Annotated in this window: 46 protein-coding genes and 2 tRNA genes (1 of these 48 only partly in view); 26 read left to right on the top strand and 22 right to left on the bottom strand. The window is 35.3% G+C overall.

All coding sequences use genetic code 11. The features are described 5' to 3' along the window. From LNP22_RS06625 to trxA, 6 genes are all read right to left on the bottom strand, one after another. A protein-coding gene (locus tag LNP22_RS06625; protein ID WP_229975859.1) for a phage integrase SAM-like domain-containing protein crosses the window boundary here: on the bottom strand, positions 1-587 show its 5' end (the start). 712 nt of this gene lie to the left of the window's left edge; only the first 587 of its 1,299 coding nucleotides appear in the window; the start codon lies at positions 585-587; its stop codon lies off the left edge, out of view. Positions 588-892: 305 nt separating this feature from the next. Continuing rightward, a tRNA-Asp gene (locus LNP22_RS06620) sits at positions 893-966 on the bottom strand. A 290-nt stretch (positions 967-1,256) separates the two neighbouring features. After that, positions 1,257-1,330 (bottom strand) — tRNA-Asp (locus tag LNP22_RS06615). A gap of 86 nt (positions 1,331-1,416) precedes the next feature. Continuing rightward, positions 1,417-2,343: a DUF58 domain-containing protein gene (locus LNP22_RS06610; RefSeq protein WP_229975858.1), complete on the bottom strand. Its 927-nt coding sequence runs from the start codon at positions 2,341-2,343 to the stop codon at positions 1,417-1,419. Beyond that, positions 2,340-4,913 carry a M1 family metallopeptidase gene (locus LNP22_RS06605; protein ID WP_229975857.1) on the bottom strand — a complete coding sequence of 858 codons (2,574 nt, stop codon included), beginning with the start codon at positions 4,911-4,913 and terminating at the stop codon, positions 2,340-2,342. The genes LNP22_RS06610 and LNP22_RS06605 overlap by 4 nt, the downstream gene beginning before the upstream one ends. Positions 4,914-5,037: 124 nt before the next feature. After that, complete coding sequence (gene trxA / locus LNP22_RS06600) at positions 5,038-5,355, bottom strand: thioredoxin (protein ID WP_024980008.1); 318 nt, start codon at positions 5,353-5,355, stop codon at positions 5,038-5,040. Between the two features lie 263 nt (positions 5,356-5,618). Here trxA and LNP22_RS06595 point away from each other — a divergent pair, with 263 nt between their 5' ends. From LNP22_RS06595 to dcm, 3 genes are all read left to right on the top strand, one after another. Then, entirely contained in the window at positions 5,619-8,081 is a 2,463-nt protein-coding gene (locus LNP22_RS06595) for an AsmA family protein (RefSeq protein ID WP_229975856.1), read from the top strand. Positions 8,082-8,087: 6 nt separating this feature from the next. Continuing rightward, on the top strand, positions 8,088-8,477 hold the full coding sequence (locus LNP22_RS06590; protein ID WP_319616404.1) for a very short patch repair endonuclease: 390 nt from the start codon (positions 8,088-8,090) through the stop codon (positions 8,475-8,477). 106 nt (positions 8,478-8,583) lie between these two features. Next, on the top strand, positions 8,584-9,834 hold the full coding sequence (gene dcm / locus LNP22_RS06585; protein ID WP_229976363.1) for a DNA (cytosine-5-)-methyltransferase: 1,251 nt from the start codon (positions 8,584-8,586) through the stop codon (positions 9,832-9,834). Here dcm and LNP22_RS06580 read toward each other — a convergent pair. After that, entirely contained in the window at positions 9,814-10,536 is a 723-nt protein-coding gene (locus LNP22_RS06580) for a PmeII family type II restriction endonuclease (protein ID WP_229975854.1), read from the bottom strand. The two genes, dcm and LNP22_RS06580, sit on opposite strands and share 21 nt — an antisense overlap. Positions 10,537-10,772: 236 nt before the next feature. Here LNP22_RS06580 and LNP22_RS06575 point away from each other — a divergent pair, with 236 nt between their 5' ends. Next, positions 10,773-11,087 carry an HPF/RaiA family ribosome-associated protein gene (locus LNP22_RS06575; RefSeq protein WP_210666753.1) on the top strand — a complete coding sequence of 105 codons (315 nt, stop codon included), beginning with the start codon at positions 10,773-10,775 and terminating at the stop codon, positions 11,085-11,087. Positions 11,088-11,185: 98 nt separating this feature from the next. Here the strand turns inward: LNP22_RS06575 and LNP22_RS06570 are convergent, their stop codons facing one another. Next, positions 11,186-11,866 (bottom strand): hypothetical protein, encoded by a 681-nt coding sequence (locus LNP22_RS06570; RefSeq protein WP_229975853.1) that lies wholly within the window; start codon positions 11,864-11,866, stop codon positions 11,186-11,188. A gap of 264 nt (positions 11,867-12,130) precedes the next feature. On the opposite strand from LNP22_RS06570, the gene LNP22_RS06565 reads away from it, so the two are divergent. From LNP22_RS06565 to LNP22_RS06545, 5 genes are all read left to right on the top strand, one after another. Further along, the gene (locus LNP22_RS06565) at positions 12,131-12,622 is read left to right on the top strand and encodes a nuclear transport factor 2 family protein (RefSeq protein ID WP_229975852.1); all 492 of its coding nucleotides are present in this window, start codon (positions 12,131-12,133) and stop codon (positions 12,620-12,622) included. A 262-nt stretch (positions 12,623-12,884) separates the two neighbouring features. Further along, positions 12,885-14,267 (top strand): ammonium transporter, encoded by a 1,383-nt coding sequence (locus LNP22_RS06560; RefSeq protein WP_229975851.1) that lies wholly within the window; start codon positions 12,885-12,887, stop codon positions 14,265-14,267. Between the two features lie 140 nt (positions 14,268-14,407). Then, on the top strand, positions 14,408-15,085 hold the full coding sequence (gene trmB, locus LNP22_RS06555) for a tRNA (guanosine(46)-N7)-methyltransferase TrmB (RefSeq protein ID WP_210666766.1): 678 nt from the start codon (positions 14,408-14,410) through the stop codon (positions 15,083-15,085). A gap of 43 nt (positions 15,086-15,128) precedes the next feature. Beyond that, complete coding sequence (locus tag LNP22_RS06550) at positions 15,129-15,764, top strand: LysE family transporter (RefSeq protein ID WP_229975850.1); 636 nt, start codon at positions 15,129-15,131, stop codon at positions 15,762-15,764. 74 nt (positions 15,765-15,838) lie between these two features. Next, positions 15,839-16,165, top strand: coding sequence for an MGMT family protein (locus LNP22_RS06545; RefSeq protein ID WP_229975849.1), 327 nt, complete (start codon positions 15,839-15,841; stop codon positions 16,163-16,165). Positions 16,166-16,316: 151 nt separating this feature from the next. Here the strand turns inward: LNP22_RS06545 and LNP22_RS18435 are convergent, their stop codons facing one another. Next, positions 16,317-16,451, bottom strand: coding sequence for a hypothetical protein (locus LNP22_RS18435; RefSeq protein WP_255670758.1), 135 nt, complete (start codon positions 16,449-16,451; stop codon positions 16,317-16,319). Positions 16,452-16,772: 321 nt separating this feature from the next. Here LNP22_RS18435 and LNP22_RS06540 point away from each other — a divergent pair, with 321 nt between their 5' ends. The 3 genes from LNP22_RS06540 to LNP22_RS06530 all read left to right on the top strand — a co-directional run bounded on the left by LNP22_RS06540 (position 16,773) and on the right by LNP22_RS06530 (position 18,741). Next, on the top strand, positions 16,773-17,906 hold the full coding sequence (locus LNP22_RS06540) for an Mrp/NBP35 family ATP-binding protein (protein WP_229975848.1): 1,134 nt from the start codon (positions 16,773-16,775) through the stop codon (positions 17,904-17,906). Between the two features lie 111 nt (positions 17,907-18,017). Continuing rightward, positions 18,018-18,257, top strand: a complete 240-nt coding sequence (locus LNP22_RS06535) for a NifU family protein (protein WP_210666765.1) — start codon at positions 18,018-18,020, stop codon at positions 18,255-18,257. 166 nt (positions 18,258-18,423) lie between these two features. Further along, positions 18,424-18,741, top strand: coding sequence for a 2Fe-2S iron-sulfur cluster-binding family protein (locus LNP22_RS06530; RefSeq protein ID WP_229975847.1), 318 nt, complete (start codon positions 18,424-18,426; stop codon positions 18,739-18,741). 66 nt (positions 18,742-18,807) lie between these two features. Here the strand turns inward: LNP22_RS06530 and LNP22_RS06525 are convergent, their stop codons facing one another. From LNP22_RS06525 to LNP22_RS06515, 3 genes are all read right to left on the bottom strand, one after another. Further along, on the bottom strand, positions 18,808-19,797 hold the full coding sequence (locus LNP22_RS06525; RefSeq protein ID WP_210666740.1) for an aspartate-semialdehyde dehydrogenase: 990 nt from the start codon (positions 19,795-19,797) through the stop codon (positions 18,808-18,810). 164 nt (positions 19,798-19,961) lie between these two features. Further along, positions 19,962-20,336 (bottom strand): large conductance mechanosensitive channel protein MscL, encoded by a 375-nt coding sequence (gene mscL, locus LNP22_RS06520; protein WP_229975846.1) that lies wholly within the window; start codon positions 20,334-20,336, stop codon positions 19,962-19,964. Between the two features lie 67 nt (positions 20,337-20,403). Continuing rightward, entirely contained in the window at positions 20,404-22,872 is a 2,469-nt protein-coding gene (locus tag LNP22_RS06515) for a bifunctional UDP-N-acetylmuramoyl-tripeptide:D-alanyl-D-alanine ligase/alanine racemase (RefSeq protein WP_229975845.1), read from the bottom strand. Positions 22,873-23,006: 134 nt separating this feature from the next. On the opposite strand from LNP22_RS06515, the gene LNP22_RS06510 reads away from it, so the two are divergent. Next, entirely contained in the window at positions 23,007-23,612 is a 606-nt protein-coding gene (locus LNP22_RS06510; RefSeq protein WP_229975844.1) for a hypothetical protein, read from the top strand. On the opposite strand, the gene LNP22_RS06505 is transcribed toward LNP22_RS06510, so the two are convergent. Beyond that, positions 23,607-24,344 (bottom strand): porin family protein, encoded by a 738-nt coding sequence (locus LNP22_RS06505; protein ID WP_315220074.1) that lies wholly within the window; start codon positions 24,342-24,344, stop codon positions 23,607-23,609. The genes LNP22_RS06510 and LNP22_RS06505 overlap by 6 nt on opposite strands. Positions 24,345-24,535: 191 nt before the next feature. Between LNP22_RS06505 and LNP22_RS06500 the strand changes: the two genes are divergently transcribed. The 4 genes from LNP22_RS06500 to LNP22_RS06485 all read left to right on the top strand — a co-directional run bounded on the left by LNP22_RS06500 (position 24,536) and on the right by LNP22_RS06485 (position 30,897). Then, positions 24,536-24,889, top strand: coding sequence for a hypothetical protein (locus LNP22_RS06500; RefSeq protein ID WP_210666737.1), 354 nt, complete (start codon positions 24,536-24,538; stop codon positions 24,887-24,889). Between the two features lie 154 nt (positions 24,890-25,043). Then, entirely contained in the window at positions 25,044-27,251 is a 2,208-nt protein-coding gene (locus LNP22_RS06495; RefSeq protein ID WP_229975843.1) for a TonB-dependent receptor, read from the top strand. Between the two features lie 160 nt (positions 27,252-27,411). Then, positions 27,412-29,520, top strand: a complete 2,109-nt coding sequence (locus tag LNP22_RS06490; RefSeq protein WP_229975842.1) for a prolyl oligopeptidase family serine peptidase — start codon at positions 27,412-27,414, stop codon at positions 29,518-29,520. A gap of 378 nt (positions 29,521-29,898) precedes the next feature. Beyond that, positions 29,899-30,897, top strand: a complete 999-nt coding sequence (locus LNP22_RS06485) for a Gfo/Idh/MocA family protein (protein ID WP_229975841.1) — start codon at positions 29,899-29,901, stop codon at positions 30,895-30,897. Between the two features lie 189 nt (positions 30,898-31,086). Here LNP22_RS06485 and LNP22_RS06480 read toward each other — a convergent pair whose 3' ends face one another. The 5 genes from LNP22_RS06480 to LNP22_RS06460 all read right to left on the bottom strand — a co-directional run bounded on the left by LNP22_RS06480 (position 31,087) and on the right by LNP22_RS06460 (position 43,794). Further along, positions 31,087-32,028: an outer membrane beta-barrel protein gene (locus tag LNP22_RS06480; protein WP_210666733.1), complete on the bottom strand. Its 942-nt coding sequence runs from the start codon at positions 32,026-32,028 to the stop codon at positions 31,087-31,089. A gap of 177 nt (positions 32,029-32,205) precedes the next feature. Beyond that, positions 32,206-36,744 (bottom strand): DNA polymerase III subunit alpha, encoded by a 4,539-nt coding sequence (gene dnaE, locus LNP22_RS06475; RefSeq protein ID WP_229975840.1) that lies wholly within the window; start codon positions 36,742-36,744, stop codon positions 32,206-32,208. Between the two features lie 533 nt (positions 36,745-37,277). Then, complete coding sequence (locus LNP22_RS06470; protein ID WP_229975839.1) at positions 37,278-38,111, bottom strand: hypothetical protein; 834 nt, start codon at positions 38,109-38,111, stop codon at positions 37,278-37,280. 73 nt (positions 38,112-38,184) lie between these two features. Continuing rightward, positions 38,185-42,444 carry a leucine-rich repeat protein gene (locus LNP22_RS06465; RefSeq protein ID WP_229975838.1) on the bottom strand — a complete coding sequence of 1,420 codons (4,260 nt, stop codon included), beginning with the start codon at positions 42,442-42,444 and terminating at the stop codon, positions 38,185-38,187. A gap of 273 nt (positions 42,445-42,717) precedes the next feature. Continuing rightward, the gene (locus tag LNP22_RS06460; RefSeq protein WP_229975837.1) at positions 42,718-43,794 is read right to left on the bottom strand and encodes a helix-turn-helix domain-containing protein; all 1,077 of its coding nucleotides are present in this window, start codon (positions 43,792-43,794) and stop codon (positions 42,718-42,720) included. A gap of 964 nt (positions 43,795-44,758) precedes the next feature. On the opposite strand from LNP22_RS06460, the gene leuC reads away from it, so the two are divergent. From leuC to LNP22_RS06425, 6 genes are all read left to right on the top strand, one after another. Next, positions 44,759-46,153, top strand: coding sequence for a 3-isopropylmalate dehydratase large subunit (gene leuC / locus LNP22_RS06450; RefSeq protein WP_229975836.1), 1,395 nt, complete (start codon positions 44,759-44,761; stop codon positions 46,151-46,153). Between the two features lie 164 nt (positions 46,154-46,317). Further along, positions 46,318-46,914: a 3-isopropylmalate dehydratase small subunit gene (gene leuD, locus LNP22_RS06445; protein ID WP_210666726.1), complete on the top strand. Its 597-nt coding sequence runs from the start codon at positions 46,318-46,320 to the stop codon at positions 46,912-46,914. Between the two features lie 92 nt (positions 46,915-47,006). Then, positions 47,007-47,522, top strand: coding sequence for a GNAT family N-acetyltransferase (locus tag LNP22_RS06440; protein WP_229975835.1), 516 nt, complete (start codon positions 47,007-47,009; stop codon positions 47,520-47,522). Between the two features lie 33 nt (positions 47,523-47,555). Next, positions 47,556-49,076 carry an alpha-isopropylmalate synthase regulatory domain-containing protein gene (locus LNP22_RS06435; protein ID WP_229975834.1) on the top strand — a complete coding sequence of 507 codons (1,521 nt, stop codon included), beginning with the start codon at positions 47,556-47,558 and terminating at the stop codon, positions 49,074-49,076. A gap of 168 nt (positions 49,077-49,244) precedes the next feature. Continuing rightward, positions 49,245-50,306, top strand: a complete 1,062-nt coding sequence (gene leuB, locus LNP22_RS06430; protein ID WP_229975833.1) for a 3-isopropylmalate dehydrogenase — start codon at positions 49,245-49,247, stop codon at positions 50,304-50,306. Positions 50,307-50,364: 58 nt separating this feature from the next. Continuing rightward, positions 50,365-50,568 (top strand): hypothetical protein, encoded by a 204-nt coding sequence (locus tag LNP22_RS06425; RefSeq protein ID WP_229975832.1) that lies wholly within the window; start codon positions 50,365-50,367, stop codon positions 50,566-50,568. A 59-nt stretch (positions 50,569-50,627) separates the two neighbouring features. On the opposite strand, the gene rbp is transcribed toward LNP22_RS06425, so the two are convergent. Further along, complete coding sequence (rbp, locus tag LNP22_RS06420) at positions 50,628-50,987, bottom strand: RNA-binding regulator (protein ID WP_210666721.1); 360 nt, start codon at positions 50,985-50,987, stop codon at positions 50,628-50,630. Positions 50,988-51,121: 134 nt separating this feature from the next. Further along, positions 51,122-51,607 carry a DUF6252 domain-containing protein gene (locus tag LNP22_RS06415; RefSeq protein WP_229975831.1) on the bottom strand — a complete coding sequence of 162 codons (486 nt, stop codon included), beginning with the start codon at positions 51,605-51,607 and terminating at the stop codon, positions 51,122-51,124. 207 nt (positions 51,608-51,814) lie between these two features. On the opposite strand from LNP22_RS06415, the gene LNP22_RS06410 reads away from it, so the two are divergent. The 3 genes from LNP22_RS06410 to LNP22_RS06400 all read left to right on the top strand — a co-directional run bounded on the left by LNP22_RS06410 (position 51,815) and on the right by LNP22_RS06400 (position 53,716). Further along, complete coding sequence (locus LNP22_RS06410; RefSeq protein WP_229975830.1) at positions 51,815-52,387, top strand: 30S ribosomal protein S16; 573 nt, start codon at positions 51,815-51,817, stop codon at positions 52,385-52,387. Positions 52,388-52,402: 15 nt separating this feature from the next. Then, positions 52,403-52,927: a ribosome maturation factor RimM gene (rimM, locus tag LNP22_RS06405; protein ID WP_210666718.1), complete on the top strand. Its 525-nt coding sequence runs from the start codon at positions 52,403-52,405 to the stop codon at positions 52,925-52,927. Between the two features lie 126 nt (positions 52,928-53,053). Then, complete coding sequence (locus tag LNP22_RS06400) at positions 53,054-53,716, top strand: tRNA1(Val) (adenine(37)-N6)-methyltransferase (RefSeq protein WP_229975829.1); 663 nt, start codon at positions 53,054-53,056, stop codon at positions 53,714-53,716. A gap of 2 nt (positions 53,717-53,718) precedes the next feature. On the opposite strand, the gene LNP22_RS06395 is transcribed toward LNP22_RS06400, so the two are convergent. Beyond that, the gene (locus LNP22_RS06395; RefSeq protein WP_229975828.1) at positions 53,719-55,011 is read right to left on the bottom strand and encodes an HlyD family secretion protein; all 1,293 of its coding nucleotides are present in this window, start codon (positions 55,009-55,011) and stop codon (positions 53,719-53,721) included. A gap of 2 nt (positions 55,012-55,013) precedes the next feature. Continuing rightward, complete coding sequence (locus LNP22_RS06390) at positions 55,014-57,206, bottom strand: peptidase domain-containing ABC transporter (protein WP_229975827.1); 2,193 nt, start codon at positions 57,204-57,206, stop codon at positions 55,014-55,016. Positions 57,207-57,671 lie beyond the last annotated feature (465 nt).

Here is a 57,671-nt window from a genome sequence, read left to right as displayed (position 1 = left end):
GCTATCACTTTACCGATAGTATTCTCTCCTAATTTGTCCACATCTCTTAGATAATCAAGAAAATGAGTATGAAACACCAAACTTACACCATCAAGTCTAATCTTCGAGCCAGTATATTTTTCATAATCCTTTAATTTATTGACCGAATTGTTGTAATCTTGAAAAGTCCTTATATTTAATTTTTTTCCTGTTCTTGGATTTGTTCTTTTTTTGGATTTTTCGGTATAAAAATCTCCAAAATCGACTAAGAATATTTCTTTATCTGTCGAGTCTGATGTTGGTTTGTTATGGAACTCAAGAATCACATCTTTCAACCATTTAGTGTCGATAGTTTTTCCTGAATGATTATCCAGACCATATTTCTTGACAATTAGAGACTTTAAGTCACTTAGTTGTTTGTTTACTATGTCACGATAGTCATCTGAGTCATGATGAGATTTAACACTTTGTTTCGTTTTGCTCCAATGCCTTTTAAAGACCACAATTGATGTAGGTGCTTCTGAGTCTTTATCAGCTTTAAACCTTACATAAATCATTGTAGGGTCTTTCGAAGCTTTTTCGTTTATTCTATAATTGATGGTCGCCATATATCGCAAATATAAATATTTCCCCCGTATTTCCCCCGTAATATTTGTATTTGTGTGAGCTTGTGTATGAGTTAAAAACATTAAAAATCTATAAATGCCTGTAAAAAAAGGGATTTATAGGTGCTATTTTCACATGGAAGCATACACAATTATAAGGGTGTGCATCCTATTATCCGCACTGAAAAAAGCTTCTGAGAAATCAGAAGCTTTTTTGTTTTTACTATATGTCTTTCCAGAAATAGCGATACATAAAACATATTAAAAACAAAAAAGCCTTTCTATTAAGAAAGGCTTCTTTTTAAAAGCGGTCTGGACGGGACTCGAACCCGCGACCCCATGCGTGACAGGCATGTATTCTAACCAACTGAACTACCAAACCCACTGCTTTATTGTGACTGCAAAAATACAATAGAACTTGGATTCTACAAGGTTTTTTGCGTTTTTTAAACAAATAAATTCAAGATTTTCTTAATCGCTTGATTTCTATCAAAATACAAAAACAAAAGTTATTTAAATCAAAAAAGCCATCCACAAAAGTGGAAAGCTTTTCATTGGTCTAACTACTAAACCGGCTACGAGTTACAAATTCGTAGCAAACAACACAACTAATCTTAGATACCGTATTTGGGCAAAAAAGCCTTTCTGTTAAGAAAGGCTTCCCCAATATTGCGGTCTGGACGGGACTCGAACCCGCGACCCCATGCGTGACAGGCATGTATTCTAACCAACTGAACTACCAAACCTCTGCGTTATTGCGGTTGCAAAGATAGTACAGAATTTCGTTTCTGCAAGTGTTTTGGTAAAAAAAATCGAATAAAATTTAAAATCTTTAGCCAAAGTTTTGTTTTTCAACTAAATATGTGGTTAGTATTTTTTCAAAATTATCTCCAACATTGACCGAAACATACTTAATTTGGTTCTTTGCACACGTTAAAGCCAACTTTTTAAAATACTCTTCTGACCTTTTTTCGTATTCTAACTTCACATTATCGGCAAAAATAGACACTTCTTCACCACTTTCTAAGTCGATAAATTTGCGCGGTGTATTATCAAAATCAAATTTAAGTTCTGTTTTGTCATCAACGACATGAAACAAAACTACTTTGTGTTTGTTGTGCTTTAAATGTTGCAACGCATTAAAAAGCTTTTCATCGTCTGCCGACTGAAACATATCTGTAAACAAAATAATCATCGAACGACGGTGCATTTTCTCCGCAATTTGATGCAAATAGGTAATTGTATCGGTGCTTTTCTTGACTTTTGGCTGCACCAATAATTGTTCTAATTTATTGATCAACATCCTATGATGGCGATCACTTCCTTTCTCCGGCGCATAATATTCGTAACTGTCTGAAAAAACGCTCAAACCAACGGCATCGCGCTGTTTCTTTAAAATATTCATCAAAACGGCTGATGCTAAAACCGAGAAACCTATCTTTTTTTCGTAAAAAGGCTGACCCGATTTTAGCTCCGGATAATGCATTGACGACGAATTATCCACAATAATATGACATCGCAAATTGGTTTCTTCCTCAAAACGTTTGGTGTACAAACGGTCGGTTTTGGCAAATAGTTTCCAATCGATATGTTTGGTACTTTCTCCAACATTGTAGACTTTATGCTCTGCAAATTCTGCTGAAAATCCGTGAAATGGACTTTTATGCATTCCCGAAATAAAACCTTCGACCACTTGATTCGCCAACATTTCGAGATGCTGAAAACTTGATATTTTTTCTATTTCCGATTCAATTCTCATTCGGTTTCTTTTTTAATATTTTGAGCACGATATAATGCATCTGTGGCCTGCCATAATTTCCTTTTTAATATCGGACTAAAATTAGGGTTTTCTTTTAAAAATGTCTGCACAACCTCAAAAGCTTCTTTCGAAGCATATTTCCCAATGGTATTGTTCAACCAGTCTTTCGGAAAGAAAATATCTCCCGTTCGTTGAATTTCTTCAACCAAATCTAAAGAAAACTTCAAATATTTTTTGGCACTTTCTTGACGCAACGGATGATGAAAATTAGCCAAACCAACACCCACCCACGACTCTTTTTCGCGATTCTTATCCTCTTTCAAAGATTCCATAAATGCATCCCGCACCGATTCTTCCTGTGACAAAGACGGTAACAAAAAATTAAATCGTCTTTGCTTATCCAAGTTCGTGATCACAGTTTTGGCCGCATTCAATATTTCGGCTGCTTTCTCATGTTTAAAGATAGCCAAATTCATTGCTATATTGGTATAATCGTCTTCGTTTAGTTTCAAATTCTGAATCACAACTTCCTTTCTCCAAATTTGGTATAATTTAGCTTTCGCCGAATCAGAATAGGCGATGGAACTGAATAAATTAAACAACGTTTTTTTTATATTGCTCGGCAAAGTAGTTTGCAAACGTTCATAAAGAATATCTTCAAGCTGTTTTTGAGCCATTATTTGCTGTCTTTCTGTCAAAAGTTTCCAAAAAACAACATTTGCCTGATTGGTCAACAATTTCAAAACCAATTCGTTTTGCTCTGCCTCAATTCCCATCATAAAACAATCAAAAGCGGCAGTTGGCGCCACAGTACCTATGAGCATGTTTTCGTAAAGATTCAAATACGCCGAACCTCTTGCCACTTCGTCCTTAACAGTCAAAATATACTCTAAATGATTTCCGTCAAGCGGAAAAACTCCGTACCCAAAACCGTTTGAGTTATAAATAATGGCAAGCGGTTTCATCAGGCCCACAGCCGCTGCTAAATTGACTTTTTGCTCTTTCAAATTAACTTTTATCGTCTTGATTTCGTTAGGATAAAGCAACGTAATATCAAAAATCTGAGGCCAAACATTTCCAGATTTATCTTCTGCTTTTTGCAGAATTTCAAACTTTTTGATTCGGTTTTGAGCGTCATATTCAATTTTATCTGTAAAAATCGCCCTGCCCGATTTGTTTACCCAAACCTCACTCCATTTTTGCATATCAAGAGGCGTTTCGGCATCCAGAATGCTAACCAGATTATTCCAGTCGGCATTGTCGTTGGCGAATTTTTGAATGTATTTTTGAATTCCCTTCTGAAAAGCCGCTTCACCCATCGAGGCTTCCAACTGGCGCATCATAATGGGCGCTTTATTGTAAATAATGCTTCCGTAAAGCGATCCCGCATTTTTCAAATTGGCTAAATTTTGTTTGATCGGATGTGTACCCAACGATCGGTCTTCCGCGTAAGCGTTAGGATAATGAGCCGTAAGAAACTGTAAATTATGATTGATTTTCGGGAAAATTGGATTCATGATTTTATCGGCCATGAAATTGGCAAAAACCTCTTTCATCCACACATCATCAAACCATTTCATCGTGACCAAATCGCCAAACCACATGTGCGAAGTTTCGTGAGCAATGAGTTTTGCACGATCTAATTTCTCGCTATCTGTGGCGCTATTATCCAAAAACAAAGTCGATTCGCGGTACTGAATGGCGCCCACATGCTCCATACCGCCATATTGAAAACCCGGAATTGCCGCAAAATCGAGTTTTTGAAACGGAAATTTATAATGGGTGTATTTTTCTAAAAAATCTAAAGATTGCTGATGGAGTTTGAAGATTGTATCTGTACTGACCTGAATTTTTTCAGGATTGTTTTCACGGTACAACATCGTCATTTCCATACCCGGATTCTGGGTAATACTTTTAAATTTCCCAGCAACAAAAGAAAACAAATACGAACTCATTTTGTCTGATTCTCCAAAAGTATAAGTGACCGTATTCTCGGTCTCCATTCTCTCTTTTACATCTGCACCAGCCAAAACCGACCAGTCTTTTGGAACCGTAAATCTCAGTTTATAAGTCGCTTTAATATCCGGCTGATCCAAACAAGGGAAAACCGTACTGGCCCTGTCGGGAACCAACAAAGTATACAAATAATCGTCATTGCGATTTAAGGATAAATTACCCGCGATAAAGGCTATTTCGACTTTGTTTGGTCCTAAAATCAAATTTTCTGTTGGAATAATGATATGTTCTTTTTCGTGTACAATCGCACTATTTTTTCCGTTTATCTTTACGGATTTTATATTTTGAGATTTTTCATTAAAATCCAAATACAAAGGATTACTTAAATCTGAAACAGAAAGATTTAGAACCAAATTTGAAGCAATTTCCTCGTCTTTTTTATTCGGAATCACAAACGACAATGCATACACAACGTTTCTGAGTTGTTTTTTTCTAAAAATAGCCAATTCCTGAGAAACTCCTTTCTCCAGCAAGATGCTTTGTTTTTGCTTTGATTGAGAAAAACCAAACACAATTGCGGTAAAAAAACTAAGAAAGCAGGAGATCATTTTCATTTGAAAGCGAATTTAAGATTCGATAAAAATAAAAAAAAGGATTGACTCTCTACCACATACTTTCAGGAAATAAAAAAGGCTTGACTTTCGCCAAACCTCTTTTATGTCAACTATAATCTCTCGATTACAACAAAGCGTCTAAACTATCTGCGTAGGTTTGTTTCGGAGCAACTCCTACTTGTTTTCCTACTACTTCTCCGTTATGAAAAACCAAAACGGTTGGTATGTTGCGCACACCATATTTTGCAGCAAATTCTTGGTTGGCATCTACATCAACTTTTCCAACAACTACTTTACCTTCGTATTCGTTGCTTAATTCGTCAATGATTGGACCTACCATTCTACAAGGTCCGCACCATGCTGCCCAAAAGTCTACCATTACTGGTTTATCTGATTTTAAAACTACTTCTTCAAAAGTAGCATCTGTTATTGCTAATGCCATAATAATTTTTATTTAAAGTTACTCCTTTTGAATTTCCGCGGGGAGACAATTTCTAATATGTTTCTTTTAGGGTACAAATTTAGAAATTTAAAACAAAAGAAACAGCATTAACAAATTAGTTTTGATTATAAATGTATTGTCATTCGTTATATCGAGAATAATCCTCTTATCTATTAGTATTCCCGAAATAATAATTGAAAATTCTATTTTGAAAACCCCGTTAGTATTTAACCTACCTTTAGTCTTCTCAAAAACACATCTCAATGAATCTGACTTTACAGAAAATAAAAAGCGTTTTGCGATCGGTACGTTTTCAAAAATATGCCAGACGTATTGCTTTTTTTGTTGTTGGATGTATCAGTTTACTTTTGATCGCCTGCTGTGGTTTGTCGATTTATTTTAATCAGAATAAAACCGAAATCGTTGCAAAGATCAATTCTAAAATCAACGAAAACATTAATGGGAAGTTTCATGTAGGCGACTTTCAATATAAGTTTCTAATTGGTTTTCCAAATTTTACTTTAGCATTAAAAGAGGTAGAACTCAAAGACAATAACTGGGGCAGCCACCAACACACGCTCTTGAAAGCACGAGAAATAGAAGCTCGCCTGAATATCTGGAGTCTGTTGCAAAACGAAATCAACATCAAAAAAATATACCTTAACGACGCACAAATTTATATTTACAAAGCCGAAAACGGGTATTCGAACGCCGATATTTTTAAACCCAAAAATAAAAAATCACCCGAAAACAGCGAAAAAGAGACTACAATCCTCAACGAAATCACACTCAACCATGTACATTTTACTTTAGACAATCGCCTCAGACATAAACTATTCGATTTTGATATCTCCCGTTTAGAGTCTAAAATTGCTTTTAAAAATGATAACTGGCAAACCGATTTGCATCTTAAAACCAGTATTACAAGTCTGGCTTTTAACACAAAACTGGGCTCTTTTGCACAACAAAAAAAGCTCGAAGGCACTTTTAAAGTTGCTTTCTTATCAAAGAAACAACTCATAAATGTCACTACCCAAAACCTTAAGATTGGAACTGACCGTTTTGATATTATCGCTTTTTTTAATGTGGGAAAAAACAATTCTTTGTTCGGAATCAATATCAACACGCATATTTTATGGCGAAATGCTGCTAATTTACTGTCACAAAATATCAATTCTCAGCTCAATCACTTTGATTTAAAAAAAGAAATTGCCGTCAATTGCGACATCAAAGGCGATCTAAATAGCGAAGGCGACCCCAAAATTGTCGTGCATGCCGAAATCAGAAACAACACACTCAGCATTCCCGACGGACATATTACCGATTGCAGTTTCTCAGGATTTTTTACCAATAATTTCAAGCCTAAAAAAGGTTTTAACGATGCTAATTCGGCGATTATCATAAGTCGTTTTTCGGGTAAATTCAAAAATATTCCGGTATCGGTGCCTCAAGTTGTCATTAGCAATCTCAACAAACCTATCGCCACAGGAACTGCAAAATCTAACTTTGCTATTCAGAATCTTAACGAGATGAGCAACGACAAATGGATTCATTTTTCTAACGGTCACGCAACCGCTAACCTAAAATTCCATTTTGATATCGTCGACTTATACATTACAAAACCTCGATTTATTGGTAATATCGATGTCAAAAATGTGTCCTTTCTTTATATTCCCAAAAATGTACACGCCGAAAACATCAACGTGCAACTCAACTTTACAGAAAAAGCATTATTTATTGATAAAATCACCTACAAACACAATAAAAACATCATTTTTATCGACGGAAAAATTGATGATTTCCTCAATTTATATTACGATGCTCCAGAAAAAATGGTCGTCAACTGGAACATATACGCTCCTTATATCGACCTCAAACAATTTTTGGGCATTTTGGCTTCTACGCAGAAAAGCAAAGTGGCAAAAAAAAGAACCAACAATACCACGCTTTCTGAACAGTTAAGAACTACAATCGAAAAATGCACGGTCGCTATTAATATCAAAGCCGACAAAATAACGTACAACAAACTAACGGCCACCAACACAAAAGCCAACATCCGGATGATCGACTCGCAACTGTTTATAAAAAACGGTTCGCTACAAACTTCTGGCGGAAGCATTACCTTTAATAGCGTTGTAACGCCAAGCGGAAAAAATTATTCCTTTAGCTCCAATGCGCAGGTAAACAAGGTTGCTATTGCGGTTTTTTTGCGATCGTTTAACAATTTCGGCATCCAGTCTTTTAGTCCCGATAACATTCAGGGAAAACTCAGCAGTCAGGCCAATATTAAGGGTTTTATCAACAGCAAAGGCGAACTCATTACCAACTCGATGCAAGGAAAACTCAATTTTACCGTTCATCAGGGCGCTTTGCAAAATTTTCAACCGATTGTGAAAATTGGAAAATTTGCCTTTCCGTTTCGCGATGTCAACAACATTACTTTTAGCGATCTCTCAGGCAATCTCGACGTGCATGGCGAGCAGATCCAGGTGAATGACCTCACTATTAGTTCGAATATTTTAAACTTTGATATCGACGGAATTTACTCCTTTGGCCGAGGCACCAATCTCGCCCTCACCATCCCACTCCGAAACTCCAAAAACGACGCTCAATTACCCACTAAAGCCGAGCGCGATGCCGTTCGTGATCGCGGGATCATTCTGCATTTACTAGCCGTAGACGACGAAGGGAAAATAAAAATCAAATGGGGGAAGAAGGAGAAGTAAAATGTTCTGAAAATAAAAGTTCTGCGATTTGAGGAAGCAAATGGTTTTTATACAACTCCTGAAAGAAGTAAACTTATGTCAAAAATTAAGACGAAAGATACAAAATCTGAAATTTTGTTTCGGAAAGAACTATGGAAAGCAGGATTAAGATACCGAAAACACGACAAAAAACTTCCTGGAAACCCTGACATTGTTAGCAAAAAATTCAAATTGATTATTTTTATTGATGGAGAATTTTGGATAAGTAAAATAGAGCGTAATATACAACGAGATCATGAAAACAATTTAAAACTTGAAAAATTAGGATATAAAGTTTTTCGATTTTGGGAACATTACGTAAAAAAAGAAAGTCAAAAATATATTCAGTTAATTCGCTCCTATCTAAATGATTTTTAATGAATTAAAAAAACAACTATCTTTTGTTCCAATTTGTAACAAAAAATACTGTTGATTCTGAAATTTTTTCTTTTAAATTTGTAACCATTGTATAATGTTAAACAACTTGGTTATGAGTGATTATATTTCATTATCTGAAGCTTCAGAATTGTTAGGAAAGAGTAAAGAGACTTTGAGACGTTGGGATAATGAAGGGAAATTAAATGCTGTACGTGAACCTATGAGCAATTATAGAATGTACAAAAAATCAGAAATTAACACTCTTTTTTCAAATTTTATAGATGACACTATACAAGAAACTGTTTCAAACTACGTAAACCCCGAAAATAATTATACTGTTCTTGAACTTTTCGCTGGAGCTGGTGGACTGGCCATTGGAATGGAAAAAGCTGGATTAAAATGTGTGGCTCTAAACGAAATAGACAAGTGGGCATGTGAGACTTTAAGAACTAACAGACCAAATTGGAATGTTCTTGAAGGAGACATAAAACAGTTCAGTTTTTCAGAATATCATAATAAAGTAGATGTTGTTACCGGTGGCTTCCCATGTCAAGCATTTAGCTATGCTGGAAAAAAACTTGGATTAGCTGATGCTAGGGGGACATTATTTTATGAATTTGCAAGAGCAGTAAAAGAAGTAAACCCACCTATTTGTATTGGAGAAAATGTTAGAGGATTATTAAATCATGACAATGGCAAAACTCTTCAAGGAATGATTTCGATCTTAGATGAAATAGGATATAACGTTGTCCCAGTTCAAGTCTTAAAAGCAATTAATTTTAATGTACCGCAGAAAAGAGAAAGATTAATTTTAGTCGGTATCAGAAAAAATATTGATTTAAAATATGAATATCCAAAACCGTATAAGAAAATTTACAACTTAAAAGATGCTTTAATGAAGGGTGATTTATTTGATTGTGATGTTCCAAATTCAGGAGGTTCAAAATATCCTAAAAGTAAAGTTGATGTTTTAAAATTAGTTCCACAAAAAGGTTACTGGAGAGATTTACCAATTGAAATTCAAAAAGAATTTATGGGTGGAAGTTTTTATCTTGGAGGAGGAAAAACAGGAATTGCTAGAAGAATTGGTTGGGATGAGCCATGTTTAACATTAACTTGTAGCCCTGCGCAAAAACAAACAGAAAGATGTCATCCAGAAGAAACAAGACCTTTCACAGTGCGAGAATATGCAAGAATTCAAACTTTTCCTGATGAATGGGAATTTTCAGGATCGATAGCTCAACAATATAAACAAATTGGAAATGCGGTTCCTGTAAACTTAGGAAAGGAAGTTGGATATTCTATTATACAGTTTTTAAATAAATATTACTCAAAATTAGAAGCTAAACAAATCTGAATTTCTAATTTCATTAGATAATTCTTCGCAGCCTTTAGTTATATACTCTTTGGTATCTAAGTTATTTATTATCTTGTGTAATTCTGTGACTAATCCATCATAGAAATTTGGAAATCCAGTAACTCTATGCCAAAAATCCCGCCCAATTATTACGGGATGGATTTCATCAATTTTTCTGTAATGCATACTCAATTGAGCTTGTTCACCATACAAAACCCCAACAACGAAATCATTATTATTACTTCCAAGTAACGCATCATTGGTTCTAGCTAATCTGATAGTATTAGTGAATTTTTTGATTAAGGGATTTACATCCTCCGAATTTATAGTATTTGGCCCAGATTTTAATTGACACCACTTTTTTCTTCCATCAATCTTATCAAAAAACTCAATATCAATTCCCTTAATTGCCGAACCTTCAGCTAGATTAAGTTTTATAAACATCTTTTGAATATTCGTCCCAAATGAAGTATTTATTGAGGTTCCTAAAACTCTTGGGTAAAATAAAGCCTTCGCAACTCCTTCTGGCGTATAATTACCTTCTAAAACCTTAGATAGATACTTAACGACGATTGGATTTATACTATAACTCTTAATTTTAGAATGCTTCTTTAAGGAAGCATTAATATGATTCTCAAAAATGTTAATTTCAAAATATCTAACTACTTTAAGTAATAATTCTTCTTCCGTTATTTGCTCCATTTATTTTCTTCAAAATTTTAGATTGCTAAAATAAGGTTTTTAATCTATACGAAATCCTAATTCTTTAAACTTAAATTAAAAACTGATTTTATAACAGTGATTTCAATTTTATTAAAAACAAGCAAATTTCATTGGAAAAAGCTCTAGAAAAATTTTCATAATGTTTCCTTAACTCATTTGTCTCTTCATTTTTATTTGGGTAATTTGGTGGATATAATTTTTAAATATAAACCAATATGAAGATTCAAATCAACACCGACAAAAACATAGAAGGACATGAGAGACTAGAAACCTATTTTTCAGGAGAACTGGAAAAAGGATTGGCACGCTTCGAGGAAAAAATAACCCGTATTGAAGTACATTTTGGAGACGAAAATGGCGAAAAATTCAGTCTGAACGATAAAAAATGCTTGATCGAAGTTCGTATTGCTAACCTGCAACCCATTACAGTTACCGAACATTCAGATACTATAGAAAAAGCTTTTAGCGGTGCTTTGGCAAAAATTAAAAAATCATTGACTACGACTTTCGAAAAAATGAAAGAATATTAAATTGAAGAGTTTCTAAGTCTCAAAGAGACAAAGGCGCTAAGGTTTTCTTTGCACCTTTGTCTCTTTGTTGCTTTGCACCTTTATAAATGAACTTTTTATTACGATTTTGGCAACGGGGCGCCTACCGCAATATCACATCTGTGACCCGGTTTTCCATGTGCTGGATTCATTCCGTCTGCTGTAGTTACAACTTCTTTATTGGCGCTTTCTGTACTCAATAAAGTAGGAACCGCTGGATTGGCAGTTGGCGGTGTAACGTTAAATGTTTTTGAAGTAGTTCCCGACTGTGGTGGCGCTGCCGCAGGAGTAGCAACCGGAGTATTCAAGGGTGTTCCCACAGGAATATCACATCTGTGTCCGGGTTGTCCATGCGACGGGTTCATTCCTTTACTCACTTTTACCGGGGCAACAGTCGTAGTGGTCACAACTTTATTTTGATTCGGATTTACTTGTACTTGTGGTGCCTGTTGTGGTGCAGCAGCCTGGGCTTGCGTAGCAGCCGAATTTAACGGTGCGCCTACGGAAATATCACAACGATGTCCGGGTTGTCCGTGAGCGGGATTTAGAGCTCCTGAATTTACCGAACCACTATTCATCACAACATTTTGGCTGCCCGCAGGCATTTCTACAACCGATTTTGTTTTTGCTGTATCTTTTGCAAGTCCTAATGCTACCAACTCAGAGGCTGGTGTGTTTTCTTGAGGTTCTAATTCTTTTTTACAAGAAACAAAGGCTAAAGAACTAATGAATAATGTACTTATTAAGATTTTCGGATTCATAATTGCAGTATTTTAAAGCACTCAAATATACTTGTTTTTTTAAAATTAAACCACATCATTAGTAGAAGATAATTTAAGTCTTAATTTGAATGCCTTTCTTTTTTGATCTCACAAAGAGACAAAGTCGCAAACGAAAATTCAAAAATAAAAACTTTTCGCCTTTGCGAATATGCCAGAGATCTGTAGGCATCAATTACTGAGGGTTTGTGTTTCTTATATACTTGAAAATCTCTAACTTTAGACCCAACAACTTTAACTTAACCCATGAAAAAAACAATACTGCTTTTATTGTTCGTTGCTACTTTCGCCAATGCACAAACTACAGACAAAGACAAAATTAATCAAACACTTGATAGCTGGCATAAAGCGGCTGCCGAAACTAAGTTTGAAACCTATTTTAATTTGATGACAGATGACGCTATTTTTATCGGAACTGACGCTACCGAAAACTGGAACAAAAAAGATTTTCAGGTTTGGGCTAAACCGTTTTTCGATCGCGGAAAAGCATGGAATTTTACTGCACTGGAGCGCCATATCTTTGTAGACAAAACTGGAAAAACGGCTTGGTTTGATGAATTACTCAATACCCAAATGAAAATTTGTCGCGGTTCGGGAGTTTTGGTCAAAATTGGTAAAGAATGGAAGATTCAGCATTATGTTTTATCCATGACAATTCCGAATGATCATGTTGATGCGATTACAGCCATAAAAGCCCCGATCGAAGACGCCTTGATTACCCAACTTCAAAAAAAATAAACAAAATACTCCTTTGTTATGATAATCCTAACTTTTTAGAACGTAAAAAAAAGTCATTAGCAATTTCATTATAACATATTTAGCAATTAGAAAGGCTATTTGGAACCTCTAAATGACATACTTTCAAAAAAAGGAACCCAATTTTAAAAAATCTATTAAAATAAAACCACAACCTCTCTTTTAATCATCCTAAAAACCAAAATATCTATTTTTTTTTAACTTTGACCCCAAAAAAAATAGGGTTCAATAAAGTATTTGAAAAATGAAAATAGAAAGACGCTGGATCATTTCCTTTGTTATTATTAGTATCGTTTGCATTTTAGGGGCTTTTTGGCCAACAGTTGCCGAAAACACGTATGTACTTTCTAAGTTTGGTACTACAAAAGATATTGCACCTGCAGACGTCGCCTGGATGCTCACTTCTTGTTGTTTAGTATTAATTATGACGCCTGGATTATCTTTTTTTTATGGCGGAATGGTCGGCAAAAAAAACGTGATTTCTACCATGCTGCAAAGTTTTATTTGCTTGGGCGTAGTCACTCTTTTGTGGGTAGTTGTGGCGTTTAGCCTTGCTTTTGGTGAGCCTGTTGGGTTTAGTTCTGGAGGCCATTTTTACAGCTTTTTCGGTAATCCTGCTACTTTTGCTTTTATGGATTACGTTAATATTCTACCCCACAAACAATTGGCCAATACGATTCCATTTATGCTTTTTGCATTGTTTCAAATGAAATTTGCCATCATCGCACCCGCCATTATTACGGGATCATTTGCAGAGCGCGTACGTTTTATCTCCTATTTACTTTTTATCAGCTTGTTTACGATTTTTATATACGCTCCTTTGTGCCACTCTGTTTGGTATCCTACAGGAATATTGGGCAGCTATTTTGGTGTAAAAGATTTTGCGGGAGGAACAGTGGTGCATATGAGTTCTGGTTTTGCAGCATTGGCTGGAGTTATTGTTTTAGGAAAAAGAAAAAACAGTCAGCATATTCCAACCAATATTCCGTTTGTATTATTAGGAACAGGAATGTTATGGTTTGGTTGGTTTGGGTTTAATGCCGGTTCTGCGCTTGCGGCCAACGGAACCGCAGCAATGGCTTTTGCAACCACTACCACCTCATCGGCGGCAGCCATGTTAACCTGGATTTTCTTTGATCGAATTAATGGCAGAAAAGTTTCGGCTCTCGGAGCTTGTATCGGCGCCGTAGTTGGTTTGGTAGCCATTACACCAGCGGCTGGATATGTTTCTGTACCCGAAAGTATGTTTTTTGGGTTTGTTACGGCTTTAGTCTCCAATTCGGCTGTAAACTGTCGTTTTTCAAAACGTTTTGATGATACTTTGGATGTTTTTGCGTGTCATGGCGTTGGCGGAATTATGGGGATGATCCTCACTGCGATCTTTGCTCACGGCGAAAATGCAAGTTTACTACATGGCGGATGGAATGTTTTTGCTCATCACATGATGGCATTGGTATTGGTTTCGCTGTTTACTTTCTTTGGTGCGTATTTTTTATTTAAAGTGACCAATTTTATAATTCCTTTACGCGTTTCAGAAGAAAACGAACACATCGGATTGGATTTATCACAACACGATGAAACATTAGATCCAAAGTTGAAACCAATAACAGAACCGCATTACGGTTGATTTTTTTGTCACAGATTTTAAAGATTCTCACAGATTAAAAGAAAAGGAATCCAATAAATCTGTCAAATCTGTGGCAAAAAACAAAAGCAGTCTGATTCATTCGTTTATATTCCTTAATTTTGCTGAAAATTTTTGTAAAAGTGGGAAGTAAAAATAAACTAAAAAGATTCAGAGAAAACGAAACATTTCAAAACGTTTTCCAACCAACCAGAGAAGAAGTTGTAGGTGATTTAATGCCTTTGAAAGGGAAATGGAATTCTGATTTCTTTAAAAATGACAATCCATTAGTTTTAGAATTAGGATGTGGAAAAGGAGAATATTCAGTCGGATTAGCCGAAAGATATCCGAACAAAAATTTTATCGGAATTGACATCAAAGGGGCCCGATTCTGGAGAGGCGCCAAAACCGCTGTTGAAAACGGCTTGCACAATGTTGCTTTCGTACGAACTCAAATCGAGTTAATCAATCATATTTTTGCCGATAATGAGGTAGACGAAATCTGGATCACTTTTCCTGATCCACAAATCAAATACAAAAGGACAAAGCACCGTATGACCAATTCGGAGTTCTTGAAATTGTATAAAAAAATCCTCAAAAAAGACGGTGTTGTCAACCTAAAAACAGACAGCGAATTCATGCATGGCTATACTTTAGGATTGCTGCACGGAGAAGGTCACGAGGTTTTGTACGCCAACCATAATGTGTACAAAAACGAAGGAAGTCCGGAGGAAGTTACTGCTTTTCAGACTTTCTACGAAAAACAATATTTAGAAATTAATAAGGCAATTACGTATATTCGTTTTAAAATTAAAGACTAATTTTAATTTTAAGAACAATTTTTCGAACCCATTATCCAACTGAATGGCATTATTTATTCCTTTACTTTCTGGCTTTTTAGCCGCTTTCATCGGTATTATTCCTCCCGGTTTAATCAATATGACGGCTGCTAAAATCAATTTGAAAGAAGGAAAAAAGAATGCTTTGTGGTTTGTAGTGGGCGCCGTGTTTGTTATCTTTTTTCAGGTTTATCTGGCGGTACTTTTTGCCCGGGTAATCGACAATCGACCAGACGTTCTAACTTTATTGCGCGAAGTTGGTTTTGTAATCTTTTCAATCCTTACGATCTACTTTTTGTTTATCGCCAAAGAACCCATTGCAAAGAAATCTAAGATTAAAAAAAGCAGTAAAAAAAGCCGTTTTTTTCTGGGAATGCTCCTTTCCGGACTAAATTTTTTCCCCATTCCGTATTATGTTGTGGTTAGTGTGACACTGGCTTCGTATAATCTTTTTGAATTTCAAAATAATATCATTTTTACTTTTGTGTTCGGTTCTGTTCTAGGTTCGTTTGCTGCTCTATACAGCTATATTGTTTTTTTTGGAAGAATAGAAAAGAAAACCGATTATCTCATGCGAAACATGAATACCATCATTGGAAGCATCACGGGCTTGATTGCGATAGTAACGCTTTTTAATATTTTGAGTTACTATTTTGGTTGAAAAATGCAGAAAAGATCCTTTTTTTGTACATAAAAGCATTTTAATCTCTACATCTGTGGCAAAAAGACCTATATATGACAGAAGATAATTTTTTCGAAAAAGTTTATGTTATTGCAAAGCAAATCCCTTACGGGAAAGTGACTTCGTATGGCGCAATCGCAAAAGTTTTAGGAACTGCTCGTTCGGCAAGAATGGTCGGCTGGGCGATGAATGCTTGTCATAACAGAGAAGATATTCCGGCTCACCGAGTCGTCAACCGAAAAGGGCTTTTGACCGGAAAACATCATTTTGACGGAACCAATTTGATGCAACAACTTTTGGAAAGCGAAGGAATCGAAGTCGTTAACAATCAAATTATTGACTTTGAAAAACACTTCTGGACTCCTGAAATGAAGCTTTAAAATTTTCTTTACATACAAACAACCACAATCTTGTCATTCCTGAGGAAAGAGGAATGACCGCAATGTATCTGAACACTGTACGTAAAAAATCTTTGTCGAGCTACTTACAGAGATTCTTCGTTCCTCGGAATGATAAAAAATAGGTATGAAATCAGATCAAACAAATTACAAAATGGGTTTTTTCTTCATCTGCCTGATGCGTCAGATAACCTCCATGCGCTTCAATAATGTTTTTAGAAAAGTGTAAAACATATTTCACAGTGCTGTTTTCTCCTAAAATTAGCATATTAGATTCGGTTTTGCACTAATATCATTATTAGTTTTAACATTCATAATCGTTTTGACCAAAGCCTATCAGGCAACCAAAATAGCTGTTTTAAAACACTTAAAACACGAATAACAGCAACGTACCATTTTTTGAAACCTGGCAAAAATCAAAAGTTGCTGAGTTTCTTTTTTAAATTTAATTCCTCAATCCTACCATCAATAAATACAATTTAAAAGAGTAAAAATCCGAACATAATCTGTTATCTTTGCAGTCTGAAATCAGTTTAAATAAATATAATTTCCAAATTGATTTTATTCAATAGAAAATACGATACTAAAAATGAAATTAGATAGAAAAGAAATTCTTAAAGCTCTAGAAACAATTACTATAGCAGGAGAAGGAAAAAATATGGTTGAAAGTGGTGCGGTTGCCAACGTAATTACTTTTGGTGATGAAGTTGTGGTAGATTTAGTATTACACACGCCTGCTATGCATATCAAAAAAAGAGCTGAAGATGATATCAAAAAAACAATTCACGAATTGATATCGCCTGAAGCAAAAGTAAAAGTAAATATCAAGGTTGAAACCAAAGAAAATCCAAACGAAATAAAAGGAAAAGCAATTCCTGGAATCAAAAACATTATTGCTGTTGCTTCTGGAAAAGGGGGTGTAGGAAAATCTACTGTAACTGCAAATCTTGCCGTAACATTAGCAAAAATGGGATTCTCTGTGGGCGTTTTGGATGCGGATATTTACGGCCCGTCAATGCCAATTATGTTTGATGTTGAGAACGAAAAACCAATATCGGTTACTGTTGATGGAAAATCTAAAATGAAACCTGTAGAAAGTTTTGAAGTAAAAATTCTTTCTATCGGATTCTTTACTGCTCCTAGTCAAGCAGTAATCTGGAGAGGACCAATGGCCGCAAAAGCTTTAAATCAGATGATTTTTGATGCCGATTGGGGAGAACTAGACTTTATGCTTATCGATTTGCCTCCAGGAACCGGAGACATCCATTTATCGATCATGCAATCGTTACCCATTACCGGCGCTGTTGTCGTTAGTACACCACAAGCCGTAGCATTGGCTGATGCCAAAAAAGGTGTTGCCATGTTTATGCAAGACAATATCAACGTCCCTGTTTTAGGTATTATAGAAAATATGGCGTACTTTACACCAGAAGAATTACCTGAAAATAAATATTATATCTTTGGTCAAGAAGGTGCTAAAAACCTAGCTGAGGATTTAAACGTGCCTTTTTTAGGCGAAGTACCTATTGTACAATCTATTCGCGAAGCAGGAGATTATGGTCGCCCAGCAGCGTTACAAACCGCTTCTAAAATTGAAACTGTTTTTGAAGAAATCACACGCAATGTTGTACAGGAAGTTGTAAACAGAAACGATAGCTTACCTGCTACCGAAGCCATCAAAATTACAACAATGGCAGGTTGTTCTGCAGTAAAAAAGAATTAGATAATTGAGATAATGAAACAATGAGGTAATTAAGAAACCAGATGATTTAAAAATTATCTAACTGACTAACTATCTTATTAGTACATTTTCTAATTGATACATTAAATTATGATGACAACAGAAGAATTAACAAATAATGTTTTATTGGCTTTAGACGAAATCAGACCTTTCCTGAACTCTGACGGAGGAGATATTACATTAATTTCTATCGAAGAAGATAAACACGTAAAAGTTCGGCTAGAAGGAGCATGCATTAGTTGCAGCGTGAATCAAATGACACTAAAAGCGGGTGTTGAAACGACTATTAAAAAGTATGCCCCACAAATTGAAACCGTAGTAAATATTCTCTAAGCAGCTAATCAAAGAATGCACGCATCTTTATTATTTTATATGAAAAAAATAAAATAACAGCTATTTTACTTTAGAAAAGAATACATTTTCAGTTCAGAAACAAATCGTTAATAAAAAAGGATTGGTACACGTTTTCAAATCCTGCAAAAATTCCAAAAGTCAAAAAATGGATGTATTAATAAAAATTAAAGATCGAGAGGGAGTGCTACACGAATTGCAAGCTCCTACAGATATGGCAATGAATATAATGGAGTTATGCAAAGCATACGAACTTCCGGTAGAAGGAACCTGTGGCGGAATGGCCATGTGTGCTTCTTGCCAGTGTTATGTGCTGAATGATGTAGCTTTACCTGAAATGGGCGACGATGAAGAAGCAATGCTCTCTGAGGCGTTTTACGTAAAATCGAATAGCCGTTTAGGTTGCCAAATCCCGATTACACCAGAATTAGAAGGTTTAGAACTTGAATTAGCACCTGAATATTGATATCATAAAAAAAGCGAGAATTAAAATTAATCCTCGCTTTTTTCTTATTAACAATTTCTAACCTTATTATACTAATTTTGCTGCAATTAAATACTCTGCAATTTGGATAGTATTTGTCGCTGCCCCTTTTCTTAAGTTATCAGCAACAATCCACATGTTTAGTGTGTTTGGTTGGCTTTCGTCACGACGAATTCTTCCCACAAAAACATCATTTTTGCCTTCTGCGTACAATGGCATTGGGTATGTAAAAGTGTCCAGATTATCTTGCACCACTACTCCTTCCGTGTTGTGTAAAATTTCACGAACTTCATTCACATCAAAATCATTTGTAAACTCAACATTTACAGCTTCGCTGTGACCACCAACAACTGGCACACGAACAGCAGTAGCGGTAACTCTAATAGTATTGTCGCCAAGAATTTTTTGAGTCTCGCGAACTAATTTCATTTCTTCTTTGGTATATCCATTTTCTTCAAAACTATCGCAATGCGGAATAGCATTTCTGTGAATAGGATATTTATAAGCCATATCTCCCTTTATGCCTGCATACTCATTCTCTAATTGTTTCACTGCTTTTACACCAGTTCCTGTGATAGATTGGTAAGTTGAAACAATGATTCTTTTGATATTGTATTTTTTGTGCAATGGCGCCAAAGTCAATACCATCTGAATAGTTGAACAGTTTGGATTGGCAATGATTTTATCCTCTTTTGTTAGCGTTGAAGCATTGATTTCGGGAACGATCAATTTTTTGGTAGGGTCCATTCTCCATGCTGATGAATTGTCGATCACAGTTGTTCCTGCTGCTGCAAATTTTGGTGCCCATTCCAGTGAAGTATCCCCTCCAGCAGAAAAAACAGCAATATCAGCTTTCATATCTACAGCAGTTTGCATGCCAACAACCTTAAACTTTTTACCATTATATTCTATTTCTTTTCCTACCGATTTCTCAGAGGCAACGGGAATCAATTCTGTAACTGGAAAATTTCTCTCTGCTAAGACTTTTAGCATCACCTCGCCAACCATACCGGTAGCGCCTACAACCGCTATTCTCATTTTTATATTTTTTATTATGAATTTTTACTTTAGATTACAAAAGTAATAATAATAAAAGCGAAAACCATTCGATTCACAAAAAATAACAAAATGTTACAAATAAAACAAATGTAAAAAAACCGCCCCAATTAAGCAACGGTTTAGTTAGACATAGTGTAGCGGAATTATTTTTTAAGCAAATCTCTAATTTGCGTTAGTAACTCTTCTTGAGTTGGTCCAGCAGGTACTTCTGGTACAACTTCTTTTTTCTTGGTGGCATTTATTCCTTTTATAATTAAAAATAATATAAAAGCAACGATCAAAAAGTTAATGACTGCTGATAGAAACAAACCATATTTTACACCACCAAAAGCAGATAAATCTTCAATTTTAGACAAATGTGCCGCATCTAGCGCTGGCTTTAATAACAACGGAGTAATCACATTTTCAATAAATGAGCTTACAATTTTACCAAATGCAGCTCCAATGATAACTCCCACAGCCAGGTCAACCACGTTGCCTTTCATCGCAAATTCCTTAAATTCAGAGAAAATCCCCATAATTCATTAATTTTTAGTTAGTAATAATTCTCAAATATAAGAATATCTATAAAAAAGAAATTCATTTTTATCTAAAAAATACACGTTTAACTCGCTGAGAGATACTGGTCAAGATTTCATACGGAATTGTTTTTAAAGCTTTGGCTATTTCGATAACTGTTGGATTTTCTCCAAAAATAACGACAGCATCTCCTTCTTTACAATCAATTTCAGTAACATTCACCATCAACATATCCATGCAAATACTCCCAACTATGGGCGCTTTTTGGTTTTTTATCATTACATATCCTACTTCATTACCCCACAAACGTGATATTCCGTCTGCATAACCAATTGGTATCGTGGCAATTTTAGTGATTTTTTGAGCCATAAAACGGCGGCCATACCCTACGCTATCTCCTGCAGGGATCGAACGAACCTGAGAAATTACAGACTTTAAAGTACCTACATTTTCGAGGTATTTCTGCTCTACAGCATCATTCGAAACTCCGTACAAGCCAATTCCTAAACGCACCATATCATACTGAGCATCTGGAAAATTACTAATTCCGGAAGTATTCAAAATATGACGAATTGGTTTTACGTTCAGCTCATTCATTAACTTAGAAGATAATTTTTCGAACAATTGAATCTGCGAATTTGCAAACTCATAATGTTTAACCTCATCACTTGTGGCCATGTGCGACAAAATACTCTGAATGCGAACGGTAGTGTTTCCTTTTAGAGTGGCGACAAGTTCGTCAAGATTATTTTCTTCAAAACCCAAACGATGCATCCCCGTATCTAATTTTATATGAATTGGATATTCTTTTAATTTTTTTTCCTGAGCGATTTTCAAGAACGAATTCAAACCTTTTACACTGTAAATTTCTGGTTCTAAATGATATTGAATAATCGAAGGGAAACTGGTAGATTCGGGATTTAATACCATAATAGGCAACTTTATTCCGCCATTTTTAAGCGAAATTCCCTCATCGGCGAAAGCCACACCCAAATAATCTACTTTATGATGTTCTAATAATTTGGCTATTTCCAAACCTCCGTTTCCGTAACCGAAAGCCTTTACCATGACCATTATTTTAATCTTTTGGCCTAATTTTGATTTAAAAAAATTTAAATTATGACTGATCGAATCTAAATTAATTTCTAAAATCGTTTCATGAGTTTTCTCCTCCAGCAACGCTACAATTTCTTCAAATTGAAACGCTCTGGCTCCTTTTATCAAAATGGTTTCATTGGCAAATGCCAAACTTTCAAAATGCGTGATAAAATCTGCTGTATTTTGAAAAGTCGTGATATTGGAAAATTTCTCTTTAAAAGAACTTATTGTTTCACCAATCCCGATGATTCTACTGACTTTATTAGCGGCGATTAACTGCGCTACTTTTGTGTACAATTCTTCATTTGAAAATCCGCTTTGTAAAATATCTGATAAAATGACCGTCTTTTTTGAATTCTTTTTTTGACTTTCTAAAAAGTCCAAAGCAATTTTTAACGACTGAAAATCAGAACTATAACTATCGTCAATAACACTACAATTATGAACCCCATTTTTGACAGCCAAACGCATTTCAACCGGATACAGCAATTGCATCCTGCCCTGAATTGTACCGAAATCATATTTTAAATAAAGCAAAACCAGCAAACAAGTAATGCTGTTTTCTACCGAAGCTGAATCCAGAAACGGAATTTCGAGATCAAACTTTTCTCCTTTATATTGGTATTGAATTGCAGTGCTGTCACTTTTATTTTCTTTTTTTAGAATAAAAACATCTGCATTTTTATCTGTAAAACTCCACGAAAAAAGGACTCTCGAATTTACCATATACTCAGCCGAAAATTGTGACAGACAAGAATCTACCACTTCGTTTTTCTGATAAATAATAACCTCACTTTCTTTGAACAAAAGCAGTTTTTCGTCTATTTTTTGTACTAAATTCAAAAAACCTTCATCATGAGCAGAACCAATATTGGTCAAAACCCCGATGTTGGGTTTGATCATGTTTTCAAGTTTTATCATTTCATCAACCGTTGAAATTCCGGCTTCAAAAATTCCTAAATTGTGTTTTTCGTTAATTGCCACAACAGACAGCGGAACACCCACTTGCGAATTGTAACTTTTTGGGCTTCTGATAATGTTGTAATCTGGGCTGAGTAAAAAATTAAGCCACTCTTTTACTATCGTTTTGCCATTGCTTCCAGTCAATCCGATAATAGGGAAGTGAAAAAGATTGCGATAATAACCTGCAAATTGCTGCAACGCGGTCACGGTATCATTGACTACTAAAAAATTGGCTTTCCCCGCACAATCCTCTGGAATATGGCGAACGACAAAATTCTGAACTCCTTTTTCTATCAGATCCAAAATATATAAATGCGCATCGTTATTGACACCAGACAAGGCAAAAAACAAAGTATTGGCTCCGTTTTGCAACGAACGACTATCAATAGAGATATTGTCTATCAAAACATCCGCTTTAGAACCGATCCATTCGGCATGGAGAATTTGGATAAGATTTTTTGAATTTAGGCTCATTTTAGAAAATTCTTTTTGTCAAATTTAAAACATTACCGCTAGAAAAAGGTTGTGATTTTCTTAAAAAATATAACGTTTGCAAATCTGTATTTATATTTGATTATATTTGTAAAACACCTCCAAATTTAAGTGTTTTGAAAAGAATTTTACCGTTATTCACCTATGTCTTGCATCCCGTTTTTATCTCGATGTACGCCACTTTATTTTATCTTTTTTGCAAAGGAGATGCTTTTGCGAATCAGGAAAAATATTATGTTCTTTTTCAAATTCTGATCATTACCTTTTTTGTTCCAATACTCTTTTTCTTATTGTTAAAATCGACTGGAAATGTAAAATCAATAATGATTCATGAAACATCGCAACGACGAATACCACTGGTTCTTCAGTGTTTTTTGTTTATTTTATTGGTAAAGAGAAGCATTGTTATTACGCGATATCCTGAGCTTCATTTCTTTTTTCTGGGAGCATTGTTCAGTACTATTTTGGCGTTGATTTGTACTTTTTTTAAAATAAAAGCCAGCTTGCACATGATGTCGATGAGCGGCCTTGCAATTTTTGTAATCGGATTAAATATTCATTTGCAAATGCACAATCCTTACTGGTCGGCTTTTGTGATTTTGCTGAGTGGCCTTGTGGCTTCATCCCGATTGGTGATGGAGGCACATACAAGTAACGAATTGTCTATAGGTACCGCAATTGGTATACTTCCGCAATTGCTTTTTTTATATTTATGGCTATAAAATATAAAAAATTAGTCCCATGCTTAAAGTCCGGATGTCTACTTGCTCGGTTGGAGTTCGCGCAGAAGATTTGAAAAGTGAATTTAAAGAATAACAGGCATACAAATTCCAAGTATTATAACCCGTAGAAATGTAAGCTCCGTACTGAAATCTGTTTACATCCTTGTTATTTACAATTTTTACGTTTTGATCGACAAGACCTTTAAAAACAGATTTACTTTGCAATACATAACTCAATTTTAATCCGCCATAAATTCTCCAAAATTTGTAGCTTTCGGGAGTAGAATTGCGCCATCTAAATTCGATCGGGACATCTACCAAATAGCTATAAAATTTATTGGTACTTATATCATTATAACTTACCACATTATACTCGGGAGCGTCTTTTGTTCCTGTAATTGCAAGGTTTTGATAATAATTTTTATAACTCAAACCCAAACCTGTTGCAACAGCAAAAGTCCTTGCTTTATTGATAGGCATATCTCTTAAAACACCCAAAGAAAGTCCAGCAGAAAAGCGATCTTGCGCCATTCCGGGAGATTTCATTATCGAATTGTAGATCAGCGAAAAATAAAATTGGTCTTCACGATAGAGCGAATCAATTTTAACGACTGGTTTTGTTTCTGCGGCAATCGTAGTTTCTTCCTGCGAAAAAACATTAAAAAACGATACTAGAAACAAACAACTGAAAAATAATCGCATATCGTATTTTGGTTTTAAGAATGATTTCAAGTAAACGTTTTTTTAAGTTGATTTATTTCACATACAAATATAATATAATGCTAGTTTAAGTACCTATTTGAGGCCAACTATTCTATTTTTCATTACAAAATAAAGCATTCGTAACATTATTTTTAATAAAAGAAGCTCATATTCAAAAAAAAGAAGCTTTTTATCATTGCTCTTTTATACCTTTGTCTTTTATGAAAAGAAAGCAGCTCATAATAAGTGTTTCTTTGGCTCTAACAATATTGTGTTCGATATTGTTTCAGTCCGTACATAGTTATGAGCACACTGCAAAACAACTTTCTGAGCAACAATGTCACCATCAATACGATAAAAAACAAGGTGGAATAACGCATCAGCATCACAATTACGAGTTATGCTATGTGTGTCATTTTGCTTTTGGAAGCTCTCTTATTCCAGAAGTTTTCAATTTTGAATTTACTACTTTTCACAAAGACATCCCCTACTTTTTTACGGCTTCAGAAAACCTTGTAACGTTTTCAACAAGTGCGTATTTGTTGCGTGGTCCCCCGGCATCTGTGATTGCTTAAATTTCGATGTATTCGAAAAAAAACACTTTTACTAAATTGATTTAAAAAAATCTGTTCCTCTTGTAAATCTTTATATTCATGAAGATTGACTTGATTTGCTGTTATTTTTATTTAAATTTTAAAAAAAATCACTCAACTATAGCATCATTTTCAAATGAAAAAAATAATATTTGCCCTTATTTTAGGGTTCACAACCCTTGTTTCTGCACAAAATTCTCTTTCAGGAACTGTAACCGATTCTCAGAATCAACCATTACCAGGCGTATCTGTTTACGCATCTGAATTGCATAAAGGAACTACAACCGACCAAAATGGAAAATACGAATTTAGCAACTTACCAAATGGAGTATTGCGATTGAGTTTTACCTATGTTGGATATGCATCTGTAAACAAAACTATCCCGAAATTATTAAAAGAAAACACGCTGGATATTACACTGGAAGAGTCTATTTTGGAGATGGACGAAGTAATTGTATCGACACCTTTTAACAAATTGCAATCGCAGAACGTAATGAAAGTAGAGCATGAAAGCATTAAAACATTACAACAAAAAGGAACATCAACTTTAATCGAAGGACTGGCTACGATTCCGGGCGTTTCACAAATTTCTACTGGAACTTCTATCGGAAAACCCGTGATTCGCGGTCTTAGCGGGAATCGAGTTTTGGTATATTCACAAGGAGTTCGTATTGAAAATCAACAATTTGGAGATGAACATGGTCTGGGCCTTAACGATGCCGGTATCGAAAGTGTTGAAGTTATCAAAGGCCCCGCTTCTTTGTTGTATGGGTCGGACGCTTTAGGAGGTGTTTTGTATTTTAATCCTGAAAAATTTGCAGATGCCAATACTTTTAAAGCCAATTTTAGCCAAAAATATTTTACCAATACACAAGGAAGCAACTCTTCTATTGGCTTAAAAACATCTACAGATAACTGGAAATTTCTGGCCAGAGGTGCCTTCAATACCCATTCTGACTACAAAATTGCAGATGGTGATCGTGTTACCAATTCACGTTACAACGAAACCGATTTTAAAACAGGTGTTGGCTACAGCAATGCTACTTTTTCAAGTGTTTTGAGATACAACTACAATAAATTAGACATCGGAATACCGGAGGATGGAATTGGAGAGCAATCTTCAAGCAAGAACACCTTATTCCCGAGACAAGGAATTTTTAATCATTTATTGAGTTTGAACAATGTTATCTTTTTTGAAAACTCAAAACTAGATGTTGATTTAGGATACATCGCCAATGATCGAAGCGAATTTGAAGACAGCAACGATGCTGCTTTACGCATGAAATTGAAAACATTTAATTATAATGCAAAATATCATTTTCCTAAACTGGGTACAATTGAAACTATTGTGGGTGTGCAGGGAATGCATCAAACCAATGAAAATCTTGGCGAAGAATACTTGATTCCAAACGCAACAACCAATGATTTTGGTGTGTTTGGAACAGCTAATTACGAATGGAATAGTAACGTTTTGCAGGCAGGATTGCGTTTTGACAACAGAAGTATTACCTCGGAAGCAAACGGAATTGAAGGCGAAGAAGGCTATTTTTCTCCTTTAGACAAATCTTTTGAAAGTTTTAATGCTTCGCTAGGCTACAAAACAAATTTTACGGAAGATCTTACACTTCGATTGAATGTTGCTACCGGATTTAGAGCGCCTAACTTGGCCGAATTGACTTCAAACGGTGTTCACGAAGGCACAAATCGATACGAAATTGGAAATGCTGATTTGAAAACCGAACAAAACGTTCAGACTGATTTGAACTTAGAATATAAAAACTCTCACTTTGAGTTTTTCGTAAACGGATTTTACAACCACATCAACAATTACATTTATACAGCGCCAACAGGTGAAGTTTTAGACGCCAATGATGTTTTTGCTTATACTCAAGACAATGCCAAACTATATGGAGGAGAAGTTGGGTTGCATTTTCACCCACATCCATTGGATTGGTTGCATTTTGAAACTAGTTTTGAAACCGTAACCGGAAAAAAAGACAACAACGATTATCTGCCATTAATTCCTGCCAATAATTGGAACAACACACTGAGAACCGAGTTTAACATCAAAAATTGGTTTAAAGAAGGTTATGCTTCCCTGAATGTTTCTTCAACATTCGACCAGAAAAATGTTAGTGGTTTCGAAACGGCTTCAAAAGGATATACGTTGGTTAATTTAGGTTTTGGAGGAACAGTAAAACTAGGAAAAACTGCCTTTGATTTGAGCTTAAACGGAAACAATTTATTCGATGAAAATTATATTGCACATCTTTCCAGATTAAAAACAGACGGTATTCCGAACATTGGGAGAAATATTGTTTTGGGAGTGAATTTCAACTTGTAATTTTTGTTTAACCGCAAAGAACGCAAAGTGTTTTCGCAAGGTTCACAAAGTCAGAAATAAAACTTTGCGAACTTGGCGTTAATTTCTGTGGCGCACTTTGCGGTTAATTTTTTAATACTCACAAAAAGTGCTATTTTTGTTAGAACCATATACTTTAACTATGAAAAAAACAATTCTTATAATGGCAATCACAACCGTAGGAGTTTCGTTTGGGCAAAACAAAATACAATACCCGGAAACTAAAAAAGGAACAACTGTAGATGTTTATTTTGATACCAAAGTAGCGGATCCTTTTCGATGGCTGGAAGATGATAAATCTGCCGAAACCGGAGCTTGGGTAAAGGCTCAAAACGAAGTTACTTATGCTTATTTGGATAAAATTCCGTTTAGAAATGCACTAAAAACCCGCATGGAAAAACTGTGGAATTACGAAAAAATAAGCGCTCCATTTACCGAAGGAAAATTTACTTATTTTTCTAAAAATAACGGTCTTCAAAATCAGTCTGTGATTTACAGAAAAGACAAAAACGGCAAAGAAGAAATGTTTTTAGACCCCAATACCTTTTCTAAGGACGGGACAACTTCACTAGGAGGATTGGATTTTTCTAAAGACGGAACAAAAGCAGCATACGCCATCTCTGAAGGAGGAAGCGACTGGAGAAAAGTGATTATTATTGACGCTTTGTCTAAAAAAGTTTTGGAAGACACGCTCGTAGATGTAAAATTTAGTGGCATTTCATGGCGAGGAAACGAAGGTTTTTATTACTCAAGTTACGAAAAACCAAAAGGAAGTGAGTTATCTGCCAAAACCGACCAGCACAAATTGTATTTTCATCAATTAGGAACAGCTCAAAAAGATGACAAAGTTATTTTTGGAGCGGACCAAAAACGCCGATATGTAGGTGGTTACGTGACTGAAGATGATCATTATTTAGTAATTTCTGCCTCTAACTCTACTTATGGTAACGAATTATATATTAAAGACTTAAAAAATACTGAAAGCCAGATTGTTACTATCGTTGATAATTTTAACAGCGACAACTCGATTATCGAAAATGAAGGAAGTAAATTGTTTATCGAAACCGATTTAAACGCTCCTAACAAACGCGTGGTAGTTGTTGATGTAAGCAACCCTAAACCGGACAACTGGAAAGATTTTATTCCGGAAACTCAAAATATTTTATCGCCTTCAACAGGTGGTGGATTCTTTTTTGCCAATTATACCAAAGATGCCGTTTCATTAGTTCAGCAATATGATTACAGCGGAAAATTGATTCGCGAAATCAAACTTCCTGCCGTAGGAACAGCCAGTGGATTTGGAGGAAAGAAAGAAGAGAAAACATTGTACTACAGTTTTACCAACTATACAACTCCAGGAACCATATTTTCGCTTGAACCAAAATCTGGTAAATCAGCAATCTATCAAAAACCAAAAGTTGATTTTAAAAGTGATGATTACGAGTCAAAGCAAGTTTTTTATACATCAAAAGACGGAACAAAAATTCCGATGATTATCACGTATAAAAAAGGAACAAAATTAGACGGTAAAAACCCAACCATACTTTATGGTTACGGAGGATTTAATATCAGTCTAACACCAAGTTTTAGTATTGCCAATGCAGTTTGGATGGAAAACGGTGGCGTTTATGCAGTTGCCAATTTAAGAGGTGGTGGCGAATACGGCAAAAAATGGCATGATGCTGGAACCAAATTACAAAAACAAAATGTATTTGATGATTTTATCGCTGCAGCGGAATATCTAATTACTCAAAAATACACTTCATCTGATTTCTTAGCCATTCGAGGCGGTTCAAACGGAGGATTATTGGTTGGAGCAACCATGACACAACGCCCTGATTTAATGAAGGTCGCATTGCCGGCTGTTGGCGTTATGGATATGTTGCGTTACCATACTTTTACAGCGGGCGCAGGTTGGGCTTATGATTACGGAACCGCACAGGACAGCAAAGAAATGTTTGAATATCTTAAAGGGTATTCTCCTGTTCAAAATGTAAAAAAAGGAACACATTACCCTGCAACAATGGTAACTACCGGTGACCATGACGATCGCGTAGTGCCTGCGCATAGTTTTAAATTTGCTGCCGAATTGCAAGAAAAACAAGAAGGAGAACATCCTGTTTTAATCCGTATTGATGTAAAAGCGGGTCACGGAGCAGGAAAATCTGTTGCTGCAACTATTCAGGAAAATGTAGACATTCAGGCGTTCACACTTTATAATATGGGATTTAAAGCTTTACCGAAAAAGTAACCTTTAGTCTGTTTTTTAATAGCCACGAATTCATGAATATTTTTGTGAGTTCGTGGTTATTTTTTTGCTACGAATTTCACAAATTAGTATGAATTTTAATTTACCGAGGCCTTTTTGTTACGGCTTGAGAATTTTACCGCAAAGCACGCAAAGATTTTTTTACAAAAGTATCTTCAGAAGATGCAAAGTTCGCAAAGCTTTGTATTGAAACAGCTTTGCGAACTTTGTGTTTTTACAAAACCAAGATGATACAAAAACTTTGCGTGCTTTGCGGTAAAATTAAATCTGCAGAATCTGCGAAAAAAAATAATTCGTGGAAATTAGTACAATTCGTGGCAAACCTTTTTTAAATTTGAAAGAATTAAAAAACCAGAAAAAATGAAAATTGTAAAATGGGGAATTATCGGTTGTGGCAATGTAACCGAAGTAAAAAGTGGCCCAGCTTTTCAAAAAACGCCCAACTCGGCTTTAGTTGCTGTAATGCGAAGAGATGCAGCACTTGCCGAAGATTATGCCAAACGCCACAATGTTCCAAAATGGTATTCAAACGCTATTGATTTAATTAACGATCCAGATGTCGATGCTGTTTATATCGCAACGCCTCCATCCTCTCATAAAGAATATACTGTTTTGTGTGCTAAAGCTGGAAAACCTGTATACGTAGAAAAACCGATGGCATTAACTTTTGAAGAATGCAACGAGATGATAAGTGCTTGCAAAGCACATAATGTTCCGCTATTTGTGGCTTATTATAGAAGAAGTTTGCCTCGTTTTTTAAAAATAAAAGAGTTAATCGAGCAAAACAAAATCGGGACTGTTCGACACGTAAATTGCGTTTTGTACCATCCGTTTGAAGAACGTTATGATGATGACATCAATTTACCTTGGACGGTACTTCCACACATTTCGGGCGGGGGAATTTTTGTAGATTTGGCGTGTCACACTTTAGATTTTTTAGACTTTTTGTTCGGCCCCATTCAATCGGTTCTCGGGCACGCAAGCTCTCAACTATTAGCTTACCCAGCCGAAGATACTGTCTCTATGTCTTTTTTATTCGAAAACGGCATTCACGCAAGTGGTTTATGGAATTTTGCTTCTTTTGAGCGATATGACAATACTGAAATTGTTGGAACTCTTGGAAAAATTTCCTTTTCAACTTTCGGAGACGATCCTATTCACATTCAATATGCAAATGGAGAAAAAGAAAGCATTACCATCGAAAATCCGGAGCACATTCAACAGCCTTTTATAGAGACTATTGTTGCCGAACTATTAGGCAAAGAGGGCGTTAATCCTTCAAAAGGAACTTCTGCCGCCAGAACAACTTGGGTTATTGACGAAGTTCTGAAAGAATTTAGAAATTTGAAAAAACCATAACCTTTTCACATTATCCTGTCATTCTTAGGAACAAACAATCTCAATTAGCAGTTCGACAAAGATTGGCAATTTACTTTGCGGAGTTTCTTACGAAGATTCTTCGTCCCACAGAATGAAAAGATTATGCAAAAAAAAGAGGATATTCATTGTGAATATCCTCTTTTCTAAAAACTAAAAACTTTATAAAAATTATAGGCTGTATCTTAATCCAAAAGTCAAGCCTACACCGCTAATCCCAACATAAGAACTAATATCGTCAGTAGCTTTTGTATTATCAAAACCTGCTGCATTAGTCACTTTACTATTAGAACTTGTAGTTAATTTATCCACATAATTTGTATAAATAGCAGAATAAGAAGCATCTTGTCTAAAAGTAGATGGTGTATTTAATTTATCCACTCCGTTTTCGGTAAACACAGTAGTTTCTTTTGTTTTTCCGTGAACAGTAAAGTTTCTGTATTCAATTTCAGCATATAAAGCTATTTTTTTACCTAATTTATAAGAACTTCCAATTGCGGCCATAAAACCTATAGTTGGATTAGGTTCTACAACATCTTCAGAATATGTTTTTGCCATTACACCGGCAGCAGTAGAATACTCACGATTAGTCTTAATAGTTAAATCTCCATGAATAGGAACGATCACTCCTACTTTTGTATATGGCTCAAAACCTTTACTTTCTCCCAAAAATAGCACTAATGCAGGTGATAAATCCCAAGCTCTAATTTTTCCTATAGCATTTCCAGACACAAAAATATTTGTTGGGGAAGTAGCAACTAAACGATTTGTAGTTTCTACCATCAATTTATCAGCACTAGAATAATAGTTGATCCCCATTTCAACTCCTAAACGCGTTGAAAAACGGTATCCCGCAGTTAGACCTGTACGAAATCCTTCCCCAAACGAACCATGATTTGTTTCTCTTGAAATTAAAGTAGTTCCATCAGCCGCGTAAACATCGGTATTAGGCAATTGACCATTTACAATTGGAAACTCTGTAGCCGCAGTTTGTATGAAGTATGACCCTCCTAATTTAAAATACCAGCTTTCTGGCTTATCTGCTGTTTCAGTTTGCGCTATTGTGGCGATAGAACAAAGCATAAATCCTAATAAAAATAGGTTCTTTTTCATAATTTTGTTTTAATTATTTTATACAAAAATAAAATATTTTAACATTCTATTTGCGCTTACATTGTTAGATTTGGTGCGCAATCGTTGTAATTGGAGGCAATATTACTAAAAAAATACTATGCACGCATATTTTTAACACTTAAAACTAATTATCTAATAAATTTTAACTGTTAAAATTTAGTTGAGTTTAAAGTTGATTTGCATTTTTTCTAATTCGGCTAATAATTCTTGAGAGATTTTAACTTTTACTCTACGACTAGGCATAGAAAGTTTAGTAACAACATTAATCTCCTCTACCTCATTTACTTCCTGAATTTTAGTATCTCCTACAATTGCTTCGTCGTTCTCACTTTCTTCTGTAAAAATGGCATCCTCTGTTTCTGTAAAATCATTTGTGGTCTCTATGGCAACCAAGCGCTTAATTTTTTCGAGCTCCATAATTTCAAATGTCACCGAATTATCTCCTTTGTTTTGGCTAAACAAATCACTTAGTTTATGAATAAATTCGGTTTTCAGGTCTTGAATATTCAGCAAAACAACCAATTTTTTCGCAAAAGTTTCCAAGACATCCTGCAGCTGTTTTACCTCAACAAATTGCAGCCTCGGCTCTGATTTTTTACCTGTATCATGATTCACCCAGCCGTCTTTTATCAATACTTTTATATGTGCAAAATTATTCTGAATCAAGAAATGGCGGAACTTGAGATATTCTTCATTAAAAATCCTAAACTCATAACTTTCATCATACCCTTCGAGATTAAACATAGCCCAGCCTTTTCCGTTTTTCGAAACACGATGCTGTACGTTATTGATAATTCCTGCAAAAGTTAAGTTTTTACCCACATGCTGCTCCATACTTTTTAGGGCCTCTAATCTGGCATTGCAGAAATACTTCATTTCAAATCTAAAATCATCCAACGGATGTCCCGAGATATAAATTCCGACCACTTCTTTTTCTTTGGCAAGTTTTTCCATAGTGCTCCAATCTTCACACGGAGGCACTATAGGTTCTGCAATTTGTACTTCACTTGTTTCGCCAAACAAACTCACTTGAGATGAATTTTCGTTTTCCTGAAATTTAGAACCGTAACGTATAGCCTTTTCATAAAAAGTAACACCGTCGCCCTCATCATGAAAATATTGTGCTCTTGTAGTACCTTCAAAAGAATCAAATCCTCCTGCAAGTGCTAAATTTTCGATTGCTTTTTTATTAGCAGCACGTAAATCTATTCGCTTTGCCAAATCAAAAATCGATTTGTATCTACCGTCTTTTCTGTTCTCGACGATAGTGGCTACGGCTCCAGAACCTACTCCTTTGATCGCTCCCATACCAAAACGAACGGCATAATTATCATTTACCGTAAATTTATAATACGACTCATTGACATCAGGGCCTAAAACCTGTAAGCCCATGCGCTTACATTCTTCCATAAAAAAGGACACCTGTTTGATATCATTCATATTATTTGAAAGAACCGCAGCCATATATTCTGCAGGGAAATGCGCTTTTAAATACGCTGTTTGATAGGCAATCCAGGCATAACAAGTAGAGTGCGATTTATTAAAAGCATAACTTGCAAAAGCCTCCCAGTCTTTCCAGATTTTTTCTAAAATCTTAGCATCATGACCTTTTGCTGCCGCTTGTTCTACAAACTTAGGTTTCATTTTGTCCAGGACATCCTTTTGCTTTTTACCCATCGCTTTACGCAAAACGTCGGCCTCACCTTTTGTAAAATCGGCCAATGATTGCGACAAAAGCATAACCTGCTCTTGGTAAACGGTAATTCCATAGGTTTCTCCCAAGTATTCTTCGCAGGCATCCAAATCGTATTTGATTTCCTCTTCGCCATTTTTTCTTCGAACGAAAGACGGGATATATTCTAACGGTCCCGGACGATACAACGCATTCATGGCAATTAAATCTCCAAAAACAGTCGGTTTCAAATCCTTCATGTATTTTTGCATTCCGGGCGACTCATACTGAAAAATACCTACTGTTTCTCCTCGCTGAAAAAGTTCGTAGGTTTCCGGATCGTCAATTGGAAATTCATCTGGATTCAGATCGATTCCGGTTCTGTATTTTACTAATTTTACCGTATCTTTTATCAAGGTAAGGGTCTTCAAACCCAAGAAATCCATTTTTAGCAATCCGGCACTTTCTGCAACCGAGTTATCAAACTGTGTTACATACAGATCAGAATCTTTTGCGGTTGTAACCGGAACGAAATTCGTAATATCTGATGGCGTAATAATTACCCCACAGGCATGAATTCCGGTATTTCGCATTGATCCTTCGAGGATTTTTGCCTGTTGAATAGTCTCCCCAGCCAAATCACCTTCGTTGGCAATTGCGATCAGCTCTTTTACATTATCAAATTCATCCGATCGAAGTGCTTTTTTTACCTCATCTTCACTTTCAGAAATAAAACGAGCCAAATTCCATTTGGAAGGCATCATTCCCGGAATCAGTTTTGCAATTCTATCGGCTTCAAACAAAGGCAAATCAAGTACACGAGCCGTATCACGAATCGCCGATTTGGTTGCCATTTTACCATACGTGATAATCTGTGCTACCTGATTTTTTCCGTATTTATTGATTACATAATCCATAACACGACCACGGCCTTCATCATCAAAATCAATATCAATATCGGGCATCGACACACGATCCGGGTTCAGGAAACGCTCAAAAAGCAAGTCGTACTTAATGGGGTCAATATTGGTAATTCCTAAACAATAAGCAACAGCAGAACCCGCCGCAGAACCACGGCCTGGACCTACCGAAACATCCATATTTCGGGCTTCGGCGATAAAATCCTGAACGATCAAAAAGTAACCCGGGTATCCTGAATTCGAAATCGTTAATAACTCAAAATCCAAACGTTCCTGAATCGCTTCGCTAATCTCTCCATATCTTTTTTTAGCCCCCACCATTGTCAGGTGTCGCAAATATTTATTCTCCCCGCGAACACCGCCATCGGCTTCATCTTCTGGAACTATAAACTCCTCCGGAATATCAAATTTTGGAAGCAATACATCTCGATAAAGCGAGTAAATTTCGACCTTATCTACTATTTCCTGAATATTGATAATGGCTTCGGGTATATCGGCAAAGAGTTTTTTCATCTCTTCCGATGACTTATAATAATATTCCTGATTGGGCAATCCGTAACGATAACCACGACCACGACCAATAGGCGTTGCCTGTTTTTCTCCGTCTTTTACACACAACAAAATATCGTGGGCATTGGCGTCTTCTTTATTTAAATAATAGGTATTGTTTGTCGCAATTAATTTGACATTGTGTTTCTGCGAAAACTCAATCAAGGTTTTGTTTACACGATTTTCATCTTCCTGATTGTGACGCATCACTTCCAGATAAAAATCCTCGCCAAACTGTTCTTTCCACCAAATTACCGCTTCTTCAGCCTGGTTTTCACCGATGTTTAGGATTTTACTCGGAATTTCTCCGTATAAATTTCCCGACAACACCATGATATCTTCCTTATATTTTTGAATAACATTTCGATCAATCCTCGGAACATAATAAAACCCGTCTGTAAAAGCGATTGACGACATTTTTGCCAGATTATGGTAACCTCTTTTGTTTTTGGCCAACAACACAACCTGATTACCATTGTCTTTTTTGCTTTTATCTAAATGGTTGTCACAAACATTAAATTCGCAGCCCACAATTGGCTTCATCTCGGTTTCAGAAGGTTCTTCGCCCGCCTCAACTAAAGCTTTATTTTTGGCAGAAGCCGCTTTATTATGATTCATTACGGCACTCACAAAGTGAAAAGCCCCCATCATATTTCCAGTATCGGTCATGGCAACTGCTGGCATGCCGTTTTTTGCCGTAGCCGCAACGATATTACCAATTCCGATAGTCGATTGTAAAACCGAAAACTGCGTATGATTGTGTAAATGCGCGTACTTTGCTGCTTTAAAATCTGCTCTGTCAGAATCTGAAACCGTAGTTTGTTTGTCAACAGATTCTAAGGCTCTCAGCTGCTCCCTGATTTTATCCGAAGCCGCTTTTAAATTGATGTGTTTTAAACCAATTAATGGAAATTCCTGTGGATTTCTTTCTTGAAATTCCTTAAAATAATCCTTCGGAACATCTAGTTCTTCTTTGGTAAAAATTTCTCTTCTAATTAACTCCAAAAAACAACGCGTGGTTGCCTCAACATCGGCCGTTGCGTTGTGCGCTTCCGCGAAAGGTTTATTAAAAAGATAACTATGTAACTCTGTTAAAGTTGGTAATTTAAACTTACCTCCACGACCTCCAGGCAATTTTAATAATGAAGCTGTCACTTCGGTACAGGTGTCCAAAACTGGCATCGCACTCATTGGAGATTCCACTCCCGCACGATGAAATTCGGCTCCCATAATATTCACATCAAAACCTAAATTCTGACCTACAATAAATTTGGTTTTGCTTAAAGCAATATTGAATTTCTCCAAAACTTCGGCCAGCGTAATTCCATCGGCTTCAGCCAATTCAGTCGAAATTCCGTGAATACGTTCTGCGTCATACGGAATATTAAATCCGTCAGGTTTTACCAAATAATCCTGATGCTCAATCAATTTTCCCATCTCGTCATGCAACTGCCAGGCGATCTGGATACAGCGAGGCCAGTTATCAGAATCGGTTATTGGAGCGTCCCAACGTTTTGGTAATCCAGTAGTTTCAGTATCGAATATTAAGTACATAGCTGTTATTGAAGGAATTGCAATTTTATAAATTTACAAAAAATTGAACTTCAAATTTAGGGATTTTTTTGGGGTATTCCTGCTTAACTTGTTAACACCTTTCAGTCTCTCAATTTTGAAAACTTTTTATCAACACTAAAAAGTCAAATATTATATTTTTTCGCATTACTAAAGTACTGCAATAAATTGCAGGGTTTTAAACCTCGATCTGAGACCAATAAAAAAAGGTTCGCCATTACAGCGAACCTTCCCAACAATTAAAACTATTATTTTTTAATTAATTACTTTCAAATATACCAAATATTTCAGAAATTTTTAAAAGCAAAATCACTATTGCAAGGATTTTACACCCAATGATTGTGGGTATTGCATAAAAAATTAAGTACATAATGATGTAGCATTTTTTTGGACTATTTCAGCATATTAACACTGTATTGAAGAAAGAATAAAAAATAAATTCTCCAAAACACCGCGTTATAAAACGAAAAGGCCTTGATTTCTCAAGACCTTAGTAATTATTCAAATCAAACTACTTATTTAAAATTCCAACCTAATGTTAATCCAAACGCTAAAGGCTTGATTGTTGACTCCTTATCTGTGCTATACAAACCATTTGCTTTTCTATTGGTAATCGATTTTTGATTATATCCAATGTAAGACTCATTTTGTTTTTGATCTAAAATGGTACCGTAACCACTATCTAAAAACATAGCAGCATACAGGGCGTTCTTCTCTCCCATTTGAAAAGTAAAACCCAGTTCAAAACTACTCATCAATATACCTTTTGTCTGGTATTCTCCTGATTGAGAATAAGCTGACTGTGTTCCAAAACCATATTCTGGCAAATTATCAATAGTTAAATTAACATCTGGATAATAACCAACTCCTCTAACAGTATTTGCAGAAGCTTTGATCTTATAATTTACAGGTAAAAAATACTTAACTCCAGCTCTAAAGTTGAAATCAACACCAACATTAATGTTTCTTTTATACTGCACAAATAACGGAATTTGAATAGCTTGCAATGTTTGCTCCTCCCGATAATTAGCACTTGTTACGTTATAAACAAATGCAGATGTAGTCTCATCAACTTCAAAACTTGATTGTGTTGCATCGCCCTGAGTCAAAAACACTTTTTGTTTGTATTGTGCAAATTCGACACCAGATCCAATACCAATATGCTTTGTTATGTTATAAATGTATCCTGCTTTAACAGCGCCTCCTATTTCATGACTCGCTCTAACGCCTTTGACATCGCTTTGAATATTAGCGATTCCTGACTGTACGCCAACGTAAAACTGGGCACTTGCTGCTGTAGAGAAAAGCAAGGCAACAATTCCCAGTATGTGTTTATTACTAAATTTCATATGTATGTTATTTTCATTTGAATAATTCATCCTCTCTTTGTTTAAAAAAGAGGATTTCATATCCATAAATTAGTTAGTTTCTTACTAAAAGATTTTTCGTGAACATCTTACCATTAGATAAAGTTAGTTTCACAATATAAATACCCTCTGCGCTTGGTGCAATCATATCCATTGTGCTTTCATTAACAACTTTGTCTGTCATTAATGACCCAAGTATGTTGAATACCGTAACGCGAGCATTTTGCATTTTAGCAGCCTCTATATTGGTAATTAATTGGTAACTTGAATTACTTCGTACTGGATTTGGAGCAATATTCATGGTTTCTACTACTCCATTAGATGTTAAAACTAATGGACAAGTTCTTATTACTGTTCCATCTTTCTTTGTTGCAACTGCATAGTAAGAACCATTTAAAGCACCCGTTTCTTTGAAATATTGTGCTGTTTGACCAGCAACTACTAGTCCGTTTTTATACCATGTATAAGCCACGAATTCATTTGAGCTATTGTCAAAGAAAATAATATTATCAAATTGTTTTCTAATCAAATTTGGCTGGCTATTTACAATTGGTAGTACAATACTTGATGCTGCATTGTAATTATTATCTCCTAATTGAGAAGCTGTAATCGCCACTGAACCAGGATTTACAAACACCAATTCGTTATTTACAATTGTTGCCACATTGCTATTCGAAGATGAAAAACTGATTCCTAAACCACTAGTAGAAGTCGCAGTCAACGCTATTGAAGCTGAGCTACCACAATCTGAAACTAAGGTTTGATTCCAAGTAATTACTTGATCCGCTTTAGTGATAGAATAGTTGGCAGGCACAAATGTAACCGCATAATTATCTCCAGCACTTAATGTTCCTTGTTCAATTGCATAAGTACCCACATTATCACCTGTTGCTCTTGACAAAGTTCCTGTGAAAGCGTCTGTTCCTAACAGACTTGGCGAAACTGAATACGTTAAAGGAACATCTGTTGTTCCATATACTTTAGTTTTTGCAGCTGCAGTTACGTTGATGGCTTTAGGAGTAATTGTAAAACTAGTAGAACCAGCTACTGTCAGTTCATAATTTGGTCCTGCAGATAAATCTCCTGTAGTGTAAGTATAAGTTCCAGCGTTATTATTTGCTGCGCGACCTAAACTTCCTGTAAAACTATTTCCTGCAAGCAAAACCTCACTTGAAGTATACATGAAAACAGGATCTTGAGCACCGTACTCTTTAGATTGTCCAGCAGTTGCTGTTATAGTAATTGGTTTTGCAGTAATAGCAAAATCTTTAGCTACATAAGTAATTGTATAATTCGAACCTGCACTTAAATTATTTTGTTCAATTGCATAAGTACTCACATTCTCACCTGTAACTCTTGACAAAGATCCTGTGAAAACATCTGTTCCTACCAGACTTGGCGAAACTGAATACGTTAAAGTAGGATCTGCTGCACCATATAATTTTGTTTGCCCTTCAGCTGCAGTCACAGTAATTTCCTTTTTTGAAATGGTAAGTGTAACCGTTTTACTTCCTTGATTGTAATTTGAATCTGAAGCAACAGTCGCTTTTAATATTACAGTTCCAATATTACCTACTGTTACCGAAGTATTATTTGTTCCTGAAAGTATTGCACTACCTGTTCCACCGGAGATAATTTCATAACTTATAAGTCCCGTTGAATTTGAAGTAGCTGCTAAATCAAATTCAGCATCTCCATAGGTTTTGCTAAAATCAGCAAAAGTAACTGCAGGAGTTAGTTTCAATTCTGTAGAAAACGCCCAAATAGATTTGTTTGCAATTCCTGAAAAATTGTTACTAGCAGCATTTTTAAATGCCGGTTCATCTATTACTACATAATAGGTTTTAGATCTCAGTAGATCTAATGAAGGATTAATGGTTACTAAGGCACCCTCAATGATTACATTTGACGAAGTTACTTCTATAGTTTCAAAAACGCTATCATCCGCAGCATCATAGATCGTGATATTTCCTGATCCTTTAAATACATTTTCATTAAACGTTAGTTTTAAATCACTATTTATAACAACAGAAGTCGCACTGTTAGCTGGTAAAAGTGTATTCACAATTGGTTGGAAATCTACAATTACCGCTGCACGATTACTTAATCCATTATATTGAAATACTTCTGATGTAGTTGTTCTAAAAGTGGCGCCTGTTTCATTGACAGCTAATTTAGTAGTACCTCCATAAAGGGACTTGGTTATAACATTTAAGTTAACATCTACTTCTCTAATAGAGGAATCATCTACAACATATAGCGTTTGTGTAGTAGCATTAAAAGCAATATCTGTAATGTTTTTAAATTGAGCAGTTGTAGCAGTGCCATCAACTTTACCACTACCACTAACACCTATCGTAGTAACCGTATTATTTGATAAGTTAATACGTCTTAAGTAATGAGTATTTGTTAGATTAACAACATGGGAATATAATATATTATTTGCTTCATCAATAGCAACAGCTCTTGGTCTATAGTCTCCAGCATTGGGAACTGTAGTTACAACTCCTGTTGTTTCAGAAACTTTATCAACACGACTTGCGTCTGTATTTGCTACGTATAAATTACCAAAACCATCATTGACTATTCCTCCACCAAAATTAGAGAAACCAGTTGCAAGTGTTGTAACTACTGCATCAGGTAAACTTACTTTTTTTATCGCAGATATTTCTGCTACATATATATTACCATCACTACCCATTGTCAGGTGACTACCATTTAAAAATCTAGCACCTGTTCCTGTACCATTTATACTAGCATTTACACCCTCATTACCTGCCAAAATAGTAACACTATCATCTAATGCTATTTTTTTTATCACATTATTAGAGAAAACATATATGTTTCCTGCACTGTCGACTGTTAGGTCAGATATGTTAGAAAAACCCGTGAATTTTTTTTCATATTCTTGTGATACATAATACGTTCCTGCACTTAACAAGTCCGAGCTATTTAAAACATTATCTCCAGTTTCTGCTGTAAACCACAACGCTTTACCGGCTATAGATGTACTGCTTACTAGACTTGCAACTGTACTACCCGTTGCCACATATTGCTTTGCATCAGAAATACGCTTTACGGCAATAGCAATTCGTTCTGTACTTTCTATTCCATTTAAAGTTTGACTTGCATAATATTTTGTATTATCTACAAGAACAGTCGTGTTTTCTAACAAATTACCATTTTTTGCAGCATCATACCAAAGTATATCTGTACCATCTATTTGTAAGTCACCTATTGTCTTATCATCTCCAGCATAAACTTGGGTAGTATAACTAGTACTTGGTACTGCTGTAGCTGGAAGAACATCTGTAATTGTTGTAAAATCTTGCCAAACTGAGGCATTTTGGTACGCAGTAACGCTTGCGGTAGGAACTATTAAAATACAAGTATCAAAATCTATATTACTAAAAGTATTTGGTGGAATTGTTATAGGCAATGCTATATTACTTCTTATAACCTCTAAATTCCTACAGGTAGCAAAAGCAAAATTTCCGATCGAGGTCACGCTATTAGGAATAGTAATGGCTTTCAAATCCTCACACCTTGAAAATGCAGCATAACCAATGGAGCTCACTGAAGCAGGTATCGTTACTGATTTAACTCCTGACGAAGAAAATGCATAATCTCCAATAGCCGTAATATTCGAAGGAATAGTTATTTCTCTTAAACTACTACAATAGCTAAAAGTAGAAGCTCCAATTTCAGTCATATTTGCACCAATAGTTACAGAGCTCAGCACTTCGCAAAATTCAAATATATTACTTCCAACCGTTGTTACTGAATTAGGAAAAGTAAAAGACGTCAAACTATAACAACTACTAAATGCGTAATCGCCAATTGAAATAACAGAATCAATATTTGTTACTGTCTCTAAAGAACGACAACCACTAAAAACACCATTTCCAATTACTGTGACACTTGACCCTAAGCTTACAGTAGTTAAGGCTGTATCAGCAAATGCATATTCTCTAATAGAAGTAACATTTACACCCATTGTTATACTAGCTAAATTAGAAGCTTCTGCAAATGAATAACCTCCTATTGAAGTCACCGTACTTGGAAAACTAATAGACGTCAAACCAATACAACTTCTAAAGGCTTCATCTCCAATAGAAGTCACCGTATAATTGGTACTACCGTCGCTTACCATTGAAGGCAGCAACAAATCTCCTGTATAACAGGAACCGCTTGAAACGGTTACTTCTGTTGTTGACGGAATAACTGTGTAATTAATTCCATCTACAGCAAAAGTCTGCGCTGAGGCGAAACTGACGCATAAAATAGCTAAAATTAAAAGTAATTTTTGTTTCATAAATATTTTTATTTGAGTTAGTTGTACATGCAATAACTATTGCAGGAGCAAAATTATTAACTCCAAAAACATTCGATTAGCCCATTCGGACAAATCGATATCCCATTCGGACATTTTAAGTCGTTTTTTAGAAGCAAAATCTCTGTTTGTAAGTATATACGTCAAGATGATGCAGTTTTAAAAAAATAAAAACTTCACACACCAAATTTTTTAAAAGTCAGATGAATTTCTTTAATTCGAACACCAAATAGTTCTTAAAACTTAAGTAGTAGTTTAATTCACTTCAGTATCGGGATGCAATTCCGAAGGAAGTTTTCCGTATTTTTTTTTGAAAGCAGCACTAAACTTGCTGTGACTTTCATAACCTACTTCCTGAGCAATGTATTTAATTTGCATGTTCGTGTTAAGAAGTAATTGCAATGCCAGTTCCATTTTTTTCTCAATATTGTATTGAAGAATGGACGTTCCGTAGACCGATTTGAAATCCATTTTTAATTTTGATGGAGACATGCTTAAATTTTGAGAAAGTACCTCTATGCCAATGAAGGGTTTGGATAAATTTATAGAGACTAAACGCTCACATCTTGATATTTTTTTATAATCTATAGCGCCTTTATTTAGATACTCTTCTTTACGTGAATCGATAAGTGCATTTTTAAAAAACCCCGATATTAAACTAAAAGTTTGCGCTTTTAAAAGTGTTTCATTAAAAATATCATCGTTAAATGTTTTAACTGTATGCAAAATTTCATGAGATAATCGCTCACCATCTGGCACTATATCCTGATAAGAGATAAAACCTTTGTCCGAATTCAAAAACTTTTTAAAAGGAACAGCATCATCCAGTCTTTCAAAAGGAACATTCTTTTTTATCCAATCCGGGCTGATATAATAAATATAAAATTGACACTTTGAACCTTTGTAAAAACAAGCACCTACATCAGTACCTGGTTTTTTGAACCCCCAAAATTTATTATGAAAAGGCATTTTATCAATAAAAACATTTTGAATCTTTACATCGCTCTCATAAACGGTAAATGTGATCGAATAATGTTCGCTGGGAATATCTTTGGCATAAGCCGATTTAATTACACTATCATGTTTAAATTGTATGTTCGTTATAGTAAGCCACAAACCCTCATCAATTTTTCGATAATGCATCTCTCCTTTGATAAAAGGATTATTTCGATAAACAACTTGTTCTTGAACATGATGCTTGCTTCCTGGAGACTTTATAGTACTCTCAATAAACAATTCAGGTGTATTCGCTAAATAGGGAAACTCAAAAAAACCGTCTTGGTAATACTTAAAGTTAGGCTTAATAAATTGGTACCATTTTGATAAATTCATCTTTTTAATTTATAAATCCTACGTAACTAAGCCTCCAATTACAGACACTCTTAACTAATTGCCTCTTAGAGAGACAATATCAACCACAATAAACAGGAATAAATTCGTTGCAAATTAACTAAAAAAATTAAGCTGTAAAACTGTTTTTCAAAAGTATGACACCAGATAGGTCCTTTTCAATAAAAAAGAATTCTCAGTAGAGATAGAATCCTTGTATAAGCGAGAAATTAAATTTCATTTTACCCTTACAAATTCAGTTATTCATTTTGAATCCTCTTTACGCCAAACTAATTGAAAAATCAAAAAACTTCCTGATTACCACCAACCTTTCGGTAATAGAAATAGCTTATCAATTGGTTTTTGAATATCCTCAGTCTTTCAGTAAACTCTTCAAAAAGAAAACAAACCTGACATTATTGCAATTTAAAAATTTATTTAATTAGTTTCCAAAATCACTTCATAGAAATCCTTACAAGCAAACGTATTTTAATCTCAAAACCTTAAATTTTCATAAAAATAGATCTCTTGGATGTCGTAGTATTTAAACCTTTTATTGAGTCTAAATAGTGGCTAAAAAAACTACTTGAAAGTATCAAAAATCGACAAAAGGATATGTTTCAAAAAAAATAAAAAACCAACAATTATTACTATTTTCATCCTATTTGTTACATATTTTTAAATAAATGTTTATATTTCATAATGGTTTTAAGATAAATTTGCAAGTTGTTAAAACAAAAAACAATCAGGCAAAATTGGAGCTGAAAAAGAAAAACAAAAGCAGACTTTATTTCATTTTTCTGCAAACATTGAACTTGCAAAAGCCAATTTGCAATTTGTATTTCAGTTTGGGTATCGTATATAATGAAATATTGAAATTGACGCCTTTGTATCTTTTTTTACTTTTGTTTTGCTATTATCAGGAATTGCTGTGGTTATAGAAATTACAATTAAAAAAAAATAAAAAATGAGTAAGACATTATTTGACAAAGTATGGGATTCGCATGTAGTACGTAAAATTGAAGATGGACCAGATGTGTTTTTTATTGACCGCCATTTCATTCACGAAGTTACAAGTCCCGTTGCTTTTTTAGGATTAAAAGCCAGAGGCGTGAAGGTTTTGTACCCAGAACGTACTTTTGCAACTGCCGATCACAATACCCCAACTATAAACCAACATTTGCCAGTTGAAGATGCTTTGTCTGCCAACCAACTTAAAGCTTTAGAGGATAATGCCGCAGAATATGGTATTTCGCACTGGGGATTAGGACATATTAAAAACGGAATTGTACACGTAGTTGGTCCTGAAAACGGAATTACTTTGCCAGGCGCTACTATTGTTTGCGGAGATTCTCACACGTCTACTCACGGTGCTTTTGGAGCGATTGCTTTTGGTATCGGGACTTCGGAGGTTGAAATGGTACTTTCTACACAATGTATCATGCAGCCAAAACCAAAAAAGATGCGTATTAACGTAAACGGTCAATTGAGTAAAGGTGTTGGGCCAAAAGACGTTGCACTTTATATTATTGCGCAACTCACTACTTCTGGAGGTACAGGTTATTTTGTTGAATATGCCGGAGATGTTTTCGAAAATATGACGATGGAAGGTCGTATGACCGTTTGTAACCTAAGTATCGAAATGGGTGCGCGTGGTGGTATGATCGCTCCTGACCAAAAAACTTTTGATTTCCTTAAAGGAAGATTATATGCCCCTAAAGGCGAAGCTTGGACAAAAGCCGTTGAATACTGGAAAACTTTGAAAACCGATGCTGATGCTCTTTTTGATGCAGAATTAAACATCAATGCTGCCGACATTGAACCAATGATTACGTACGGTACAAACCCTGGAATGGGAATTGGCATCACCAAACATATCCCGAATGCCAACCAAGTTGAAGGCGGGGAAGAAACATACAAAAAATCCTTGGCTTACATGGGCTTTGAAGAAGACGATGTAATGATAGGAAAATCAATTGATTATGTTTTCTTAGGAAGCTGTACAAACGGACGTATTGAAGATTTTAGGGCTTTCGCCGAAATTGTAAAAGGAAGAAAAAAAGCAGATAATGTTACCGCTTGGTTAGTTCCGGGTTCTCACGTTGTTGAAGCTCAGATTAAAGAAGAAGGTATTTTGGATATTTTGACAGACGCTGGTTTTGTATTGCGTCAGCCGGGTTGCTCTGCTTGTTTGGCAATGAACGATGATAAAGTTCCAGCCGGAAAATATGCAGTAAGTACATCCAACAGAAACTTTGAAGGCCGTCAAGGTCCTGGTTCAAGAACTTTGTTAGCAAGTCCAATTATGGCTGCTGCAGCTGCGGTTACAGGAAAATTAACAGACCCGCGCGAGTTATTTTAGATTGGAGAGTTTAGATTTTAGATTTTCACTTTGTATAATCTTCTATCTAAATATTTTCAAACAAAAATTAATTTACATTATTTAATACAAAACATTTTAGCGTTTAGAATTCATCCAAACCAGAAAAAAATCTAAAATCTAAAATTAAAAAATCTAAAATTAAAATGGCATACGATAAATTTAATATATTGACCAGCAGCGCAGTGCCGTTGCCTATTGAGAACGTAGATACAGATCAAATCATCCCGGCTCGTTTCCTGAAAGCTACAAAACGTGAAGGTTTTGGAGACAATCTTTTTAGAGACTGGCGATACAACGGAGATGATACTCCAAAAGCTGATTTTGTTTTAAACGATTCAACTTACAGCGGCAAAATTTTGGTTGGAGGAAAAAACTTCGGTTCAGGATCTTCCAGAGAACACGCTGCGTGGGCAGTTTACGATTACGGCTTTAGAGCTGTCGTTTCAAGTTTCTTTGCAGACATCTTTAAAGGAAACTGTCTGAATATTGGCGTTTTACCCGTTCAGGTAAGCCCGGAATTTGCTGAGATAATCTTTAAAGCAATCGAGGCCAATCCTAAAACAGAACTGGAAATTAACTTGCCCAACCAAACCATTACTTTATTAGCAACTGGCCAACAAGAGTCTTTCGCCATTAACGGATACAAAAAAAATAACATGATTAATGGCTTCGATGACATTGATTATTTGCAAAATATTAAAGAAGATATTGTGGCTTTCGCCGATAAACTTCCGTACTAAAAAATCTTGTTCGATCTATTAGACCCGACAGGTTTTTAAAACTTGTCGGGTCTTTATAAATTAAACTCTTAGGAGAACAAAATAAAAATAACATGATTTTTAAACCGAGTACCAAAGAAGATATTGACGCAATTTTTGAGTTTTATGATTTGGCGATTGAATTTCAAAAAACAAAATTTAATAAACATTGGAAAGGTTTTGATCGAAAATTAATCGAAAAAGAAATTGCCGAAGAAAGACAATGGAAAATTTTAATTAATGATGAAATCGCTGGCATTTTTGCTATCACTTTTGAAGATGAAAGCATTTGGAAAGAGAAAAACAAAGACAAAGCTGTTTATTTTCATCGTATTGTAACGCATCCGAAATTTAGAGGAAATCATTTTGTAAAGGAAATTATAAAGTGGGGATTACCTTTTGCAAAAGCAAAAAAATTAGACTATTTGAGAATGGATACATGGGGGGACAATGAGTCTTTAATTGAATATTATCAAAAATGTGGATTCGAATTTTTAGGCATCGTCACGCCGGATTATTCGGGATTACCCAAACATTATGAAGGAATTACACTGAGTTTATTTGAAATAAAAGTGCAACATCAACTATAATTTTACTTTTAAAAAGGAATTTAGAAAAGGAATATGGAAAAAAGAAAAATTGAAATAATGGATACTACACTCCGCGATGGCGAACAAACTTCGGGAGTATCATTTTCTGCTGCAGAGAAATTGACCATTGCACAATTGTTGTTGGAGGAATTAAATATCGATAGAATTGAAATTGCTTCAGCGCGCGTGAGCGAAGGGGAATTTGAAGCTGTAAAAGGCATCACTTCCTGGGCAACCGAGAGAGGATATATCGATCGTATCGAAGTGCTTTCGTTTGTAGATGGTGGCGTTTCGATCGAGTGGATGAAAAAAGCAGGTGCCAAAGTGCAAAATTTATTGACCAAAGGCTCCATGAATCATCTGACCCATCAATTAAAAAAAACACCGGAACAACACTTTTCTGAAATTGCTGAAATTATCGCTTTAGCCAAAGCAAACCATATCGAAACTAATGTTTATCTGGAAGATTGGAGCAACGGAATGCGAAATTCTCCTGAATATGTTTTTCAGTTTCTGGACTTTTTAGCAACTCAGCCTGTAAAAAGAATTTTGCTTCCTGATACTTTGGGCGTTTTAATTCCGTCTCAGGCTTTCGAATTTATTTCTGCTATACGTGTAAAATATCCTCAAATTCATTTTGATTTTCATGCGCACAACGATTACGATTTAAGTATTGCCAATGTTATGGAAGCTGTAAAAGCAGGTATAAACGGTCTTCATGTAACGGTAAACGGCATGGGAGAACGCGCAGGGAATGCGCCACTAGAAAGTACTGTTGCTGTAATAAATGATTATTTGCCCGAAGTTAGCATTAATATTAAGGAAACCTCTTTATACACCGTAAGCAAATTAGTAGAGACTTTTACAGGTTATAGAATTCCGGCTAACAAACCTATTGTAGGCGACAATGTTTTTACTCAAACTGCTGGTATTCACGCAGATGGTGACAATAAAAATAATTTATATTTTAATGATTTGCTTCCGGAACGCTTTGGAAGAAAACGAAAATATGCTTTAGGAAAAACTTCAGGAAAAGCCAATATCGAAAAGAATCTGCAGGAATTAGGTTTAAAATTAAATCAAGAAGACTTAAAATTGGTTACCCAAAGAATTATAGAATTGGGTGATAAAAAAGAAACCGTTACCAAAGAAGATCTTCCGTACATTATTTCAGATGTTTTGGATAGTCATACTTATGAAGAGAAAATAAAAATCGAATCGTATGTGTTAATGCATTCAAAAGGAATGCGTCCCTCAACAACATTAAGCTTAAATCTGGACGGAGAAATCATCGAAGAACACGCTCAGGGCGATGGACAATTTGATGCTTTTATGAATGCATTGTCAAAAATTTATAAAAGTAAAAAATTATCGCTTCCAAAATTGATTGATTATGCAGTGAGAATTCCACCTGGAAGTAGTTCTGATGCCTTGTGCGAAACTATAATTACGTGGGTAAACAACGGAAAAGAATTTAAAACCCGCGGATTAGACTCCGATCAAACCGTTGCAGCGATCATTGCGACTCAAAAAATGTTGAATGTGATTCCGTAAGGTTCTAAGTTACTAAGATTCTAAGCTTCTGAGAGAAAAAATTTAGAATCTTAGCGACTCAAACCTCAGAAACTTAAAACCTAAAAAACAATTATAAATAAAAGTTCTGACTCACTAAGAAAAAAACTCTGAAACTTAGAAACTCTGAAACTTAGAAACTTAAAAAAAATGAAATTTAACATAGCCCTTTTAGCAGGAGACGGAATTGGTCCTGAGGTAATAAATGAAGCTGTAAAAGTATCTGATGCTATTGCAAAAAAATTCAACCATGAAATAACGTGGACACCCGCTCTTACAGGAGCTTGTGCTATTGATGCCGTTGGAGTTCCTTATCCCGATGAAACCCACGAAATATGCATGAAAGCAGATGCCGTTTTGTTTGGAGCAATCGGACATCCAAAATACGATAACGATCCTAGCGCACCCGTGCGTCCTGAACAAGGATTATTGTTAATGCGTAAAAAATTAGGTTTGTTTGCCAACGTACGCCCTACTTTCACTTTTCCTTCTTTAATTGATAATTCTCCTTTAAAAAGAGAAAGAATCGAAGGAACTGATTTGGTTTTCTTAAGAGAATTAACAGGCGGAATTTACTTTGGAGAAAAAGGCAGAAAAGACGGCGGAGAAACTGCTTTTGATAATTGTGTATATACCAGAGCCGAAGTACAACGTCTGGCAAAAAAAGGTTTCGAATTAGCCATGACTCGTAGCAAAAAACTGTGTTGTGTTGATAAAGCCAATGTTTTAGAAACTTCACGTTTATGGAGAGAAACTGTTCAGGCCATGGAAAAAGATTATCCTGAAGTTACAGTTTCCTATGAATTTGTAGATGCTGTAGCCATGCGCTTGGTTCAATGGCCAAACTCTTATGACGTATTGATCACTGAGAATTTATTCGGAGATATTTTAACAGATGAAGCTTCGGTAATTTCAGGTTCTATGGGTTTAATGCCTTCTGCTTCTGTGGGAGAACACACTTCATTATACGAGCCAATACACGGGTCGTACCCGCAAGCAACAGGATTGAATATCGCAAATCCTTTGGCGACCATTTTATCAGCTGCGATGATGTTTGAAGATGCTTTTGGTTTAAAAGACGAGGCTGAAGCCATTAGAGCAGTCGTTAATAAATCGCTTGAACAAGGCATTGTTACAGAAGATTTAGCTCCAAAAGGAACAAAAGCCTACAAGACCAGCGAAGTTGGAGACTGGCTTGTAGCGAATTTATAGTTTAATTTTGTTTCAGGTTTCAAGTTGTTGGAACCTGAAATCTGAAACAATTCATATTATGATAAAAATAAATTTAAAAATACAATTTTTACTTTTTGTGCTTTGCCTCTTTTTTATAGGCTTAGGCATAAATAATATTCTTACTGAAGGTTTTAAATCCGGCGTACATCTTTTCTATCAAATTTCGCCAGTAATGCCTTTTGTATTTTCAGCTATTCTTTTTGGTGCTAATATTTATTCGAAAAAAACTACAGAGAAATAATTATCATAAAAAAAGGGATTAACTTTCGTTGATCCCTTTTATATATTTAGAAAAAAATATTAATATCCTCCTCTGTTACCACCACGGTCATTTCCACCACGGTTGTTTCCTCCACCATAACCTCCGCGTGAATCTCCACCACGGCTGTTATTGTTAAAGCTTCTTCTTTCACCTTCTGGTTTCGGTTCAGATTTATTAACCACAATTGCGCGTCCTTGAACAGTAGCTCCGTTCAATTCGTCGATTGCTTTTTGAGCTTCATCATCGTTTGTCATTTCAACAAAACCAAATCCTTTACTTCTTCCAGTAAATTTATCAGTAATGATCTTAACTGAATCAACTGCTCCATAAGCCTCGAAAGACTCTCTTAAATCTGCTTCCTCAATACTGAATGGAAGGCTTCCAACAAAAATGTTCATATGTACTTATTTATAATAATATAGCAAATGTAATCTTATTTTTCTCTAATCTACTATATATTAGCTTATTTATGTTTTTATTTTGATTAAAAAAATGAGAATCCTCTAAAATCAGCCCCTAATAAATGAAATTATTACTTTTCTAAACTACTAAAAGTTAAGGGAATTTTATAAAAAACTCCTTCTGTAAAATTAATCGTGGATAGATCAACCTCTTCATTATCAGCATTTATTGCACTAAATCTAAAAGTGCCAGAAACCGTATTGGCTTCGCTATCATACTCTGTTATTACAATTTGTCCGCTACCTTTATTCACTCCGGTAGAAAAATCAGCAAGTTGCCCTTGCAGCGAATTTGAATAAGAAGCAGTAGAAAAATTATTGAGTCCCAACATATAAGTCTTCTCATTTGTAGAAGTGCTTCGCAAAGTCACTTTTTCGTAGCCTAATTGACCTACGATAATCAATCCTCCATCCTCATTTAAAAAAGCATTATAATTCTGAGCTCTCCAAAAAACATTATTTTTTAAAGTTTGAAAAGCAGGATTATTAAATTTTATCTCTTCTGTGCAAGAAGAAGACAAAATAACAAGAGATAACAAAAGCAAGTATTTTTTCATACCAATAATAATTAACTTAAAATGCAAAGCAAAAGTATTGTATTTCAGAGAAATGATTAAAAAAGAGCGTCCAAAACTATAAAAATACAGCAAAAAAACAAGTCCCGCATTTTTAATAGCGTTTTGAACGAAGATTTAAGAAAAAAATTATATCTTTGCGCCCTTAATTAACAGAGGTCGAGTACCTCAAAATTTAATCATACGATTATGTCAGTAAAAATTAGATTACAAAGACACGGTAAAAAACAAAAACCTTTTTACTGGGTTGTAGCTGCAGATGCACGCTCAAAAAGAGATGGTAAATACTTAGAGAAAATCGGTACTTACAATCCAAACACAAACCCTGCTACTATCGAATTGAATATCGATAGCGCTGTAAAATGGTTGCACAATGGTGCTCAACCTACTGATACTGCTAGAGCAATCCTTTCTTACAAAGGTGCGTTATTGAAACACCACCTTGATGGAGGTATCCGCAAAGGTGCTTTGACTCAAGAGCAAGCTGATGCTAAATTGGCTGCTTGGTTAGATGCTAAATCTGGAAAAGTTGACGCTAAAAAAGATGGTTTATCAAAAGCGCAAGCTGATGCTAAATCTAAAGCTTTTAAAGCAGAGCAAGAAGTTAATGCTAAGCGTTTAGCTGCTGCAGCTCAAGCTGAAGCTGATGCTATCGCTGCTGCAAATCCTGCAGTTGAAGAAGAAGTTACTGAAGTAGAAGCTGAAGCTGCTACTGAAGAAGCTCCTGCTGCTGAAGAAAATAACGAAACAACTGAAGCATAATTTTAGCCAGCGATAATGCGTAAAGAAGAATGTTTTTATTTAGGTAAAATCGCTAAAAAATTTAGTTTCAAAGGTGAAGTTCTGGCTTATTTAGACACAGACGAACCTGAGTTATACGAAAATCTGGAATCAGTGTTTGTTGAATGCAACAAACACTTGGTTCCTTTTTTTATTGAAAAAAGTTCTTTACACAAAAACGATTTTCTTAGAATTCGTTTTGAAGACATGAATACCGAAGAAGATGCAGATGCCATTATGGGTAACGCGATCTATCTCCCCCTTAATATGTTGCCAAAACTTTCCGGTAACAAATTTTATTTCCACGAAGTTATTGGTTTCGAAATAGAAGATCAGCGTTTAGGCGTTTTTGGAAAAATCGCTGCCGTAAACGACACTACCGCTCAACCTCTTTTTGAAGTTTTGAATGGTGAAGTCGAAATGCTTATCCCGATGATTGACCATTTTTTGGTAAAAATTGATCGAGACAATAAAAAGGTAATTATGAACCTTCCGGAAGGATTGGTGGAAATGTACCTTTAGAAGTTGATTTGTTTAATCGGTTAATTGTTTAATCGAAGAAAATCAAAAATCAACACTCGTTAATCTCAAATCTTAAATCTAGTGTTTCAATTCAAGCAATTTATCGTTAATCAAGATCGCTGTGCTATGAAAGTGGGTACCGATGGTGTCTTATTGGGCGCCTGGGCTCCTGTGCATCATCAGCCTTTTAGCGTTTTGGATATTGGTGCAGGAACTGGAATTATTGCTTTAATGATAGCTCAGCGAACGCATGCGGAACAAATTGATGCGCTTGAAATCGATGAAGAAGCTTATGAACAAGCTGTTGAAAATTTTGAAAACTCACCTTGGGGCGACCGATTATTTTGTTTTCATGCTGGTTTAGATGAATTTATAGCCGAACCAGAAGACGAATACGACTTAATTGTTTCGAATCCGCCTTTTTATTCTGAAGATTTTAAAACCGAAAACGAACAACGTGATTTGGCACGTTTTCAAGATGCAATGCCTTTTGAAGAGCTCGTAGAAGCCGCCGATTTATTGCTTTCTGAAAACGGAATTTTTGCTGTAATTCTACCCTTCAAAGAAGAAGAAAACTTTATCGCATTAGCCAAAGAATTCGAATTATATCCTTTAAAAATCACTCGTGTAAAAGGAAATTTGACTTCACCTGTCAAACGCAGTTTATTAGCTTTTGGCCGAGATGACATTCAAGAAATTGAAATCGACGAACTGACCATAGAAACCGAAAGACACATTTATACTCCCGAATATATTGAGCTAACGAAAGATTTTTATCTAAAAATGTAATCTTAAACCTGTTCAAAAACACTCTTGAACTGGTATAAAATTCGCTCTATTAATCGTAAATCTTCTGTAACAATCTCTGCGCTGCCCTTCATTTCCTGCTGAAAAATAATTTGTTTTTTATACGAAGTTTTCAAACCATTTGGCAAAGCTACATCAATCAATAAATTACCTTCTTTATCAGGAACCAAAGCAATGTTTTGAATTGTACCTTTTAAAACACCAAATTCTCTGTCCGGAAAATTGGCCAATCGTATGTTTACTTTTTGCCCCGATTTTATTTTTCCCGAATTCAAAGCTGGCGCTTTTACTTTTCCGACAAAACCGTTTCGGGCATCCGGAATAATAGAAAAAACATTATCGCCAACATTAATGGTCTGATTTTCGTTCCAGACCTGCAAAAAAGTAACCACTCCGTTAACTGATGATTGTAAGGTATAATTAAGCTCCCAATCCTTAATCACTTTTTTAAGCTGGTAGAAAGATTGTGTCATATTACGTCCTAAATTCACCTCTTCTCTTGTGCTGTTTATTTGCAAATTCTGACTAGATTTTGTATTGTCTATCAAAGAAGATTTTAGTTGCGAAATAGACGACAGCAGACTTTTGTAACTTTTTTGCGCCTGAAGGTAACTCAGCTTTTTTGCCTCCATTTCCTGAGTTGAAATAATGCCTTTATTGAACAAAGTCTCAAATCGTGTCACCTCATTTTTTTGCAGCTGCAATTCACTTTCGTTAATAATTTTTTGCTGCTGTAAAATCTCCAGGCGTTCTTTTATCTGAATGTTTTCAGAACTTTGCGCCCTGCTTTCTACTTCAAAAGGATGTAAATTATGATTTAATTCCTGTGCCTGATACTCCTTTTGAAAAACAGCATAAGCACTTTCTATCTCACCTAACTGAGTGTTTTTTAATAATAAAAAAGGAAAAGCGACTTTAGGATCATTAATATTATACTTTTCAATGATACTTTTCAGTAAAAAAACATCTTTATAATTGGCTGTATTTTCGATAATGGCCAAGGTAGTGTTTTTAGACACCACCGCTTTATTTTTGACTAAAATGGCTTCAATTCTACCCGAAGCTTTTGCTACAATTTTCTCCGGTGGAACGTTGGTTGTAATTGTAATCTCGGCAGTAACCACATCTGGATATTTTACAAACCAAGATATAAAAAACAACATCAGCAAGATACCCAATATCAGGACAGACCCCCAACGGATCATCCAATGCGGTACTTTGGTCAAAATATCCTGTACCTCTTCGCTTCTTAATTCAAATGTAGTGTCTTCGGTCATAATTAATTTCCTAATTGTAATTGATTTCGAACCAATTCAAAATAATTTCCTTTTTCTTCTACCAATGTCTTATGGCTTCCTATTTCGATAATTTTACCCTTATCCAAAACCACAATTTGATCGGCATTCATTACCGTGCTCAATCGATGCGCTATTACAATAACGGTTTTATCCTTAAAGAAAATATCTAATTTTCGCATGATTTCTTTCTCGTTGTTGGCATCTAATGCCGATGTTGCTTCATCAAAAAACAAAATTTCCGGATTTTTATAAACTGCTCTGGCAATTAACAATCGTTGCTTCTGCCCTGTACTCATCCCCAAACCTTCAGAACCAATTTTGGTGTTATAACCAAGAGGCAATTCGCTTATGTATTCTTTTATATTAGCGACATCGGCAGCATATACCAGCTTTTCTTTATCTACTTTGTCTACCCCTATCGCAATATTGTTTGCAATAGTATCGCTAAAAATAAATCCTTCCTGCATGACAGCTCCAATGTTGGATCGCCATGCTTTTTGCGAAATATTTTTAAGTTGGGTGTTACCAATATTGACTTCTCCTTTTTCGGGTTCATAAAACTTGAGCAACAATTTCATCAAAGTAGTTTTACCGCTTCCGCTAACGCCTACTATTGCGGTAACTTTATTGGCGGGTATTCTCAAATTTAAATCCTGCAAAACAGGAATATCAGATCCTAAATAACGATAAGAAAGGTTTTTTATCGTAATATCAGCGTTATACGGAACATCATTGGTTTGATGCATTTCTTGTTGTGTTTCGTCTTCCTTATCATGAATTTCGGATAATCTCGCCAAAGATATTTTGGCATCTTGCAGCTCTCGGACAAACTCAATAAGTTGTGTAATTGGACCGTTTAAACTACCCACGATCGAACTTATGGCCAACATCATCCCGAGTGTGATCGAACCATCAATAACCAATTTTGCCGATAAAAATATGATAAAAATATTCTTTAATTCGTTGATCACAGAGGAACCTATCGTTTGTGCTTGCTCCAAAACCAATCCTTTTATAGAAACTCTAAACAATCTTGCCTGCACATACTCCCAGCCCCAGCGTTTTTGTTTCTCAGCGTTGTGCAACTTGATTTCCTGCATGCCGTTTATGAGTTCCATCACCTTGCTTTGCTCGCTTGACACCTCAGCAAAACGCTTGTAATCTAAAACTTCTCTTCTTTTAAGAAATAATGTAATCCAGCCAAAGTACAAGAGACTCCCTGCAAAAAATACAAAAAATATCTTTATATTATAATACGCCAAAACGCCCCCCATAATCACCATATTAATCACAGAAAACAAAACATTCAGTGATGATGTCGTCAGAATTCGTTCGATTCTGCGGTGATCGTTGATGCGTTGCATGATATCACCCGTCATTCGAACATCAAAAAAGGAGATGGGCAAATTCATCAATTTAATAAAGAAATCTGAAATAAGCGAAATATTTATGCGGGTAGAAAGATGCAATAAAATCCAGCTTCGTATCAATTCTAAACCTGTTCTTCCCGCAAATAAAAACAATTGTGCAAAAAGAATTAAATATATAAAATGAATGTTTTGATTTTGAATCCCAACATCGACAATGCTTTGGGTTAGAAACGGAAAAATAAGCTGCAACAAACTACTCGCTAACAAGCCAATACTCAACTGCACCAAAAAAGATTTGTACCGTAAAACATATTGCGCTAACATGCCAAAACCTAATCCCTTGTTGTCTTCTTTATCAAATTCTGACTGAAAAAACTGTGGAGTAGCTTCCATCAACAAGGCAATTCCTTCCTGAGTGGTGTCGTCTGCATTATTTCCTATCCAGAATTTAAGGAACTCTTTTTTATTATATTCAATTAATCCAAAAGCTGGATCAGAAATATAATAAATGCCTTTTTTTATTTTATAAAGTACCACATAATGATCATTGTTCCAGTGCAGAACACATGGCAAGGGTGCATCTTCGAGTCTTTCGAGACTTAATTTTACGCCTAATGTTCTAAAACCAATTTTCTCGGCGGCTTCACTCAAAAAAAGCAAATTACTGCCTTCTCGTGTGGTCTCGCTAAAATCTCTTAACTCCTGAATATGAATCGTTTTTCCAAAATGCCTGGCAATTATTTTTAAACATGTAGGGCCGCAATCTTTAGAATCAGCTTGGATGTAGTTAGGAAAAATTTTCAATTTCGATTATTTTTTTGTTTACTATATGCGCTATAATTTCCTTTGTGATGTTGAATATACTAACAAAAAGCAAATGTAAAGTTAGGATATAATTCTCTTTACTTTACCCTCAATTTGCACAAATAGGTCAATTATAATCAATTTCAGGAAAAATACATCTATTAAAAAAGAAAAGTTATTACACTGCATCCAAATCAATTACTCGTTGATAAAATTTAACGGGAGTCAACAAAACTAAATTACTAGTTCACGAAATCACGTTTGGATTTTGTTTTTGAAAGAAGCGAAAGGATTTACAATTGAGGACTTCTTGTGAAGTAAAACTAAAACAGCTTCGTAATGATCATCTTTATTTGTAGTATACTGTATCGAATTATTGAAAGCACAAATTAATAAGTAGCCATTTCCAGTCAAGATGCCAAAGGTCTGCAAAATACCAAAACGTCTGGATCAGCCCCGATAGAA

Origin of the sequence: Flavobacterium flavipigmentatum (assembly GCF_020911905.1) — a bacterium.
GTDB classification, from domain to species: domain Bacteria; phylum Bacteroidota; class Bacteroidia; order Flavobacteriales; family Flavobacteriaceae; genus Flavobacterium; species Flavobacterium flavipigmentatum.
Note: the sequence above shows the minus strand (reverse complement) of the source record. Positions and strands in the feature narration are given on the sequence as shown.

Bases quoted from the DNA above. Each gene is read 5' to 3' on its own strand.
- LNP22_RS06525 (WP_210666740.1), bottom strand. From the start codon at position 19,797: ATGAGAATAGCGGTTGTAGGCGCTACCGGTATGGTTGGCGAGGTGATG.
- LNP22_RS06425 (WP_229975832.1), top strand. From the start codon at position 50,365: ATGATAAAAATAAATTTAAAAATACAATTTTTACTTTTTGTGCTTTGC.
- rbp (WP_210666721.1), bottom strand. From the start codon at position 50,987: ATGAACATTTTTGTTGGAAGCCTTCCATTCAGTATTGAGGAAGCAGAT.
- LNP22_RS06565 (WP_229975852.1), top strand. From the start codon at position 12,131: ATGAAAAAAACAATACTGCTTTTATTGTTCGTTGCTACTTTCGCCAAT.
- LNP22_RS06575 (WP_210666753.1), top strand. From the start codon at position 10,773: ATGAAGATTCAAATCAACACCGACAAAAACATAGAAGGACATGAGAGA.
- LNP22_RS06535 (WP_210666765.1), top strand. From the start codon at position 18,018: ATGACAACAGAAGAATTAACAAATAATGTTTTATTGGCTTTAGACGAA.
- leuC (WP_229975836.1), top strand. From the start codon at position 44,759: ATGAGTAAGACATTATTTGACAAAGTATGGGATTCGCATGTAGTACGT.
- LNP22_RS06610 (WP_229975858.1), bottom strand. From the start codon at position 2,343: ATGAGAATTGAATCGGAAATAGAAAAAATATCAAGTTTTCAGCATCTC.
- LNP22_RS06530 (WP_229975847.1), top strand. From the start codon at position 18,424: ATGGATGTATTAATAAAAATTAAAGATCGAGAGGGAGTGCTACACGAA.
- leuD (WP_210666726.1), top strand. From the start codon at position 46,318: ATGGCATACGATAAATTTAATATATTGACCAGCAGCGCAGTGCCGTTG.
- LNP22_RS06480 (WP_210666733.1), bottom strand. From the start codon at position 32,028: ATGAAAAAGAACCTATTTTTATTAGGATTTATGCTTTGTTCTATCGCC.
- LNP22_RS06550 (WP_229975850.1), top strand. From the start codon at position 15,129: ATGGCATTATTTATTCCTTTACTTTCTGGCTTTTTAGCCGCTTTCATC.
- LNP22_RS18435 (WP_255670758.1), bottom strand. From the start codon at position 16,451: ATGCTAATTTTAGGAGAAAACAGCACTGTGAAATATGTTTTACACTTT.
- trxA (WP_024980008.1), bottom strand. From the start codon at position 5,355: ATGGCATTAGCAATAACAGATGCTACTTTTGAAGAAGTAGTTTTAAAA.
- LNP22_RS06490 (WP_229975842.1), top strand. From the start codon at position 27,412: ATGAAAAAAACAATTCTTATAATGGCAATCACAACCGTAGGAGTTTCG.
- LNP22_RS06560 (WP_229975851.1), top strand. From the start codon at position 12,885: ATGAAAATAGAAAGACGCTGGATCATTTCCTTTGTTATTATTAGTATC.
- rimM (WP_210666718.1), top strand. From the start codon at position 52,403: ATGCGTAAAGAAGAATGTTTTTATTTAGGTAAAATCGCTAAAAAATTT.
- mscL (WP_229975846.1), bottom strand. From the start codon at position 20,336: ATGGGGATTTTCTCTGAATTTAAGGAATTTGCGATGAAAGGCAACGTG.
- LNP22_RS06545 (WP_229975849.1), top strand. From the start codon at position 15,839: ATGACAGAAGATAATTTTTTCGAAAAAGTTTATGTTATTGCAAAGCAA.
- LNP22_RS06595 (WP_229975856.1), top strand. From the start codon at position 5,619: ATGAATCTGACTTTACAGAAAATAAAAAGCGTTTTGCGATCGGTACGT.
- LNP22_RS06470 (WP_229975839.1), bottom strand. From the start codon at position 38,111: ATGAAATTTAGTAATAAACACATACTGGGAATTGTTGCCTTGCTTTTC.
- LNP22_RS06440 (WP_229975835.1), top strand. From the start codon at position 47,007: ATGATTTTTAAACCGAGTACCAAAGAAGATATTGACGCAATTTTTGAG.
- LNP22_RS06500 (WP_210666737.1), top strand. From the start codon at position 24,536: ATGAAAAGAAAGCAGCTCATAATAAGTGTTTCTTTGGCTCTAACAATA.
- LNP22_RS06395 (WP_229975828.1), bottom strand. From the start codon at position 55,011: ATGACCGAAGACACTACATTTGAATTAAGAAGCGAAGAGGTACAGGAT.
- LNP22_RS06410 (WP_229975830.1), top strand. From the start codon at position 51,815: ATGTCAGTAAAAATTAGATTACAAAGACACGGTAAAAAACAAAAACCT.
- dnaE (WP_229975840.1), bottom strand. From the start codon at position 36,744: ATGTACTTAATATTCGATACTGAAACTACTGGATTACCAAAACGTTGG.
- LNP22_RS06415 (WP_229975831.1), bottom strand. From the start codon at position 51,607: ATGAAAAAATACTTGCTTTTGTTATCTCTTGTTATTTTGTCTTCTTCT.
- LNP22_RS06435 (WP_229975834.1), top strand. From the start codon at position 47,556: ATGGAAAAAAGAAAAATTGAAATAATGGATACTACACTCCGCGATGGC.
- LNP22_RS06570 (WP_229975853.1), bottom strand. From the start codon at position 11,866: ATGAATCCGAAAATCTTAATAAGTACATTATTCATTAGTTCTTTAGCC.
- LNP22_RS06605 (WP_229975857.1), bottom strand. From the start codon at position 4,913: ATGAAAATGATCTCCTGCTTTCTTAGTTTTTTTACCGCAATTGTGTTT.
- LNP22_RS06460 (WP_229975837.1), bottom strand. From the start codon at position 43,794: ATGAATTTATCAAAATGGTACCAATTTATTAAGCCTAACTTTAAGTAT.
- LNP22_RS06540 (WP_229975848.1), top strand. From the start codon at position 16,773: ATGAAATTAGATAGAAAAGAAATTCTTAAAGCTCTAGAAACAATTACT.
- leuB (WP_229975833.1), top strand. From the start codon at position 49,245: ATGAAATTTAACATAGCCCTTTTAGCAGGAGACGGAATTGGTCCTGAG.
- LNP22_RS06465 (WP_229975838.1), bottom strand. From the start codon at position 42,444: ATGAAACAAAAATTACTTTTAATTTTAGCTATTTTATGCGTCAGTTTC.
- LNP22_RS06580 (WP_229975854.1), bottom strand. From the start codon at position 10,536: ATGGAGCAAATAACGGAAGAAGAATTATTACTTAAAGTAGTTAGATAT.
- LNP22_RS06485 (WP_229975841.1), top strand. From the start codon at position 29,899: ATGAAAATTGTAAAATGGGGAATTATCGGTTGTGGCAATGTAACCGAA.
- LNP22_RS06400 (WP_229975829.1), top strand. From the start codon at position 53,054: ATGAAAGTGGGTACCGATGGTGTCTTATTGGGCGCCTGGGCTCCTGTG.
- LNP22_RS06515 (WP_229975845.1), bottom strand. From the start codon at position 22,872: ATGAGCCTAAATTCAAAAAATCTTATCCAAATTCTCCATGCCGAATGG.
- LNP22_RS06495 (WP_229975843.1), top strand. From the start codon at position 25,044: ATGAAAAAAATAATATTTGCCCTTATTTTAGGGTTCACAACCCTTGTT.